The sequence below is a fragment of the uncultured Cardiobacterium sp. genome (assembly GCF_938028825.1).
Taxonomy (GTDB): Bacteria; Pseudomonadota; Gammaproteobacteria; order Cardiobacteriales; family Cardiobacteriaceae; genus Cardiobacterium.
The window spans coordinates 1-57,671 of the sequence record NZ_CALIZP010000050.1 but is presented as its reverse complement, the minus strand read 5'-3'; the positions used below and the strand labels follow the sequence as shown (position 1 = coordinate 57,671).

The 57,671-nt window shown below is 59.7% G+C and carries 49 protein-coding genes, 1 other RNA gene and 1 pseudogene (1 of these 51 running past the window's edge); 30 read left to right on the top strand and 21 right to left on the bottom strand.

Annotated elements, in window-relative coordinates; translation table 11 throughout:
- The 3 genes from Q0562_RS08105 to metE all read right to left on the bottom strand — a co-directional run.
- On the bottom strand, positions 1-350 hold the 5' portion of the coding sequence (locus tag Q0562_RS08105; RefSeq protein WP_298643344.1) for an alpha-D-glucose phosphate-specific phosphoglucomutase. Its footprint begins 1,273 nt before the window's first position; the window shows 350 of its 1,623 coding nt (coding positions 1-350); the start codon lies at positions 348-350; its stop codon lies off the left edge, out of view.
- 180 nt (positions 351-530) lie between these two features.
- Positions 531-1,322: a transferrin-binding protein-like solute binding protein gene (locus Q0562_RS08100; RefSeq protein WP_298643342.1), complete on the bottom strand. Its 792-nt coding sequence runs from the start codon at positions 1,320-1,322 to the stop codon at positions 531-533.
- Between the two features lie 67 nt (positions 1,323-1,389).
- A complete protein-coding gene (gene metE, locus Q0562_RS08095) occupies positions 1,390-3,669 on the bottom strand; it encodes a 5-methyltetrahydropteroyltriglutamate--homocysteine S-methyltransferase (RefSeq protein WP_298643341.1) in 2,280 nt (759 codons plus the stop codon).
- Between the two features lie 127 nt (positions 3,670-3,796).
- On the opposite strand from metE, the gene Q0562_RS08090 reads away from it, so the two are divergent.
- Positions 3,797-4,678 (top strand): LysR family transcriptional regulator, encoded by an 882-nt coding sequence (locus tag Q0562_RS08090; protein ID WP_298643339.1) that lies wholly within the window; start codon positions 3,797-3,799, stop codon positions 4,676-4,678.
- Positions 4,679-4,687: 9 nt separating this feature from the next.
- Here the strand turns inward: Q0562_RS08090 and Q0562_RS08085 are convergent, their stop codons facing one another.
- Entirely contained in the window at positions 4,688-5,101 is a 414-nt protein-coding gene (locus Q0562_RS08085; protein WP_298643337.1) for a hypothetical protein, read from the bottom strand.
- Here Q0562_RS08085 and Q0562_RS08080 point away from each other — a divergent pair.
- Positions 5,090-5,359 (top strand): hypothetical protein, encoded by a 270-nt coding sequence (locus tag Q0562_RS08080; RefSeq protein WP_298643335.1) that lies wholly within the window; start codon positions 5,090-5,092, stop codon positions 5,357-5,359. The two genes, Q0562_RS08085 and Q0562_RS08080, sit on opposite strands and share 12 nt — an antisense overlap.
- 96 nt (positions 5,360-5,455) lie before the next feature.
- Here Q0562_RS08080 and Q0562_RS13775 read toward each other — a convergent pair whose 3' ends face one another.
- The 3 genes and pseudogenes from Q0562_RS13775 to hemE form a co-directional block, all read right to left on the bottom strand.
- Positions 5,456-5,806: a RidA family protein gene (locus tag Q0562_RS13775; RefSeq protein ID WP_366144736.1), complete on the bottom strand. Its 351-nt coding sequence runs from the start codon at positions 5,804-5,806 to the stop codon at positions 5,456-5,458.
- Positions 5,807-5,860: 54 nt separating this feature from the next.
- Positions 5,861-6,709, bottom strand: a pseudogene (locus tag Q0562_RS08075) (EamA family transporter); the annotation flags it as partial.
- Positions 6,710-6,716: 7 nt separating this feature from the next.
- Positions 6,717-7,757 carry a uroporphyrinogen decarboxylase gene (gene hemE / locus Q0562_RS08070; protein ID WP_298643331.1) on the bottom strand — a complete coding sequence of 347 codons (1,041 nt, stop codon included), beginning with the start codon at positions 7,755-7,757 and terminating at the stop codon, positions 6,717-6,719.
- Between the two features lie 164 nt (positions 7,758-7,921).
- Here hemE and Q0562_RS08065 point away from each other — a divergent pair, with 164 nt between their 5' ends.
- The 3 genes from Q0562_RS08065 to Q0562_RS08055 are packed head-to-tail and all read left to right on the top strand — an operon-like array spanning position 7,922 to position 9,890.
- Positions 7,922-8,185 carry a GlsB/YeaQ/YmgE family stress response membrane protein gene (locus Q0562_RS08065; protein WP_298643329.1) on the top strand — a complete coding sequence of 88 codons (264 nt, stop codon included), beginning with the start codon at positions 7,922-7,924 and terminating at the stop codon, positions 8,183-8,185.
- Positions 8,182-9,006: a diaminopimelate epimerase gene (gene dapF, locus Q0562_RS08060; RefSeq protein ID WP_298643327.1), complete on the top strand. Its 825-nt coding sequence runs from the start codon at positions 8,182-8,184 to the stop codon at positions 9,004-9,006. Before Q0562_RS08065 ends, dapF begins: the two co-directional genes overlap by 4 nt.
- Complete coding sequence (locus tag Q0562_RS08055; RefSeq protein WP_298643325.1) at positions 9,003-9,890, top strand: tyrosine recombinase XerC; 888 nt, start codon at positions 9,003-9,005, stop codon at positions 9,888-9,890. The genes dapF and Q0562_RS08055 overlap by 4 nt, the downstream gene beginning before the upstream one ends.
- Before the next feature lie 182 nt (positions 9,891-10,072).
- Here Q0562_RS08055 and Q0562_RS08050 read toward each other — a convergent pair whose 3' ends face one another.
- Together Q0562_RS08050 and Q0562_RS08045 are read right to left on the bottom strand one after the other, a co-directional pair.
- Entirely contained in the window at positions 10,073-11,368 is a 1,296-nt protein-coding gene (locus tag Q0562_RS08050; protein WP_298643323.1) for a PH domain-containing protein, read from the bottom strand.
- Positions 11,369-11,376: 8 nt separating this feature from the next.
- On the bottom strand, positions 11,377-13,023 hold the full coding sequence (locus Q0562_RS08045) for a glutamine--tRNA ligase/YqeY domain fusion protein (protein ID WP_298643321.1): 1,647 nt from the start codon (positions 13,021-13,023) through the stop codon (positions 11,377-11,379).
- Between the two features lie 76 nt (positions 13,024-13,099).
- On the opposite strand from Q0562_RS08045, the gene Q0562_RS08040 reads away from it, so the two are divergent.
- From Q0562_RS08040 to Q0562_RS08025, 4 genes are all read left to right on the top strand, one after another.
- A complete protein-coding gene (locus Q0562_RS08040) occupies positions 13,100-13,762 on the top strand; it encodes a transglycosylase SLT domain-containing protein (protein WP_298643319.1) in 663 nt (220 codons plus the stop codon).
- Complete coding sequence (locus Q0562_RS08035) at positions 13,762-14,322, top strand: Sua5/YciO/YrdC/YwlC family protein (protein ID WP_298643317.1); 561 nt, start codon at positions 13,762-13,764, stop codon at positions 14,320-14,322. Before Q0562_RS08040 ends, Q0562_RS08035 begins: the two co-directional genes overlap by 1 nt.
- Positions 14,323-14,337: 15 nt before the next feature.
- Positions 14,338-15,462 (top strand): 5-(carboxyamino)imidazole ribonucleotide synthase, encoded by a 1,125-nt coding sequence (locus Q0562_RS08030; RefSeq protein WP_298643316.1) that lies wholly within the window; start codon positions 14,338-14,340, stop codon positions 15,460-15,462.
- Between the two features lie 341 nt (positions 15,463-15,803).
- Positions 15,804-16,232: a hypothetical protein gene (locus tag Q0562_RS08025; RefSeq protein ID WP_298643314.1), complete on the top strand. Its 429-nt coding sequence runs from the start codon at positions 15,804-15,806 to the stop codon at positions 16,230-16,232.
- 114 nt (positions 16,233-16,346) lie between these two features.
- Here Q0562_RS08025 and Q0562_RS08020 read toward each other — a convergent pair whose 3' ends face one another.
- Positions 16,347-16,832, bottom strand: coding sequence for a copper resistance protein NlpE (locus Q0562_RS08020; RefSeq protein WP_298643313.1), 486 nt, complete (start codon positions 16,830-16,832; stop codon positions 16,347-16,349).
- A 115-nt stretch (positions 16,833-16,947) separates the two neighbouring features.
- Between Q0562_RS08020 and carB the strand changes: the two genes are divergently transcribed.
- The 4 genes from carB to Q0562_RS08000 all read left to right on the top strand — a co-directional run bounded on the left by carB (position 16,948) and on the right by Q0562_RS08000 (position 23,779).
- Positions 16,948-20,145 carry a carbamoyl-phosphate synthase large subunit gene (carB, locus tag Q0562_RS08015; protein WP_298643311.1) on the top strand — a complete coding sequence of 1,066 codons (3,198 nt, stop codon included), beginning with the start codon at positions 16,948-16,950 and terminating at the stop codon, positions 20,143-20,145.
- A 21-nt stretch (positions 20,146-20,166) separates the two neighbouring features.
- Entirely contained in the window at positions 20,167-22,110 is a 1,944-nt protein-coding gene (locus tag Q0562_RS08010) for a hypothetical protein (RefSeq protein WP_298643309.1), read from the top strand.
- Positions 22,111-22,439: 329 nt separating this feature from the next.
- Positions 22,440-23,273 carry a tetratricopeptide repeat protein gene (locus Q0562_RS08005; RefSeq protein WP_298643307.1) on the top strand — a complete coding sequence of 278 codons (834 nt, stop codon included), beginning with the start codon at positions 22,440-22,442 and terminating at the stop codon, positions 23,271-23,273.
- A gap of 152 nt (positions 23,274-23,425) precedes the next feature.
- A complete protein-coding gene (locus Q0562_RS08000) occupies positions 23,426-23,779 on the top strand; it encodes a hypothetical protein (protein ID WP_298643306.1) in 354 nt (117 codons plus the stop codon).
- A gap of 207 nt (positions 23,780-23,986) precedes the next feature.
- Here the strand turns inward: Q0562_RS08000 and Q0562_RS07995 are convergent, their stop codons facing one another.
- The 3 genes from Q0562_RS07995 to Q0562_RS07985 form a co-directional block, all read right to left on the bottom strand.
- Positions 23,987-25,372 (bottom strand): hypothetical protein, encoded by a 1,386-nt coding sequence (locus tag Q0562_RS07995; RefSeq protein WP_298643304.1) that lies wholly within the window; start codon positions 25,370-25,372, stop codon positions 23,987-23,989.
- Positions 25,373-25,483: 111 nt separating this feature from the next.
- Positions 25,484-27,037, bottom strand: coding sequence for a mucoidy inhibitor MuiA family protein (locus Q0562_RS07990; protein WP_298643302.1), 1,554 nt, complete (start codon positions 27,035-27,037; stop codon positions 25,484-25,486).
- A 119-nt stretch (positions 27,038-27,156) separates the two neighbouring features.
- A complete protein-coding gene (locus tag Q0562_RS07985; RefSeq protein ID WP_298643300.1) occupies positions 27,157-28,098 on the bottom strand; it encodes a D-2-hydroxyacid dehydrogenase in 942 nt (313 codons plus the stop codon).
- Positions 28,099-28,262: 164 nt separating this feature from the next.
- Here Q0562_RS07985 and Q0562_RS07980 point away from each other — a divergent pair, with 164 nt between their 5' ends.
- The 8 genes from Q0562_RS07980 (at position 28,263) to Q0562_RS07945 (ending at position 37,199) form a co-directional block, all read left to right on the top strand.
- Complete coding sequence (locus tag Q0562_RS07980; protein WP_298643299.1) at positions 28,263-28,853, top strand: hypothetical protein; 591 nt, start codon at positions 28,263-28,265, stop codon at positions 28,851-28,853.
- 245 nt (positions 28,854-29,098) lie between these two features.
- Positions 29,099-30,613: a polyamine aminopropyltransferase gene (locus Q0562_RS07975; protein WP_298643297.1), complete on the top strand. Its 1,515-nt coding sequence runs from the start codon at positions 29,099-29,101 to the stop codon at positions 30,611-30,613.
- Between the two features lie 69 nt (positions 30,614-30,682).
- Positions 30,683-31,666, top strand: a complete 984-nt coding sequence (locus Q0562_RS07970; RefSeq protein WP_298643296.1) for a WYL domain-containing protein — start codon at positions 30,683-30,685, stop codon at positions 31,664-31,666.
- A 142-nt stretch (positions 31,667-31,808) separates the two neighbouring features.
- A complete protein-coding gene (locus Q0562_RS07965) occupies positions 31,809-34,280 on the top strand; it encodes a dynamin family protein (RefSeq protein ID WP_298643294.1) in 2,472 nt (823 codons plus the stop codon).
- A complete protein-coding gene (locus Q0562_RS07960; protein WP_298643292.1) occupies positions 34,270-35,187 on the top strand; it encodes a diguanylate cyclase regulator RdcB family protein in 918 nt (305 codons plus the stop codon). Before Q0562_RS07965 ends, Q0562_RS07960 begins: the two co-directional genes overlap by 11 nt.
- Positions 35,184-36,302: a patatin-like phospholipase family protein gene (locus Q0562_RS07955; protein ID WP_298643290.1), complete on the top strand. Its 1,119-nt coding sequence runs from the start codon at positions 35,184-35,186 to the stop codon at positions 36,300-36,302. Before Q0562_RS07960 ends, Q0562_RS07955 begins: the two co-directional genes overlap by 4 nt.
- Positions 36,295-36,951, top strand: coding sequence for a HEPN domain-containing protein (locus Q0562_RS07950; RefSeq protein WP_298643288.1), 657 nt, complete (start codon positions 36,295-36,297; stop codon positions 36,949-36,951). Before Q0562_RS07955 ends, Q0562_RS07950 begins: the two co-directional genes overlap by 8 nt.
- Positions 36,952-36,953: 2 nt before the next feature.
- Entirely contained in the window at positions 36,954-37,199 is a 246-nt protein-coding gene (locus tag Q0562_RS07945) for a hypothetical protein (RefSeq protein ID WP_298643286.1), read from the top strand.
- A 338-nt stretch (positions 37,200-37,537) separates the two neighbouring features.
- Here Q0562_RS07945 and lpxB read toward each other — a convergent pair whose 3' ends face one another.
- Entirely contained in the window at positions 37,538-38,683 is a 1,146-nt protein-coding gene (gene lpxB / locus Q0562_RS07940; RefSeq protein WP_298643285.1) for a lipid-A-disaccharide synthase, read from the bottom strand.
- 118 nt (positions 38,684-38,801) lie between these two features.
- Here lpxB and Q0562_RS07935 point away from each other — a divergent pair, with 118 nt between their 5' ends.
- The 5 genes from Q0562_RS07935 to Q0562_RS07920 all read left to right on the top strand — a co-directional run bounded on the left by Q0562_RS07935 (position 38,802) and on the right by Q0562_RS07920 (position 44,394).
- Entirely contained in the window at positions 38,802-40,799 is a 1,998-nt protein-coding gene (locus Q0562_RS07935; protein WP_298643283.1) for a UvrD-helicase domain-containing protein, read from the top strand.
- Between the two features lie 35 nt (positions 40,800-40,834).
- Positions 40,835-42,322, top strand: coding sequence for a tetratricopeptide repeat protein (locus Q0562_RS07930; protein WP_298643281.1), 1,488 nt, complete (start codon positions 40,835-40,837; stop codon positions 42,320-42,322).
- An 18-nt stretch (positions 42,323-42,340) separates the two neighbouring features.
- Positions 42,341-43,624, top strand: a complete 1,284-nt coding sequence (locus tag Q0562_RS07925) for a PHB depolymerase family esterase (RefSeq protein ID WP_298643280.1) — start codon at positions 42,341-42,343, stop codon at positions 43,622-43,624.
- Positions 43,625-43,771: 147 nt separating this feature from the next.
- Positions 43,772-44,182 (top strand): IS1 family transposase, encoded by a 411-nt coding sequence (locus tag Q0562_RS13770; protein ID WP_366144734.1) that lies wholly within the window; start codon positions 43,772-43,774, stop codon positions 44,180-44,182.
- Positions 44,146-44,394, top strand: a complete 249-nt coding sequence (locus Q0562_RS07920) for an IS1 family transposase (RefSeq protein WP_298643278.1) — start codon at positions 44,146-44,148, stop codon at positions 44,392-44,394. The genes Q0562_RS13770 and Q0562_RS07920 overlap by 37 nt, the downstream gene beginning before the upstream one ends.
- A gap of 157 nt (positions 44,395-44,551) precedes the next feature.
- On the opposite strand, the gene ssrA is transcribed toward Q0562_RS07920, so the two are convergent.
- Positions 44,552-44,900: a transfer-messenger RNA gene (gene ssrA, locus Q0562_RS07915) on the bottom strand.
- A gap of 94 nt (positions 44,901-44,994) precedes the next feature.
- On the opposite strand from ssrA, the gene Q0562_RS07910 reads away from it, so the two are divergent.
- Entirely contained in the window at positions 44,995-46,608 is a 1,614-nt protein-coding gene (locus tag Q0562_RS07910) for a SulP family inorganic anion transporter (protein ID WP_298643276.1), read from the top strand.
- An 84-nt stretch (positions 46,609-46,692) separates the two neighbouring features.
- Here the strand turns inward: Q0562_RS07910 and Q0562_RS07905 are convergent, their stop codons facing one another.
- From Q0562_RS07905 to Q0562_RS07880, 6 genes are all read right to left on the bottom strand, one after another.
- Positions 46,693-47,523 carry a hypothetical protein gene (locus tag Q0562_RS07905; protein ID WP_298643274.1) on the bottom strand — a complete coding sequence of 277 codons (831 nt, stop codon included), beginning with the start codon at positions 47,521-47,523 and terminating at the stop codon, positions 46,693-46,695.
- Positions 47,520-48,473 carry a 1-phosphofructokinase gene (pfkB, locus tag Q0562_RS07900; RefSeq protein ID WP_298643272.1) on the bottom strand — a complete coding sequence of 318 codons (954 nt, stop codon included), beginning with the start codon at positions 48,471-48,473 and terminating at the stop codon, positions 47,520-47,522. The genes Q0562_RS07905 and pfkB overlap by 4 nt, the downstream gene beginning before the upstream one ends.
- A 336-nt stretch (positions 48,474-48,809) precedes the next feature.
- A complete protein-coding gene (rho, locus tag Q0562_RS07895) occupies positions 48,810-50,072 on the bottom strand; it encodes a transcription termination factor Rho (RefSeq protein ID WP_298643270.1) in 1,263 nt (420 codons plus the stop codon).
- Between the two features lie 51 nt (positions 50,073-50,123).
- Positions 50,124-50,447 (bottom strand): thioredoxin, encoded by a 324-nt coding sequence (trxA, locus tag Q0562_RS07890; RefSeq protein WP_298643268.1) that lies wholly within the window; start codon positions 50,445-50,447, stop codon positions 50,124-50,126.
- A 236-nt stretch (positions 50,448-50,683) separates the two neighbouring features.
- Positions 50,684-51,754 carry an A/G-specific adenine glycosylase gene (gene mutY / locus Q0562_RS07885; protein ID WP_298643266.1) on the bottom strand — a complete coding sequence of 357 codons (1,071 nt, stop codon included), beginning with the start codon at positions 51,752-51,754 and terminating at the stop codon, positions 50,684-50,686.
- On the bottom strand, positions 51,754-53,094 hold the full coding sequence (locus tag Q0562_RS07880) for a sodium-dependent transporter (RefSeq protein ID WP_298643264.1): 1,341 nt from the start codon (positions 53,092-53,094) through the stop codon (positions 51,754-51,756). The genes mutY and Q0562_RS07880 overlap by 1 nt, the downstream gene beginning before the upstream one ends.
- 170 nt (positions 53,095-53,264) lie before the next feature.
- Here Q0562_RS07880 and Q0562_RS07875 point away from each other — a divergent pair, with 170 nt between their 5' ends.
- From Q0562_RS07875 to Q0562_RS07865, 3 genes are all read left to right on the top strand, one after another.
- Positions 53,265-54,320 (top strand): hypothetical protein, encoded by a 1,056-nt coding sequence (locus Q0562_RS07875; RefSeq protein ID WP_298643262.1) that lies wholly within the window; start codon positions 53,265-53,267, stop codon positions 54,318-54,320.
- 6 nt (positions 54,321-54,326) lie between these two features.
- A complete protein-coding gene (gene epmA / locus Q0562_RS07870) occupies positions 54,327-55,283 on the top strand; it encodes an EF-P lysine aminoacylase EpmA (protein WP_298643261.1) in 957 nt (318 codons plus the stop codon).
- 222 nt (positions 55,284-55,505) lie between these two features.
- Complete coding sequence (locus tag Q0562_RS07865; protein WP_298643259.1) at positions 55,506-57,572, top strand: oligopeptide transporter, OPT family; 2,067 nt, start codon at positions 55,506-55,508, stop codon at positions 57,570-57,572.
- Positions 57,573-57,671 lie beyond the last annotated feature (99 nt).

Genomic DNA, 57,671 nt, shown 5'->3' with positions numbered 1-57,671 from the left:
CCCGGATTGTGGCTGGCGGACAAAATAATGCCGAAATCGGCGTGATAATGGCGGATGACGTGCGAAGCGGCAGGTGTGGACAACAGGCCGTTCTCACCGACCAGCACCAGCTTCGCGCCCTGTGCCACCGCCATTTTCAGGACAATGGCGGTCACTTCCGCGCCGTAATAACGCCCGTCGCCGCCGAGTACCATCGTCTTGCCCGCAACGCCGCCCAGCGAGGTAAAAATGGACTGGATGAAACTCTCGGTGTAATGCGGCTGCTGAAAATGCGGCACCGTCTTGCGCAACCCGGATGTGCCGGGGCGTTGATCAGTGAAGGAAGCAAATTTTATTGTCTTGATATTCATGGAATTACCTCATCAGTGGTGGAGAAACTAACCGTATTTTAACGCTAACGTCGTGGATTTGGTATTAACAGCGCGGGGTTTCGTGTGGAAAACACAGAGAGATTCACAATCATGCCGGCAGTACAGAGAAGCAACAAGGCGGGCTTACAGCCCGCCTTGTTGTCTACAAAATTGTCGCTGCTATTGTCTTTGAGCGCCAAAGGCTCCGATATAGCCATCATCAAGGCTCGCTTTTTGGTAAGTCCCCGCAATTTCAGAAGCATCTTTACCGAAAAAAGCGCCTTCGAAGCTGAGGAGGCCATCGCTTTTACCTGCGTCCTTCCCGAAGCCGGAGAAAGTATTGCTTATGAGCATTGAACCAATCGTGATTTCCCGCTGCCCGACGTTGATGCGACCGGACAGTCTCCTATCCTGAAAATTCGCATCGAAAGTCGAGGTTCCTTCTTCGATGCCATCTCTATCCGAATATTGCACAGCGAGGCCTTTGTAATGCGCGCTGCCTTGTAAGGGCGTAACCCCATCAAGCATCATGCCGAAAAAGGAAGCTGAAGAGGTGAGATCGGCGCGGGCACCTTGATAGAAGGTTCGGTATTTGTTGTCGTAGCTGGTCGTATCAATCAGCCCGTAGCTGGCTTTGCTCAGGTTGTTACCGATAATTCTTTTGTAGGGGCCATCGGTCAGGGTGAGCAGGCGGGTTTTGTCCGCGCCCTGTACTTTACCCGGCGGCAGGATGGTGATTTTCGGTTTGCCATAACCGAGGTCAACCACGTTGAAATCGAAGCTTTCATAGGATTTTTTGTCGTCGTTGCGCACGGTACCGGACGACGGGATTTGCGCGGTCGGCGTGTTGCCGCTGCTGTTCAGCGAGGTGGGGCGCGGGTCAAGGGTTGTGCTGTTATCATCGCCCCCACCACCACAGGCGGTGAGCAGGCTCAGGGTGATGGCGGCAGTGAGAAGATTGCGGTGTTGCATGGGGATTTCCTCTTGTGATGGATGTGAAAAGCGGTGCCGAAGCACCGCTCTATTTATACACGCTTTATCAGGCGTATTTTTTACGCAGGATTTTCGCCGCTTCGACCATGTTGGCGAGTGCCGCTTTGGTTTCCGGCCAGGCGCGGGTTTTCAGGCCGCAGTCCGGGTTGACCCAGAGGCGTTCTTTCGGGATGCGGGTGATGGCTTTGTCCATCAGATCCACCATGCTTTCGACGCTGGGCACGTTTGGCGAGTGGATGTCGTACACGCCGGGGCCGATTTCGTTCGGGTATTTGAAGTCGTCGAAGGCTTTGAGCAGTTCCATGTCGGAACGCGAGGTTTCGATGGTGATGACGTCGGCATCCAGGTCGGCGATGGACTGGATGATGTCGTTAAATTCGCTGTAACACATGTGGGTGTGCACCTGGGTGCGGTCTGTAACGCCGTTGGCGCAGACGCGGAAGGCGAAGACGGTCCAGTCCAGATAGGTTTGCCATTGGTCTTTTTTCAGCGGCAGGCCTTCGCGCAGCGCGGGTTCGTCAATCTGGATGACGCCGAGGCCGGCTTTTTCGAGGTCGAGCACTTCGTCGCGGATGGCGAGCGCGATTTGCAGGCAGGTTTCGGATCTCGGCTGGTCGTCGCGGACGAAGGACCAGTTGAGGATGGTCACGGGGCCGGTGAGCATCGCTTTCATCGGGCGTTTGGTCAGCGATTGTGCGTATTGCGACCAGAAGACGGTCATCGGTTTCGGGCGGGAGATGTCGCCGTAGATGACCGGCGGCTTGACGCAGCGCGAGCCGAAGGACTGCACCCAGGCGAAGCGGGTGAAGATGTAGCCGTCGAGCTGTTCGCCGAAGTATTCGACCATGTCGTTGCGCTCGGCTTCGCCGTGGACGAGGATGTCGATGTCAAGTTCTTCCTGGATTTGCACGCATTGGCGGATGTCCGCTTTCATGTCTTCGATGTATTGCGCTTCGCTGATGACGCCTTTGCGGAAATCGCTGCGCGATTTGCGGATTTCGGCGGTTTGCGGGAAGGAGCCGATGGTGGTGGTCGGGAAAAGCGGCTGCTTGATGGCGGCGTGTTGCTGCGGCGCGCGCACGGCGTAGGGAGATTTGCGGTTGCCCATGTCCGGGGTGACGGCTTTGACGCGCGCTTTCACCGCCTGGTTGTGCACGCGGGTGGAGGCGCGGCGGGCGGCAAGGGCGGCGGCGTTGGCGTCCAGTTCGGCCTTGACGCTGGCGCGGCCGCTATCGAGCGCTTTTTTCAGCACACGCAGTTCGTCGAGTTTTTGCAGGGCGAACGCCAGCCAGTTCTTGATTTCGGTATCGAGCGTGTCTTCCTGGGCAAGATCGACGGGGACGTGCAGCAGCGAGCTGCTCGGCGCCAGCCAGAGACGCTCACCGAGGCGCTCGCGGATGGGTTCGAGGGTGTCGAGCAGGCGGTTGAGATCGGCCTTCCAGATGTTGCGGCCATCGACCACGCCGAGCGAGATGACTTTGGTCGCCGGCAAGAGGTCAACGAGCTTGTTGATTTCGGCAGCGGCGTTGATGGTGTCGAGGTGGACGCCATCTACGGGCAGGTCGTGCAAGAGGTTGAGGTTGTCGCCGAAGTCGCCGAAATATGTGGTGAGCAGGATTTTCGGCACGGTGCGGTTCAGCTCGTGATAAGCGGTCTTGACCGCGTGACGCCAATCCTGATCCAGGGTAGTAACCAGTGCGGGTTCATCCACCTGCACCCATTCTGCCCCCGCTTGCGCCAGTTCGTTCAGCAGTTGTTTATAGACGGGCAGCAGACGTTCGAGCAGGTCGAGTCGGTTGGAATCATCCTTGCTCTTGCCGAGCCAGAGGTAAGTGACGGGGCCGACGATGACGGGTTTGACGCCTTTCACGCCGAGCGCTTGCGCTTCCTTGATTTGATCAAGCAAACGCTGCGGATTGAGTTTGAACTGGGTGTCCTTGTCGAATTCGGGAACGATGTAGTGGTAGTTGCTGTTGAACCACTTGGTCATCTCGCCAGCGGCCACGCCAGCGCCCTTGTCAATGGGGCTGCGGCCGCGCGCGGTACGGAAGAAGGCATCGAGCTCGTCGCCACCGCCTTCATAAGCGCGTTTCGGCAGATTGCCGAGGGTGACGCTCATATCGAGGATGTGGTCATACAGGGTGAAATCGCCGACCGGCACATGGTCAAAACCGGCCTGATTCTGCCAGTGGCGCGCGCGCAGGGCTTTTGCCACCTCTTGCAATTCAGCGGCAGTGCTTTCGCCTTTCCAGTAGGCTTCGAGGGCGAATTTCAGCTCGCGTTTGGCGCCGATGCGCGGGAAGCCGAGATTGTGGATGGTTGTCATAAATGCTCCGTTTGGATGAAAAGGAAGGCGGCACTATAACGACCGGGAAAGATGAAGGGAAATGGCTTGTTTGCATTACCTTATGAATTTCATTCATGATGCGGCTTTTTCTTGCGGACAACCCTCCATGCTGGAACGCTCACATCTCGCGCTGATTCGCGCCGTCGTCGCCCACGGCACCCTGACCCGCGCCGCCGACGCCCTTTTCCTCTCCCAATCCGCCCTCAGCCACGCCGCACGCAAACTGGAAGAACAGGCCGGCACGCCGCTGTGGGTAAAAGAAGGGCGCAGTCTGCGCCTCACCCAGGCGGGGCGGCTGCTCTACCATCTCGCCGAAAGCCTGCTGCCGCGCTTCGAGCACGCCGAAAACCAGTTGCGCCACTACGCGGCGGGCGGACAGGGCTTGCTGCGCATCGGCATGGAATGCCACCCCTGCTATCAATGGCTGCTGCGCGTCGTCGCCCCCTATCTCGCCGCCTGGCCGCGCGTGGATGTGGACGTGAAGCAGCAGTTCCAGTTCAAGGGCGTCGCCGCGCTTTATGCCTACGAAATCGACATCCTGATCACCCCCGACCCCGTCTTCGGCGAACGCCTCGTTTTCACCCCCGTCTTCGACTACGAACAGGTGCTGGTGGTGGCGCGTGACCACCCGCTGGCGCGGCAGAGCATCGCCCGGCCGGCAGACCTCGAAAAAGAAACCCTGATCACCTACCCGGTGCCGACCGAACGCCTCGACATCTACCAGGCCTTCCTCCTGCCCGCCAACCGGGGCGTGGCGGCGCACAAAACCATCGAAACCACGGAAATCCTCCTGCAAATGGTGGCGGCGGGACGCGGCGTGACCGCCCTGCCGCGCTGGCTGATTGACGAACAGGCGGCGCACATGCCGCTGGCCTGCCTGCGCCTCGGCGACGCGGGCATCTTCAAGCACATCTACCTCGGCGTGCGCGAAGACGAGCGCGAAGTGGACTACATCGCCGGTTTCTTCCGCCTCGCGGCGGGCGCATAGGCACGCCGCTTACGGCGGCGTTTGACCGGCGGCGGAACAGGGCTTGCCTGCCGCCTGATAGAGAACGGGCAGACTGCCCGCCAGCAGGAGCAGCCCCCACAGCGGGATCAGCACCAGTTCCAGCCACAGCGAAACACGGGCGGCGCGACCATGGCGGATGCGGGTGCGGACCAGCGTTTTCCCGCCGGGCGGCGGATATTGCCCGCTGCGCAACGCACGCAGGGCGGGCGGCACGAGTTGCCACACGAGGAGAAGCGCGGCGGCGATGGGGACGACGAGGAAGAGCAGCGCGGCAACCGGCGGCGTGAAGATGAGGCAGCGGTAGGTGTCATCACGCAGCAGCCGGGCGGCAGTCAGGTCCGACGGCTCCTCGCGCAGCGACAGCAGATGGTGGCCGAGACGCAGCGACGGTTGCCCGGGCAACTGCGGCAAAAGCACGGTGAACAGCGCCGCGTTGCCAAAGGCGTCGGCACGGACATAGCTGCCGACGCCACTGAAAAGGCGCAGCGGATAGTCGCGCGTCTGCGGGCGCAGGCGCCAATAACGATGGCGGGTGATGCGGATGGTGTCGCGGTCAATCCCGATGCGCAGCGGCGCGGCACAGCGGTCGAAGAACAGGCGCAGGACAAAGGCGGCGATGACGACCAGCGCCAGCAGGGCGAGTCTGACCGGGTCCCATAAAAATCGCTGCGCGATTTTTATGGGACCCGCGCCGTACTAGTACTGTCTTCGGCTCGCCGCCTTGTCTCATTCCTGTTTGAAACGACTATAACCTGTTCAGCCGCTGACCGCCGCCGTCAGGCGGATTTCCACCTTCCAGCGCGGGTCGGCCAGCGCCGCCTGCACGCAGATGCGGGCCGGGGCGCGGCCGGGCGCGGTCCAGGCGTCCCAAACGCGGTTCATGGCGTCGTAGTCGGCAAAATCGGCGAGGTAGATGGCGGCTTCCAGAATGTGCGCCTTGTCGCTGCCCAGCCGCGCCAAAAGGGCGTCGATTTGCGCGAGCACGCTGCGGGTCTGCGCGTCGGCGTCGGCTTTCGCATCTTCGGGCACCTGCCCGCCGAGGTAGATGATGCCGTGGTGGATGGTGGCGTCGCTGTAACGCGCTTCGGGATCGATGTAGGTAATCATGTTTCTCGTAAGGGTCCGGTTAAGGCCGGGGGTGTCCCGCCCGGCGGCGGCCGGCTGTTTGCCCATCGCCTGTTGCACGCCGAAGATGGAGGCCAGCACCAGCGCGAAGCCGCAGAGGGATTTGCCGTCCATGCTTTGTCCGAGGAAGAGCCAGCCGAGGAGGAAGGCGCTGACGGGGCTCAAGAGTCCCAGCGAGGACACCACCGCTGGCGACAGTTTGCTGATGCCCCGGAAGAAGAGGATGTAGGACAGCACCGCGCCGCACAAACAAAGGTAGAGGTAGCCGCCGATGTTGGCGATGGTCAGGGTATCGGGGGCGCGTTCAGTCAACAGGGTGACGGGCAGCAGGCAGAGGCCGCCGAACAGCAGTTGCCAGCCGGTGAAGGCGGGGAGGCTCAGGCTGATGCGCCAGTATTTGGCGAGGTACATGCCGAGCGCCATGGCCGCTGCACCGGTCAGCGCGGCGGTGATACCGAGGGGGTCGTAATGCGCCTGTGGCGACAGCACCAGCAGGGCGATGCCCGCGATGCCTGCCGCCGCCCACAGCCAGGCGGCGCGCGGCGGCGTGGTTTTGCCGATGAGACGGGTGAGGAGCAGCACCATCAGGATTTGTGTGGAGCTGAGGACGGAGGCGAGCCCGCCAGGCAGGCGGTAGGCGGCGATGAACAGCATGGCCTGGAACAGGCCGATGTTGAGGATGCCGAGCAGGAGGACTTTCCCCCAATCGCGCGGCGCGGGCAGTTCGCGTGTCCAGGCCAGCAGCAGAAGTCCGGCGGGCAGGACGCGGAGGAGCGCGGCGGTGAGGGGGCGGTGCGGCGGCAGAAACTCGGTGGTGACAAGGTAGGTGCTGCCCCAGATGAGCGGGGCAAGGGCGGTGGTGAGGAGGATGCCGGGGCGGTTCATGGGGCAGTTATTTGTGATACGGCGGGCTGTATTTGTGCACGGCTTCGATCATGGCGGCGGCGTGTTCCGGCGGGATGTCCGGGGTGATGCCGTGGCCGAGGTTGAAGATGTGGCGGTGGCCGTAGCCGTAGTCGGCGAGCACGCGGCGCACTTCGTTTTCGATGACGGTGGGGTCGGCGCGCAGGATGGCGGGGTCGAGGTTGCCTTGCAGCGCGGTGTGTTCGCCGAGGATGGCGCGGGCAGCGCCTAATGATGCCGTCCAGTCGAGGCCGATGGCCGCCGCGCCGCTGTCCTTCATCATCGGCAGCCATTGCCCGCCGCCTTTGGTGAAGAGGATGAGCGGCGCTTTGCCGCCGATGGCGGTGATGATGCGCTGCATGTAGGCGAGCGAGTAGTCGCGATACGCCGGCCAGGCGAGGATGCCGCCCCAGGTGTCGAACAGCATCACCGCCTGCGCGCCCGCCTCGATTTGCGCAGTGAGGTAGGCGCTGACGGCGGTGGCGAGTTTGTCGAGTAGTTGGTGCAGGGTGCGCGGTTCGCGGTAGAGCATGGCTTTGGCGCGGGTGAAGTCGCGGCTCGTCCCGCCTTCGATCATGTAGGTGGCGAGTGTCCACGGGCTGCCGCTGAAGCCGATGAGCGGTGCGCGGCCGTCCAGTTCGCGGCGGATGAGGCGCACGGCATCCATGACATAGCCAAGGTCGCTTTCCATGTCGGGTGTGCCGAGCGCGGCGACGTCGGCGGCGCTTTCAATGGGGTGGTTGAAGGTCGGGCCTTCGCCGGGGATGAAGTTGAGGCCGAGGCCCATCGCGTCGGGGATGGTGAGGATGTCGGAAAAGAGGATGGCGGCGTCGAGGCGGAAGCGTTCCAGCGGTTGCAGCGTTACCGCGCAGGCGAGTTCCGGCGTCCGGCACAGGGTCATGAAATCGCCGGCCTGTTCGCGCGTGGCGCGGTATTCGGGCAGGTAACGCCCCGCCTGGCGCATCATCCAGACAGGGGTGCGGGGGACGGGTTCGCCTCTGAGGACGCGGAGCAGCAGGTCGTTTTGCATGTTTTTTCCTTGTATGGACAGACGGCAACATTGTATAGCGCGCCCCCTGTACTGGCTATTGGCGCGGTCTGCGGGGCGGATGCGGCGGGCAGGCGGGTTTGGCACACGCGGCGGGCTGTGGTTATAGTGCGCCCCGCTGATTTGTATCACAGGAGCAACAAACCATGACCATCCACCTCAACCAAAGCCTGCTGTACATGATTGCCATCGGCTTCATCATCGGCCTGATTGCCCGCGCGCTGATGCCGGGGCGCGACAATCTCGGCTGCGTGCTCACCACCGGCCTCGGCATTGCCGGTGCCGTCGCCGCCGGGCTGATCGGCCGCGAACTCGGCCTGTACCGCCTCGGCCAACCGGCGGGCTTCATCGCTTCCATCCTCGGTGCCATCCTGATCCTCGCCCTGCTGCGCCTGGTGATGAGCCGATGAGCATCCGCCGCTTCACAAAAATGCACGGCCTCGGCAACGATTTCATCGTCCTCGATGCCCGGCATGAAGCCTTCGACTGGCCGCGCGGGCAAATCACCGCGCTGGCCGATCGCCACAGCGGCATCGGCTTCGATCAACTGCTGATCATCGAACCCGCGCCCGATGCCGCGCACGATTTTGCCTACCGCATCTTCAACGCCGACGGCGGCGAAGTCGAACACTGCGGCAACGGCGCGCGCTGCTTCGGCAAATACCTGCACGACCACGGCCTGCACCCGCCCGACCGTCCCGTCCGCGTCGCCGTCAAACGCGGCAGCATCACCATCGCCCACGACGGCGGCGATAACTACCGCGTCGATATGGGCGTGCCGGATTTCACCCCGTTCACCGCCGCACAAAGCGACTGCCTCTATCAGCCCGTTCATGCCGCCGGATACGACCTGCAACTCGGCATCGTCAGCATGGGCAACCCGCATGCCGTCTGCGTCGTGGATGACATCGCCGCCGCGCCCGTCGCCGTCGTCGGTGCCGCGCTGCAAACCCATCCCCTCTTCCCCGCCGCCGTCAACGCCGGCTTCATGCAAATCGACGACCGCCGCCACATCCGCCTGCGCGTGTACGAACGCGGCGCGGGCGAAACCCAGGCCTGCGGCACCGGTGCCTGCGCCGCCGTCGCCGTCGGCATCCGGCGCGGCCTGCTGGATCGCGACGTGAGCGTCCGCCTCACGCGCGGCACGCTGCACATCGCCTGGCCGGATGACGCCGCCCAACTCACCATGAGCGGCCCCGCCGCCACCGTCTATCACGGCGAACTCGCATGAGCGACCTCGACGACTACCTCGCCTACCTGCGCTATGAACGCGCCGCCGCCGCGCAAACCATCGCCACCTACCGCCGCCTGCTCGCCCAATTCGCCGCCGCCTTCCCGGAAGAAGACCTGCGCGTGCTGGACGCGCAAACCCTGAAAGCCTATCTCGGCCGCCTCACCAAAGAACGCGGCTACAGCCCCGCCACCCTGAACCAGCATCGCGCCGCCCTGCGCGGCTACTACGGCTGGCTGCACCGCCACCGCGACCTGCCCGACGACCCCAGCGCCCACCTCAAACTGCCGCGCAAAAACCGCCGCCCGCTGCCGGGTGTCCTCACCCCCGAACAAATCACCGCCCTTCTCGCCCCGCCCGCAGATGACGACCCGCTCAAACTGCGCGACCACGCCATCCTCGAACTCTTCTACTCGGCGGGACTGCGCCTCGCCGAACTCGCCGCACTCGATGCCGGCCTGCCCGAACGCGACGGCCACACCATCATCCGTGGCAAAGGCGGCGTCGAACGCCTCGTCTTCATCGGCAGCAAAGCGCGCGAAGCGCTGGCGCGCTGGCGCGCGGTGCGCGGCACGTTGCAAAAAAATCCCGCAGAAACCGCCCTCTTCCTCAACAAAAACGGCAGCCGCATTAGCGAACGCGGCATCGCCCTCAGGCTCAAAGCCTATGCGCGCGAAAAAATCGACACCGACATCCACCCGCACATGCTGCGGCACAGCTTCGCCACCCACATCCTGCAATCCTCCGGCAACATCCGCGCCGTGCAGGAAATGCTCGGCCACAAAAATCTCGCCACCACGCAAATCTACACCCATCTCGACGCGCAGTACCTGATGAAAAACTACGACGCCCACCACCCGCGCGCGAAGAAGAAAACATCATGAGCTTTTACCGCTGCTCTTCATATCACGACAAAATCCGCTAAATGGCGTAAATGCCGGTTTCCCGCACAGGGTGGACCTATACCCACCGCCATGATTTATGGCCGTTTCAATTTGCAACGTCTCTGCTTTCTTCGCCGCATCTCGCGCCCGTGAAATGCCGCCGGGCGGCGCGGCTACGCGCTTCATTTCCGGCGAAATTTTTCCCGGATGAAGAGGCTGAACAGCGGCACGATAACGTTCAGTGCGCCCTGCGCGATGAAGAGAAATGGGAAGAGAACGTCAAACTGCACGGTCAGCCGAGTTTGCATATGCAGACTTCTCTGAATAGCGGCAGAAATAAAGAAGCAGGCCAGCGGGGTGTTTATCCAGAAGAGGATGCGCTCGCCAAGCAGCACGTGCGTGATTTCGGACGCGGACAGGGGCGGCAGCGCTTTGCCGGCGCGGATGGCGGTGAACAGGTCCAGGGTTTCCGTCAGGACGAGGTCGTAGTCGTGATCCTGAATGGTCTGGAAACTGTCGATGCGGTAGCAATGGCCGAGGCGGTCGTACAAATCGAGGGCATCATGGGAATGATTGCCGCTGATATGCACCCGCCGCATGTCGCGGATGTCCTGCCACGCCAGGCTGTGGATGCAGCCGTTGCGGTAGTAAAAATGCAGGCCGTCGCGATCGGCGGCGCGCAGCAGGAGCGGCATGGCGGCAGTGAGGGCGCGGTATTCCCGCACGATGACGAGAATCCAGGACAGGCCGAGCACGACGCTGCCGGCAATCAGGAAGAAACAGAACCAGCCCGTGAGAAAGGGCGGTGGTGGCGTGTCCCATTCTTTCAGCAAATTCGGGAGAAGATCCAGGGTGAAGAGTATCAGTATCAACAGAAGCATCAGCAGCAGCCAATAGGCGAGGTTGTAACTGCCGTTGCGCTGTTCATACCAGCAGTGTTCAAACCCCGGCGGCACGATGACGGGCTGCTGCGGCGGCACGGCGCCGCGCAGATAAGGCCGCGCCGTGGCGACGATGTCAACGTAATCGTCGTGTTCCAGCAGGCCGCTGCGGTAGCAGACCGGCACGCCTTGCCGTGGTTCCAGCAGCAGGCCGCGCTGCATACCGCGCTGATAGCGCACATCGGCAAGCGCCGCCCAGCGCCATTGATGGCGGATGCGGCCAAAGGCGCCGTGCAGGGTGATGCCGCGCGGATCGCAGACGACGCGCGGCCTGGGCAGGAACTGTGGGCGGTAATAGGCGAGGCGGCGCAGGTAGAGGAACGCTCCGCAACCAAACCACAGCGGCAGCAACCATTTTGCGACAGGCGCAAAAAACGGCCCGGTGCTTTTGTCGTACAGAAAGAACAGCACCAACATGTTGATGATCAGCCAGACGGTGAAGTGCGAGGGATCAAGACGGGCGCCGCCCCAGCCGTGCGTGCGCGGGTCGGCGAGGTTGAGCGGGAAATGGCAGCTGGTGCGCGCTGCGGTCGCCATGATTGCGGTTATTTGAAGCCGTCGCGCAGTTCAACGGTGCGGTTGAAAACGGGTCTGTCCGCCGTGCTGTCCGGATCGACGGCGTAGTAGCCGAGGCGTTCAAACTGGTACACGGTGCCCGCTTCCGCCGCTGCGGCCGGTTCGGTTTTTGCACCGGTGATGGTGGTGAGCGAGTGCGGGTTGATGGTGTCGAGGAAGTTCTCCGCCGCCATCGGGTCGGGGCGGGTGAAGAGGCGTTCGTAGTGGCGGACTTCGCAGTCAAGCGCGTGGCGGGCGCTGACCCAGTGGATAACGCCGTTCGCCTTGTAGCCTTCCGGGTTTTTGCCGAGGGTGGCGGGGTCGTGATGGCAGCGCAGCTCGATGATGTTGCCCGCCACGTCTTTGATGACTTCGTCGCAGGTGATGACGTAGCTGCCGCGCAGGCGCACCGCCTGGCCGGGCGCGAGGCGCTTCCATTTTTTCGGCGGTACTTCGGCGAAGTCGTCCTGTTCGATGTAGAGGGTGTTGCCAAACGGTACGGCGCGGCTGCCTTGTGTTTCGTCCTGCGGGTGGTTCGGCAGCCGGTAGGTTTCTTCATGGTCGTCCGACAAGCTGGTGAGGGTCAGTTTGAGCGGGCGGACGACGATCATGCGGCGCGCGGCGTGTTCGTTCAGGTAGTCGCGGATGGTGCTTTCGAAGTAGTCAATGGCAATGGTGCCGTCAGCTTTGCTGATGCCGATTTTGCGGCAGAAGTCGCGCAACGCCCCGGCGGGAATGCCACGCCGCCGCATGCCGGCAATGGTGGGCATACGCGGGTCGTCCCAGCCGTTCACGTGTTTTTCTTGCACGAGCTGGATGAGGCGGCGTTTGGAGAGGACGGTGTATTCGAGCGAGAGGCGGGCGAATTCGATTTGCTGCGGGTGGCACGGGGTTTCGAGGACGTCCAGCACCCAGTCGTAGAGCGGGCGGTGATCTTCGAATTCGAGGGTGCAGAGGCTGTGGGTGATGCCTTCGAGCATGTCGGAGAGGCAGTGGGTGTAGTCGTACATTGGATAGACTTTCCACGAATCGCCGGCGTGGAAGTGCGCGGCGTGGCGGATGCGGTAGATAACCGGGTCGCGCAGGTTGATGTTGGGCGAGGCCATGTCGATTTTGGCACGCAGGACGTGGCTGCCGTCCGGGTGTCTGCCGTCCGCCATTTCCTGAAAGAGGGCGCGGTTTTCCGCGATACTGCGCTCGCGGTAGGGGCTGTTTGTGCCGGGTTCGGTCAGGGTGCCGCGATTTTCGCGGATTTCGTCGGCGTTCTGGCTGTCCACATAGGCAAGCCCCTTGTCGATGAGACGGAAGGCGTAATCCAGCAGTTGCGGGAAGTAGTCGCTGGCGTGGTTGAGGTATTTCCAGTCGAAGCCGAGCCAGTGCACGTCGCGCCGGATGCTCGCCATGTATTCTTCGTTTTCTTTTTCGGGGTTGGTGTCGTCGTAGCGCAGGTTGCAGTAGCCACCGAAGCGCTGCGCCATGTCGAAGTTGAGGCAGATGGATTTGACGTGGCCGAGGTGCAGGTAACCGTTGGGTTCGGGGGGAAAACGGGTGACGACGCGGCCGTCGTTTTTGCCGTTTTTCAGGTCTTCTTCGATGATGTTCTTGATGAAATTGGCGGCTTCCGGAGTTTGGCTCATGATGTCCTCGTGCTGGTTTTGGGTTCGCCATAGGGCGGTGTAAAATGCGGCATTTTATCAGGTATATGGGGCATTTATGCGTTTGCACGGGCTGTTATGTGTTCTTGGTGTGCTGGTTTTGTCGGCCTGTTCGTCGTATCAGCGGCAGCATCATCATCCGCCGCGTCATCAACCGGCGAGTGCCGATATGGGGCAGGACCCGTGGGACAATTTCGCGCCGCGCGACCCGCGTTATCAGAATGAGCCGCAACCGGCGACGGCCACGATGGACAACGCCTGCGTGCTGCTGGGGCAGCGCCCGCACTGGGCGGAAGCGCTGGATGCGACACGGCTGCGCTGGCATATCGAGCCGTGGTATGTGCTGGCCTTCATGCATCAGGAATCCCGCTTCAACCCGACGGCGATGAGCCCTTCGCAGGCGTACGGCTACGCGCAGGTGAAGCAGCCGACCTGGGAGTGGTACCAACTGAAACGCGGGCGGCAGAACGTCTCGCGCGAGCGTTTCGACGATGCGGTGGATTTCATCGGCTGGTATGCCAACCAGAACGTCATCCGTAACGGCGTGGACTTGAACGACGTGAAAAACCAGTATCTCGCCTATCACGAAGGCCTGGGCGGTTTTGAGAACCGCAGCTTCCTCGCCAAACCGTGGCTGATGACCATCAGCGACAAAGTTGCCGACCGCGCCGCCCTCTACCAGGCGCAACTGCTCGACTGCCCCATCACCCGCACCTACTGATGCTGCTCGCGCCGGAGAAAACCGCCTTCCTCCACCTGCTGCACACGCGGCAGGTGTTCGCTTATCCGACCGAAGCGGTGTACGGACTCGGCGGCGACCCGCTTGATGCCGACATCTTCGCACACATCCTGCGCCTGAAAGGCGGCCGCCGCCCCGGCCAGGGCATGCTGCTCGTCGCCGCCTCGTGGCAACAATGCGCCGACTGGGTGGACGGCCTCACCCCGGCGCTTGTCCGCCAGCTCGAAGCACAGGCGGCAGGCCGCGCCACCACCTACATCCTGCCCGCCACCGCCCACGTTCCCACCCGCTTGTGCGACGAAGCGACGGGGCGCATCGCCATCCGCGTCTCGCGTCACCCGCTCGTCCGCCAACTCTGCCTTTGGGCGGACAGCCCGCTCATCTCCACCTCCGCCAACCCCAGCGGTGCGCCACCGGCGCGCAGCGCGGCGGACGTGCAACACTACTTCCCCGCCCTGCCGGTCATCGCAGGCGCCCCCGGCGGCGAGGGAAAACCCAGCCGCCTTATAGACGTGGCAAACGCCACCCTCATACGCGACTGATACAAGGAGAGAACCATGAAACTCGCCATCCTCGGCGGCGGCCAGCTCGGCAAAATGTTCCTGCAAGAAGCGACGGACTACCCCATGCCGGTCGCCATCCTCGACCCCGACCCGCGCGCGCCCTGTGCCGCCCTGACCGGCCTCTTCAAACAGGGCGACTTCAACGACAAACAAACCGTGCTCGACTTCGCCAAAGACGCCGCCGCCGTCGGCATCGAAATCGAACACGTCTCGGTCGAGGCCCTCGAAGCCCTCGAAGCGGCGGGCAAACGCGTCATCCCCGCGCCGCGCGTCCTGCGCATCATCCAGGACAAAGGCCTGCAAAAACAATTCTATGCCGACCACAAACTGCCCACCGCGCCGTTCTACCTCGCCGACGGCCTCGCCGACATCGACCCCGAACGCATCCCGCTGCCCTTCGTACAAAAAACCCGCACCGGCGGCTACGACGGCAAAGGCGTGCAAGTCATCGTCACCGAAGAAGACCTGCCCAAACTGCGCGATGTGCCGTCCGTCATCGAAACCCTCTGCCCCATCGCCCACGAAATCGCCGTCATCGTCGCCGCTGATGACGACGGCAAAACCGTCGTTTACCCCGTTGTGGAAATGATCTTCGACAAAGTCCTCAACCTCGTGGACTACGTACAAATGCCGACCTTCCTCAACGCCGACATCCGCAAACGCGCCCAGGCGCTCGCCGTTGAACTCGTGCAGGCCTTCGGCGCGGCGGGCCTCTACGCCGTGGAAATGTTCGTCACCCAGAGCGGCGACATCTGGATCAACGAAACCGCGCCGCGCGTACACAACAGCGGCCACCTCACCATCGAAGCCTGCGCCAACTCCCAGTTCGAACAAATGTGGCGCCTGCTCGCCGGCATGCCGCTCGCCTCCGTACAACAGTACCGCCTCGCCGCAATGGTGAACCTCATCGGCGCCTACGGTCATAGCGGCCCCGCCGTCCTCGAAGGTCTGGACGAAGTCCTCGCGCTGGATGAAACCTTCATCCACTGGTACGGCAAAGCCGAAACCCATCCTGGGCGGAAAATGGGGCACATCACCGTGCTCGCCGACCACGAACCCGCACTCAAAGCCAAAATCGACAAAATCCGCAAAGCCGTGCGGGTAGTGAGCCACCACTAAAACCAATCCCGGGAAATAAAACAGCGTTCGTGAATACTATTCGGGCCTTAACGGTGTCCAGGCATCAGAAGAAATTATTTCCTCGGCGCAATGTCTCAAAAAACAGAAATCGCATCGTTATCCCGCCGGGTGCCGCGCTTACCGAGAATGCAAAAACAGGCTGCGTCCGCTTGGCGGGCTGGATGAAGCCCGTCCTGCGTCCACCAAGCAGCGTAAATACTGGACCCGCCAGGCGGCATAATTGGTGCCAAGAACAGTTCGTTCCTATTGTTGGGTTCTTTGTGGGTTGTTATTATCGTCACGACCATTTGGTCAGCACTTGTAAAAACAACGGAGTATCCATGAACAAAAAAATTTTTTTCATCGCAACCTTTCTTGTACTTTTTGGATGTGGTAAGAAAGATGGTGATCTACCAGACGTTTGCGTTGATTTCATCAAATTTTATGTGGAAAAAAGTAGCTCACCCGATTTTGGGGAAAAACTAGCGAATAAATTGTCCGAGGAAATGGGGGGGCAACGTTTTGACGATCGCATGACCCCTCAGTTGGGCTACTTGTTCATTCAAAGTGCATTAGATGATTTTGCTCTCGGTCGCATCAACTTGGATGACCCCGGTAGCACGAATGACAAAATTGCGACTGTTAAAAAGCTATACGCCGCCTACTATGAAGGTGTTGAAAAACAGTCTGGAAAAAATAATGCAGAACTGGCAAAAGAAGATGTCGCAAAAAAATGTGAACACAAGGTACGCGTCTTGAAAGATTTTTGAATTGTCGGTTTCTTAGGTTAAAGCCCGCTATACAGCGAGCTTTTTTCAGTAATTTGGCCATTAACCTCGCAGCATTCGGGCATGCTTGCATCTGCCTTTTTGTTTTTCCGCCGTTTATTGTTTTTTCAGGCGGTACGGCGCTTGTTCTTCTTCCGTGCGGCCGCCGGTCGTGCCGTCGTCGTCGCGCATTTCCAGCAGGCCGTCGCCGAGGTAATAGACGTAGCCGTTGCCCGCTTCGTCGAGGCGCAGCAGGGTTTTGTCTCCGCTGAGGCGGTATTTGCCGCTGACGGTTTCGGGTTTGGCGTCTTTTTCTTCGAGGAACAGCGTGGTCAGTTGGTAGCTGCCGTCGTCGTTGATGACCAGCGTGGTGTCGATGCCGGGGCAGCTTGCGCAGGGCAGGACGCCTTTGTAGGTGCCGCTGTATGCTGCCTGGCTTGCAGCAGGCGCGGCAGCCGGGGTGGCTTCTGCGGGTACGGCTGCTGGGGCGGAAGCAGCAGGGGTGCTGGCAGCGGCAGGTTTGGCGGGGGCTGCCGCTTTTTTGTCTTCGCAGCCGGTGAGAGCGGCTGCGGCGATGGCCAGGGTCAGGGCGAGTTTTTGCATGGGTGTTCCTCTTGTGTTGTGGGACGGCTACTGTATCGGTTTTTCCCCGCCTGTGGGTGCGTTGTGCGAAAATTTGCGCCGTTTTCCGTCATTTTTTCTGTAAAGCGAGTGTCCCATGCCCAAACGTTCTGATTTGAAGTCCATCATGATTATCGGTGCCGGCCCCATCATCATCGGCCAGGCCTGCGAGTTCGATTATTCCGGCGCGCAGGCGTGCAAGGCGCTGCGGCAGGAGGGGTTCCGCGTGATTCTGGTCAATTCGAACCCGGCGACGATTATGACCGACCCGGAGATGGCTGATGCGACGTATATCGAGCCGATTCAGTGGCAAACGGTGGAGCGGATTATCGGGCGCGAGCGGCCCGATGCGTTGTTGCCGACGATGGGCGGGCAGACGGCACTGAATTGTGCGCTGGATTTGGCCGGACATGGAGTGCTCGCACGCTATGGCGTGGAGTTGATTGGCGCTTCGGTGGATGCCATCCGCACCGCCGAGGACCGCGATTTGTTCAAGCAGGCGATGAGCGAGATTGGTCTCGCAAGTGCGAAGTCGTTTGCCGTGCATGATATGGACGAGGCGCGCGCGGCGCAGGCGGAATTGGGCTTTCCGGTGATTGTCCGCCCGTCGTTCACCCTCGGCGGTTCTGGCGGCGGCATTGCCTATAACCGCGACGAGTTCGAGCGCATCACCGCGCACGGGCTGGAACTTTCGCCGACGCACGAGGTGCTTTTGGAGGAATCGCTGCTCGGCTGGAAGGAGTTCGAGATGGAGGTGGTGCGCGATAAGGCGGATAACGCCATTATCGTCTGCGCGATTGAGAATCTGGATCCGATGGGTGTGCATACCGGCGATTCGATTACAGTCGCGCCCGCACAGACGCTCACGGACAAGGAGTATCAGGCGCTGCGGGATGCTTCCATCGCTATTTTGCGCAAGATTGGCGTGGAAACGGGCGGCTCGAATGTGCAGTTCGCCATCAATCCGCATGATGGTCGCGTCATTGTCATTGAAATGAATCCGCGTGTATCGCGTTCGTCCGCACTCGCCTCAAAAGCAACGGGCTTCCCGATTGCTTCGGTTGCGGCGCGTCTTGCTGTCGGCTATACGCTGGATGAATTAAAAAATGAAATCACCGGCGGTGCCACTCCGGCCTCGTTCGAGCCTGCCATTGATTATGTGGTCACCAAAATCCCGCGTTTTGATTTTGCCAAGTTCAAGCAGACGGATAACCGCCTGAACACGCAGATGCGTTCCGTCGGCGAGGTGATGGCGATTGGCCGCACCTTCAAAGAATCGCTGAACAAGGCACTGCGCGGCCTGGAAAATGGCCACAGTGGGCTGGATCGCCCCTCGGCGGTGGATGACATTGAGCAGGCAGTTGCCACGCCGACGCCGAAGCGGCTGTTTTACGTCGCTGAAGCGCTGCGTCAGGGATACAGCGTGGCAGAGTTGTATCAGTTAAGCGCGATTGACCCGTGGTTCCTCGCGCAAATCGCCGAACTGGTCGCGCTGGAAACGCCTCTGCGTGAGCAGGGTATCTCTTATCTGGATGACGCCGAGCGGCTCTACGCATACAAACGCGCCGGATTTTCCGACGCTTTTCTCGCCGCCTGCGGCAATGGCAAGGAAGCCGAGATCCGCGCTCTGCGCGCGCGGCACGGCATCCACCCCGTATATAAACGCGTCGATTCCTGTGCTGCCGAGTTCGCCAGCCAGACCGCTTACCTCTATTCCACTTACGAACGCTTCTGCGAAGCGGCGCCGAGCGGCAACCGCAAAATCATGATCTTGGGCGGCGGGCCGAACCGTATCGGCCAGGGCATCGAATTTGACTACTGCTGCGTCCACGCCGCCCTTGCCCTGCGCGCAGACGGCATCGAAACCATCATGGTCAACTGCAACCCGGAAACCGTCTCCACCGACTTTGACACCGCCGACCGTCTTTACTTCGAGCCGCTCACCCTTGAAGACGTACTGGAAATTGCCCGCATCGAACAGCCGGATGGCGTTATCGTCCAATACGGCGGGCAAACCCCGCTTAAACTGGCGCGCGCGCTCGAAGTAGCAGGCATCCCCATCATCGGCACCCCGCCGGACGCCATTGACCGCGCCGAAGACCGCGAACGCTTTCAGCAACTCGTCAACGAACTGCATCTCCTGCAACCGCCGAACCGCACCGCAAGCAGCACTGAAGAAGCCATTGCCAAAGCGCAGGAAATCGGCTACCCACTGGTGGTGCGCCCGTCATACGTCTTGGGTGGCCGCGCCATGGACATCGTCCACAACGACGCCGATCTCGCCAATTACATGAAAGACGCGCTGCACGTCTCGCCGGATGCCCCCATCCTCCTCGACCGCTTCCTCAATGACGCCATCGAAGTCGATATCGACGTCATCTGCGACGGCGAAACCACCATTATCGGTGGCCTGATGGAACACATCGAAGAAGCAGGCGTACACTCCGGCGATAGCGCCTGTTCCCTGCCCGCCTACCGCCTCGCCCCGGACATCTGCACCCGCATCGAAACCCAGGCCAAAGCGCTTGCCCGCGCCCTTGGCGTTATCGGCCTGATGAACGCCCAATTCGCGGTGAAAGGTGATGACATCTACATCCTCGAAGTGAACCCGCGTGCCTCACGCACCGTACCCTTCGTCTCCAAAGCGACAGGTCGGCCACTCGCGAAAATCGCCGCCCGCTGCATGGCTGGGCAAACCCTCGCTGCGCAAGGCATTACGGGCGACATCCGCCCGACCCTCTTTGCCGTCAAAGAAGCCGTCTTCCCCTTTGCCAAATTCAACAACGTTGACCCCATCCTCGGCCCGGAAATGAAATCTACCGGCGAAGTCATGGGCCTTGGCGCCACCTTCGCCGAAGCCTTCCACAAAGCCATGCGCGGCGCGGGTGAACGCCTGCCCGCCCCGGGCGGCACCGTCTTCATCTCCGTCAAAGACGAAGACAAAGACAAAGCCTGCGAAGTCGCCCGCCTGCTGATTGCCGCTGGCTTCCGCATCGTCGCGACCGGCGGCACCGCACAACACTTCGCCAAACGTGGCATCACCTGCGAACAAGTCAACAAAGTCGCACAAGGCCGCCCGCACATCGTTGACCACATCATCAACGGCGACATCGCCATGATCATCAACACCACCGCTGGCAAAAAAGCCATCGCTGACAGCTACTCCATCCGCCGCGAAGCCCTGATGCACAAAGTCTTTTACCAGACGACCATCGCCGGCGGCCACGCCGTCGCCCTCGCCCTCGCCTCGCAGGCGGGGGAAGAAAAAGTCAGGGCGGTGCAGGAAATCCGCTAAATAATCAGAGAGGAAAACACCATGCAATTACGCGTTACCTTACTCACTGCCGCCCTGCTCACCAGCGGAGCCAGCTTCGCTGCTACTCAGTACTACGGCGGCATGTACCAGTGCAAATCACCGGGATACCTCAACCTTGCCGTCAGCGAGGGTAAACCTGCCAATATCGATCTTTGGTATTACCGTGTCGAAGAAGACAGTTACTACCATCTCAAAGGCGAAGCCGAATGGGGCAAAAACGGCGGTGAATTTCGTGACGGCGGCACCGGCTTGCGCGTCAACGGCAACAAAGCCACCTGGTTGGGCTGGAACGGCAAAGTTAACGAAGACTGCACCCCCTTCACCCTCAGCGCAAAAAAAGCGCCGCTAGAAGAAGCACAAGCCCTGCTTGACCTGCTGAAAACTGCCGGTACCGATGCGACAGGTGTGCGCAGCGTCGCTGAGGCGGATATCGCTGTGCCGCCGGTGGACATGCTGCCCGAACTCGATCGGGCCGCCACCAAGCAGGCGCTTTCCCAGGCACGCAGCGACTACTGGACGCGCGCCTTCACCGACCGCCGGCAAAAAGTAGCCACTATGCCTATCACGGGCGATGGCAAAGACTATCTCTCTACCGTGCAGCCGCTGCTCAATGCCGACATGGGGCCCAGAGGTCTTTTCCGTCGCTACGATAATTCTGCTGGTGCACAAAAATACGAAAACGCCCTTATTGCTTACCGCCTGGCTATAACCGGCCTCGATCCGATGCTGGCCCGCCGTTCTACAAAAGCGCTATGCGACCGCCTCAACATGTTCAGCGGGTGGGATGCCAATACCCCCGAACGTCTGCAAATCGCTACCGGTATCCCATTTGCCTTCTGGAGCCGCAATATGGCGCAAGAAATCATCGACCAGCTGCGTAATTGCAAGCAGGGCGACAGAGCCGACTGGATCGTCAACAACTTCCCGACCATCACCCAGGCAGCGGACACCTATCAGGCCGTCATCCCGAAAATCAAGGAAATGCTTGCCCTGCCGGATAACTACGACACCCTCGTCAAAACCGGCGGACTGTTCCTCGACAAAGCCCTGCGCGAACAATACAAACTGGAACACGACGACATCGACCTGATGAGTGGTGGCGCATTAGGGCAAAAACGCGAAGCCATCAAAAACAAAATCAGCGGCGACATCCCCGCCATCATCGACAAAGCGCTGGCGGAACAAGATTACACCTCGTCATACAAACTCTGCGAAGAACTCTTCGAACAAACCGGCATGCGCGACCTCGTCCAGCAATGCGCGGAAATCGCCCCGGCGCGCATGGCACAAGCCGCCCTGGACCAAGCCGTCGCCAAAGCCGAAAAAATCGACAGCATTGCCGCTGCCCGCGAAGCGGACTGGCTGCAGCTGCCACATGTCTATAACGCCTCTGACGAAGCTGTCGCCAAAGCAGAAGCGGCGCTCGAGCCCGCCCGTGAACGTATCGCCAAACTCATATTGAGCGACATTGACGCCAAAATTGCCGCCTCCCCTGACAGTCCCCTCGGCGGCAATACCTGCCCGGATGCTTACCGCGTCCCGGCCACCATCCAGCGCGCCTTCGACAGCTGCGAACAACGCGTCCGGGCGCACAACAGCGCCGTTGCCGAAGCCAGATGCCAGGCGAGTATTGCCGCATCCGGCGCAAAAGACATCGCCGAAAACCGCATCCGCCTCTATTCATGGCGCAGGGGCAACGAAGTGGAGGTTAGTATCGGAAAACTCATCTGCGACTCGGACACGCCCATCACCATCGGCAAATCCGGCTGGCTGAGCAGCGCCCGTGAACTCAAAACCAGCGTGGACGGTGAAGAGATTATCGCCACCATCAAACCGGACAAAGATGACGTTTGGATCATCACAGCCGTCAAGGGCTGGACACCACCTCAAGATACCCCAGTTTCCATCTGCCTCTGGAACCACGAAGTCTGTACCAAAAAATAAAATAGTCAAAACCACCGACCTGCAGTCAAGCACTGCTCCACCATTGGAATGTGCCAAGTCTGCAGGTCTTTTTCCTCTGCGAGAATCCACATGAAAACAGCCGTCCTGATTGACGGCACTTATCTTCATCAAGCACATCGTTGATCTCGTTGTAGTTGTAAGCTTCTTGTTAGCACACTTGCAGCAAAAAAAACCAAGGCACACCGTAAATTGACGAGTTCTACCGCAGTTTCTTCTACGACTGCGTACTGCCAAAAAAGAAACAGCACCATTCACTCAGCCAAGAAAACACCACCAGCGAACCCGCTAAATCCCAACAGGAATTCACCATGCACAAACCCCTACTCACCCTCTGCCTGACCCTCATCACCCTTACCGTTGCAGCCGAAGCGCCGCCGGATGCCGCCCTCATGCAGCAAGCCGAAGCCGGCGATGCCGAGGCGCAATTCCTTGTCGGGCGTTACTACATGCACCGGGACGACTGGGCAAACGCCATGCCGTGGTTCGACAAAGCCGCCGCGCAAGGCCACCCCAAAGCGCTCAACAACGGCGGCATCGGCTACATGGAAGGGCGCGGGGTGCGCAAAGACATCGCCAAAGGCTGCCGCATGATGGAAGAATCCTACGAAAAAATGGGCGGCACGAAAGGGGCTGCGAACGTCGCCTTCTGCAACGACGAGCGGCACGACTACGGCAAAGCCATCGGCTACTACCGCATCGCCGCGACGCAGGGCGACCGCCAGGCGCAACGCCTGCTCGGCCAGATGTACGGCAGCGGCGACGGCACGGCAAAAGACGACGTGCAGGCGGTGTACTGGCTGCGCCAGGCGGCATTACAAGACGACGCCCAGGCGCTGTACGAACTGGGGCTGCATTACGCCCGTGCTCAGGGCGTACCGGACAACGGCAACAAAAACAACTTCACTGCCTATCTTTTCATGAAGGCGGCAGAAAGCCGGCAAACGCCCGCCGATCAAAAAAACTTCGCCCGCGCCCGTTTCGCCGAAAACCTTGCCAAACTGGAAGCTGCCGCCCCGCCCGAAGAGCGCGGCAAACTGAAAGCACTGGAAGCGGCCATCAAGGACGCATCTATCCACGAACTGCTGCAAGCCATAGACACCCTCGTCCCCTACACCCCGCCCAACGCCCGCACCGACAAATAGCACAGCGCCACGGGCGTTTACGCCGTTTGGCAAAACGGCAACGATGCCGCTTGCCGGATTCCGGCGAATACGCCGCATGGCAGATCCGGTTGGTGACATTGCAGACAGTACCCGCCCGCTACAATTGCCGCGATCCCCACCACGAGACCGCCATGCCCAACCGTTTCCAGGACAAGCACCGCCGCTGCCGACCGCCTGGCCTCTTCTTCCTGCCGCTCATCGCCCTCGCTACCGGCCAAAGCGCCCATCCCCCGTCATCACCAGTGGCGGCCTGGCCGGTTTCCTTGCCATGCCGCTCACCATCAGCCTGCCACTGTGCCCACGACACCATCGCACAAAGTGACCCGCTGCTGCGCCTCGCCATCACCGCCCACCTCAGTCGCGCCGGGCTGACTTTCGACGTCAGCAAAAAACGATACCTTAACCCCATTGTCCGCCACTTCATCCAGCACGGAGGCAAACTCAGCCGCTACGAACTTTGCCGCCTGCACCGCCTGTATCCCTGATAACAGCCCGCTGACCCCGCCTGCGACAACCCCGCCGGCCCAAACCCGCAGGCCGCCTGCCCACAACCGCTCTGCCGCTCAGTACGCCCGCGCCCGCTTCGCAGGCCAGGCACCAAGTCCCGACAAATCCTAGGGTCTGTTGACATTCGGCTTGCGCAGCGGGTTTTTGCCGCAAAAAGCCGCCGCAATGCTGAGTGTCAACAGACCCTAGGGCACTATCCATTCGCCATCCGCGCTGTAAATCACCAGCTCGCTCTCTTGCAGGCCGTAGCTTTCTTTCCGGCGGCGGGTTTCCATGCGGCTGATGCCGGCCAGCCATTCTTGCGGCCGGGCGGCGGCCTGTTTGAGGGCTGGGTTGCTGCGCCACCAGTCTTTATAGGTTTCCACCGGCAGCATATCGCGGCGGCGGATGAGCACGGCGCTCAACTCAACGCTGTCGTCGTAGGCTTGGTATGCGGGGGCGTTGAGCCAGAGGATGTACGTTGCGTTGCACAGAATGCGGCTTTCGGCCACCGGGCTGCGGTATTTGTCGGAATAGATTTTGCCGCCAATTTGCAGCGGTGCGTGCAGTTTGAACGGAGCACTGTATGGCTCGATGGGGCAGGCTTCAGTGAAGGTTTGCGCGGGGTTTACGTCAAACCAGGCGGTGATTTCGGTGTATAGGGGGGTCTGCCACAAGCGCTGGATGATGATGCCGTAATCGGGGTACTGCCCGAATTCCACGCGTTTCACCGGCGCCTGCCACACGGTTTGACCGTCTGCTTGCCGGATAAACTGGATTTGTTCACCCTGCTCGCCTGCTTCGGCGGGGCGGTAGCCGTAGCGGTAATCGGCGGGCGCGGCAGCGGGGGCGATGGAGAGGATGCCGTCTTCGTGGAAGTATTCCTGTATCAAATAGCCCCGGTAGATGAAGCGCTTGGGCGGGCGGTATTCTCTGAGGTTGCCGGAAATGAAGGCCAGATGGTTGTCTGCGGAGATTTCCAGCCCGCCCAGCCATTCGGCGGTGCCGTTATCGGGTGCGGGCAGGGAGGATGGTGGCTCGATATAGGGCAGGGATGAGGGCCACATAAAGGCGAACACGGTGCCGGCGGGGAAATATTGCTCGCGCTGCTGGGCGTTGGCGGCATGGTATTGCCAGCGACCAAAAGCGAACAGCGCGAGGGCAATGGCGGCGGATGCTGTCGCCCATTTTTTGCAGGCGTGGCGCAGGGCTGCGGGGGTGTTTTCCGTGCTTGCCGCCAGGCGCATCAGCCACAGCGCGGCAAACCACAGCAGTGCGCCCCAGCCGATGGCGGCAAATTCAAAGCCATCCCGCATGAGTGGTGCGAGCAGGCTGAATGCGGCAAGGCACATGCAAAACCGGGAAGCGGTGACCGGTTCTTTGCCGCGCAGCAGTTGCACTGCCGCCCACCAGTAAAACAGGTTGGCGTAAGCACCCAGCACGGGCAGTATCCCCTCTGCAAGCGCCAGCCAGCCGAAAGTGATGCTTATCCCCATCAACGCCAAGCCGATCTGCCCGCCCAGCGCAGGCAGCAGTAGGGAAAGGGCATAGAGGGCGAGCGAGCAGAGAATCATGTGACGTTTGTTTGGCATGGTGTGCTCCGCTTGATGATTGAAAGATGGCAAATCATGGGGCAAAGAAACGCTATAAGCGGGGCCTTTACGGACGGGGTTTGCCGCCGGGCGCCGGCCGGGAAAACCGCCTCACTCAATGCCGATGAGTTTTTTCCCTTCGGGGTAGTGGATGTCATAGCCGTTTTCCACGCGCAGGCTGTCGCCGTGCGCGAGGTTTTTTTCCCAAAGGACGATGCCTTTGACGTTATCGACGTTTTCGGCGTCCGGTTTGGGCGCGAATTTGGCTTCGACGCGGACGTCGGGCTGGGTCGCGAGCGGCAGGCGGGCGTAGAGGCGGACGTTGCGCGCGGTTTTGCCGTGGTTGCTCAGGGTCACGGTCTGGCGGCGTTCGAGTCGGTCGCGCAGGATGAGGCCGTTGCCGACGTGGCCGGGCGGCACGCTGTACGCGACGTCGATATGCGGATCTTCGCCGAAACTCATGATTTGCCGGCTGTTGGCGTTCATCGGGCGGTCAAGGCGCTGGTTGCCGATGCGGTTGCCGTCGCGGAAGAAGCTGGCGTTGCCGGGGTAGAAGCCGTGGCCGTCCGGCTGCTGCCATTCGGCGATCAGGAGCGCCTTGCTCGCAATCCAGGCGTAGGCGGCGCTGTACAGTTTGGCGTGGCTGCGGTTTTGCCAGTAGGTGAGCTGGTAGCGGTCGCGCGAGCTGGCGAGATTGTGCTTGCCGGGGATGTTGACGGCGAAATCGACGCCGGAGATGGAAACGTCCGCCGTTTTGTCGTTTTGGCCGGCTTTTGTGGCGGCAGTGGCGGAAACGGTGCCTTTGAGCAGGGCGGTATTGGCGGAAAATGGCGCGTTCTCGCCGACGAGGGCGGTGATGGTGCGGTCGGCAATGGCGACGGTGGCGCTTTGCAGGGCGGGCTGTTCGCGGTAATCCGGCGGGGCAAAGGAGAGGGCGATGTTGCTGTTCTGCCAGTCCAGCCCGCTTTGCTGCACAACCTGGGCGTAGGCGCGGATGTCGAGGGTGCCGGTGTCGCTGTTCAGGCTGAATTCGCTGTATGGCTGCCAGTAGGCGCGCTTGGTGTGTTCGCGCAGGGTGAGGGTAACTTCGCCGCTGTGGTCGCTGTATATGTCGAAGATTCCCGCATACTGGCGGCTGTCGCGGCCTTTGTTCTGCCAGGCGAGCTGTTCTTGCAGCTTTTTCAGTTCGTCCTGCTGTTCGCGCTCGGTTTTCAGCAGTTTTTCGCGCACGCGCGCCAGCGCATCAAGCTGGCGCTGGACGTTGTCAACGGTGCTGTTCTGATTTTGCAGGCGCTGGATGAGGGCACGGCTCATGTCGCGGTTGTCTTCGATGGTCTGGCGGGTGATGGTCAGCGCCTGTTCGGCGGCATCGGCCTGTTGCAGCAACGGGTCGCTGGTGTCCGGGGCGGGCAGCGGGCGCATGCCCTGTCCGGTGAGGCGCGCGCCTTCAATGCTGAGGGAGACGTCGGCGATGTTGTCGCTGAGTAGCGGCGAGACGATGAGGCGGTGTGTGCCGTGTTTGACGGTTGCCCGCGCTTCGCGGACGAGTTCGGCTTCATTGCTGTACAGACGCGCGGTAACGACCGGCGCGTCCAGTTCGTAATCTTCGGTGTGCGCAACGCTTATCGCAGCAGCCGCCAGCCAAGCGGCTATCCATAGGCGCATTAGGAGTTCTCCTCTGTAAAACGCGCGCCATGATAGCAGAGAAGGTTTCTATTTTTTCATTTGCCGGCAATATTTCCGCGCTCGGAATGCAGCGCCGCGCATGGTGGCAAAGAACGGTTTCAAACGCCGCCGATGAAGGCGCTCACCTGCGTCATGAGGATGCGCCACAATTCCTGCTGCGCGCCGACGCTGGCCCAGGCGTTGTGCGGGGTGTAGATGACGCGCGGATGTTCGCGCAGACTGAGCAGCGGGTCGTCGGCAGGCGGCGGTTCTTCGGCGAAGACGTCGCTGGCGTAGCCGAGGATTTTGCCGCTGTTCAGGGCTTCCGCGACGGCGGCGGCATCGGCGACGGGGCCGCGCGCCATGTTGAGGATGAGCGGGGTGCGCGCGCAGAGGGCGAGGGTTTCGGCATTGAGCAGATGATGGGAGGCGTCGTTGAGCGGGCAATGCAGGGTGATGATGTCGGCGGCGGCGAAAACTTCATCGAACGGTGTGTATTCGGGCGAGCGCGGCGCGGCGTGGCGGCGTTCCGCCCAGAGGACGTGCATGCCGAAAACGCGCGCGATTTCCGTCACCCGTTTGCCGATATTGCCGACGCCGACGATGCCCAGCGTTTTGCCGCGAAGGTCAAGGATGGGCAGCTCGTTCAGGCAGAAGCGGCCGTCGCGCCGCCACTCGCCGCTGACGACCGCCTGATGGTAAGGCAGGAGGCCGCGCATCGCCGCCAGCATCATGGCGAAGGTGTGTTCGGGTACGGTAGTGGTCGAGTAACCGGCGACGTTGAAGAGCTTGACGCCGTGTTCCTCGCAGGCGGCGGCATCGACGTTGTTGACGCCGGTCGCGGTAATCTGGATGAGGCGCAAATCGGGCAGTTGCGCGAGGATGTCGCGCGTCATCAAGACCTTGTTGGTGATGGCGATTTGCGCGCCTTGCAGACGGGCGACGACGGTCGCGGTGTCGTTCGCGGTGGCATCGAACACCTGCCAGTCGGTCACGCCTTCCGGGGCAGGCAGTTCGATGGATGGCGAGAAGGTGTTGCGGTCAAGGAAAACGGCTTTCATGAGGGCTCCTGTTTGGGTTGGGGAATTGCGCCGCACTTTCCGCAGCAGTATGCGCAAAAGCGTGACTAATGCTGGGGAAACATGTGGACGCGTGATTATCTTAACGCCTGCGCCGCCGCGACGAAACGCCGCTGCCGATACTTGGCTCGCGTAGCTACTTCGTCATGGTGCCCGACCCCATCCGCCGATGGCGGCAAAAACCCCGCCGACCGGCTGAAAATGATGCCGGGCGAAATGGCGGCAACATCGGCGACATCATCCTGCGCGGTACGGTTGAAAATCACGGCAATATGGTGAACGCAACCTGCCGCATGCACATCGAAGGCAAGCCGCTGATCGTCAACAACGCCGCCTTTCCCGCTAGCTGCGGGCAAAACCGCCTCATCCAGGCCTATGCCGAAGAAGCCCTTGACCTCTTCCGCCGCGACGAACAAGACACCATGCACCTCATCGCCGCCGCGCGACAAGAACGCGGTACAAGCGGCACGACCGCCGCCGATGAGACAAAAGCCGAGTCAGGCGAAACCCAAGCTGCCACCACGAAGACCCGGGGCTTCCCCTGGGTTACCGCCGCGAACCAGGGCGTCAAGGCGGGCGGCATTGAGGCCGTCCTCTACCACGGCGAAAACCAATACCGGGGCGGCCTCGACCGCTTCGCCTTCACCCACAAAAACTACCCCCTGCTCAAAGATGACCGGATGTACGACGACATCCGGGGAAAGCATCAACATGGGCGGCACGCCCTGCCTCCTTAAAGAAGACTGGGCCGCCGGGCGGGATATGCAACCTCTTCCGCCCACACCAAGCCCTTGCCCGGTAGGAAGGGCTTGTTCTTTGGCGATTTTTGGGATGGTGAAAACCCGTGAGCCCGGTGTTTGCCCCGCCTGGCAGTTTTCCGGCTGATTGGCTCGTTATGGTCAAGCGGTGTAAATACCGGGCCCGCCAGCGGCATCAATACGGAGGCACAAAGCCCCGCCGTATAAACCTCTATAATCGCCGGATGAAATCCCACCGCACCCTCATCATCTCTGTCTTCATCGTCGCCAGTTGCGGCCTCGCCTACGAACTCATCATGGCGGCGCTCGCCAGTTATCTGCTTGGCGACAGCATCCTGCAATTCTCCAGCATCATCGGCCTGTACCTCTTCGCGATGGGCATCGGCGCACACCTCACCCGCTACATCAAAGACGAAGACGCGCTTGCCCGCTTCATCGAAATCGAGCTGCTGGTTGGCATCGTCGGCGGCCTCTCCGCGCTCCTCCTCTTCGTCGCTTTTGGTCTTGCCGCCGCGCCGTTCCGCAGCCTGCTGTACGCCTTTGTACTGATTACCGGCATCATCGTCGGCATGGAAATCCCGCTGGTGATGCGCGTCCTGCACCGCGAGCAGGCCGCCTTTGCCGACCTCGTCGCGCGTGTGCTCACCTTCGACTACCTCGGCGCACTCGCCGTCTCCCTGCTCTTTCCGCTCGTCCTCGCGCCGCGCCTCGGCATGGCGCGCTCGGCGCTGCTCTTTGGTCTTCTGAACGCCGCCGTCGCCCTGCTCACCGCGCGTATTTTCCGCGCGCAACTGCCGCGTTATGCCGCCTTGCGCCGCCGCGCTCTGCTCGTCCTCGCCGCGCTTGCCGCCGCCTTCGTCTATGCTGACCGCATCACCTTCCACGCCGAGCAGAGCTACTTCGGCGACCCTATCGTGTACGAGCGGCACACGCCCTACCAGCGCCTCGTCATCACCCGCTGGAAGGACGACACCCGCCTTTATCTCAATGGCAACCTGCAATTCTCCTCGCGCGACGAAGCGCGCTACCACGAAGCGCTGGTGCTGCCCGCGATGCAGATGGCGGCGCGCGCCGAACGCGTCCTCATCCTCGGCGGCGGCGACGGCCTTGCCGCGCGTGAAGTGCTGAAATACCCGCAGGTACAAAGCCTGACCCTGGTTGACCTCGACGCCGAAATGACCCGCACCTTCGCCACCTCGGCGACGCTCACCGCGCTGAACGGCGGCGCGCTCACGCACCCGAAAACGCGCGTCATCAACGCCGATGCCGCGCAATGGCTGGAAGAAAGTAGCGAGCAGTTTGACGTCATCCTCATCGACCTGCCCGACCCGTCCAACTTCTCGCTGGGCAAACTCTACTCCGTGCCGATGTACCGCCAGGTGGCGCGGCACCTCACAGACGGCGGCCTCATCGTCGTGCAATCCACCTCGCCCTATTTCGCACCGCATGCCTACTGGTCGGTGGTTGCCACCCTGGAAGCGGCGGGGCTCGCCACCGCGCCATACCACGTCTATGTACCGTCCTTCGGCGAATGGGGCTTCGTGCTGGCGGGGCGGCAAGCGGCATTCCCCGTGCCGGAACGCTTCGACGTGCCGACGCGCTACCTGACGGCGGCGACGGCGGCGGAAATGTTCCGCTTCCCGCCGGACATGGCGCGCCGCGATGTCGAGCCGAACTACCTCAACACGCAAATCCTCGTCCACTACTTCGAAAAAGACTGGCGCAACGTGCAGCGCTGACGCCGCGCACCGCCCGAGCGGAGCCGCCGCCCCTATAATGCCTGTCCCGCACAACCACCGGACCGCCCCATGCCGCAAGAAGACGCCATCAGCACCGCCCTGCTCTACCTGCACATCCTGCGCAGCATCCCCAAGCGGCGCAAAACCAGCGTGCAGGAAATCCACGCCCGCCTGCAAGACCTCGGCTACGACCGCAGCGAGCGCAGCGTGCAACGCACCATGAACACCCTCTGCGCACACTTCGACATCGAACGCGACACCCAGAACAAACCCTACGGCTACCGCTGGAAAGACGAAGCACGCGGCCTCGACATCCCGGCGATGAGCGAAGCCGAATCCCTGCTGCTGCTCCTCGCCGACCGCCAACTGCAAAGACTGCTGCCCGCCAACATCTACCACGCCCTCGCCCCCTTCTTCGCCCAGGCCCGGCGCACCCTCGACACACACGCCGCCGCCACACCCGGACAACAATGGCTGGACAAAGTCGCCGTCGTCCCCACCGCGCAGCCGCTCCTGCCCGCGCCGATAGACGATGCCGTCTTCACCGCCGTCAGCAGCGCGCTCTATCAGAACCGCTGGCTGGAAGTCGATTACCAAAACCAGAAAGCGCAACGCAAAACCGCACGCGTCATGCCGCTCGCCCTCGTCCAGCAAGGCCCCGCGACCTACCTCGTCGTCCGCTTCGACGGCTACCACGACACGCGCCACCTCGCCCTGCACCGCATCCTCGCCGCCAAAATCTCCACCATGACCTTCACCCGCCCCGCCGATTTCCGCCTGCAACAACACCTGGACGATGCCGCCTTCGGCTTCGGACGCGGCAGAAAAATCCGCCTCACCTTCAACATCAGCCACAGCGCGGGCTACCACCTCACCGAAACCCCGCTCGCCGCCGACCAGCAAATCCTCGCCGCCGACGCCGAGCACTACCGCATCCGCGGCACCGTGGTGGACAGCGCCATGCTGGACTGGTGGCTGGCCAAATTCGGGGACGAAATATGGGATGTGGAGAAAATGCCCGTGGATGCCGCGCTTGGCAGGGAAAATGCTTGAAACAGGCGGCGGAGGCACAAAAAGCACGCGGCAGATTACAAGCGACTCAACCTGACGCTGACCTCGGTTATCATGCTTGATAACGAAGTGGACAAACCGCCCACTTATACACTTTAACCCTTGACACAATAGGAGACCCAAAATGGGTCAAAAAAGCCAACTGACCTTAAAAGAATTGCAAGGCTACCGCGATGATTTGGTTAATGTTCTGGAAGAACAGCATGAATTACTAGATAAAATTGCTGATTATCTAAAAGAACGCAATAAAATTAACCAACCGAAAAACACAGAAAGCGTTTCAAAAGAGTCTGTGAAAAGCGAATCGGGACTTTCACCGGAACGCATATTAGAAGATCAAACTATTTTCCAAGGTGAAATCCAGAAACTGAAAAACTTTGACGTGGTGCTTGCCGTCGTTGGCACCATGAAAGCCGGAAAATCGACCACCATCAATGCCATCGTCGGGCGCGAAATCATGCCGAATCGCAACCGCCCGATGACGACCCTGCCTACCCTTATCCGCCATACGTCTGGGAAAACAGAGCCCGAACTCAAGTTCAACCCTGATGCCATAAATACCTTTATCGGAGAAATCCGTAATATTCTGTTACAAAATCACGATGAAACGCTTAAAGAGCATCCCGAGTTGAAAGAAAATAAAAACCTCTTGCCATTGATAGAAGATATCAGGCAGCACATGGAATTTTCAGATACCTATCATGGTGAAGATAAAATCTTTGATTGCCTTAAACGCCTGAATGACCTGGCGCGCCTCGCTAAAGTCCTTAATGAATCCTTGGAAACCAATCTAACATTCCCCTATGCGGCCTATCGTGAATTCGATACTCTGCCCGTTATTGAAGTGGAGTTTTCCTATCTGCAAAATGCCCAAGATAAAGGGGGCCATCTGGCATTGCTCGATACCCCGGGGCCGAATGAAGCGCAACAACCGGAACTTGCCGGAATCTTGACGGAACAACTGAAACGCTGCTCTGCTGTATTACTCGTACTGGATTACGGCCAGTTAAATTCTAAATCTGAACAGAATATCCGTGAACAGATACAATCATTAGGTGGAATAGATAAGAGCCAACTATTTGTTTTGGTAAATAAATTTGATGGAAAAGATTCGAATTCTGATGATAAAGAAACAACTATAAAATTTGTCTTTAATAACTTGTTAGAAGAAAGAATAGAAAAAGATAATATCTTTACAGTATCTGCCAAGGAAGCTTTTCTTGCACATCGTATTATGAATGAAATAAAAATTACAGGTCATAAACCAGCTCTTAATACAGGTTGGGTACATGATTTTGCTGATATCGCCTATGGTAGGCGCTATGCAAATTTATGGGATAGCAAGAGTTCCGAAGAAATCCAAGACGATGCACAAGATATCTTGGCAGCAAGTGGCATGATGCAGCTGATTACTAATGCTATTGATAAAAACAACCAGCAATCCCCACTGTTGGCAATCACTTCAACCTTGCAGAAAATAAAAGAATTATTTGCCCAATACAACGATGTTGCCGAGATTTCAAAAATCACACAGGCAACAGAAGCAGAAATTGAACATCTTAATAAAGAAATACAGGAAGCCATTCATAGTACCCAAGCAATAAAAGACATTGAGAAGAAAATTAAGTCTAAAATAAATACTATAATTGAAGAAGAATCCTTAGTAATAAAAACCAGAACCGATGAATTACAGAAGACTGCACAGCAGCAAATAAGTGACTTGATGAATGGTAGAATTACAGACTACTTGAAAGAAGAAGAGGAAAAGCTTAAAGAGGAATTAAAACATACCAGGGTCTTCTTGTGGAATCTCAATGCTAAAAAGAAAAAAGAACTGGAAGAGTTAAAAAGAATCCTGAATAACGGTGGTAGGGATGAGCTGAACTTCAGCTCGTCGCAACAAAAAGACAGCTTTACCAAGGCGATGACGACCATTCTGCAAGATTTAGCAAAATCTGTGAACGGTGATGCCCGCGACCTTGTCAGCAAAGGCTATGAAACAATCGCCTCCTATTTGGAAGTAGCATCCAGCGACTGCCAGGAAGAGGTTAACACCATCAGGAAAAATTTCTCGGGAAAAGGTCTGGATTTAATTATTGCCATCCCGCCAGCCATCAATTATAAAGAAATCAATACGGATGCTGTTTATTATGAACGGACAGCAAAAACCTATACAAAAAAAGAAAGAAGGGAAAGTAAAGGATGGTATTACGCACCTCTCCGCTGGATTACCTTTGGTAACTATGGTTATGATGAAATTGAAGTAACCCATTACTGCGATTCGAAAGGTAGCATTACTCAGCATATCTATCATTATCTTGAGCATAATGTTTTTGGAAAAATAAGGAATAACATTGAAAGTAGCTTGACAGATTATAGTAAGAATTACATTGATCGGTATATTTCCAAAGTAAGAGATACTGTGTCAGAAATAGTGAAAGAGATTGAGGAAACCATAAAAGTCTCTCAAGTCAATAAAACCGAAATGGAAGCACTTCATAGACAGGTTGAGGATTTAATCAGACAGCATGAGCAAATTAAACCACGTGCACAGCAACTCTTTAACGTTTTTGGAATTTCTTACAATGCCAAATGATGATACTTCATTTCAGCAGCTTGTTGCAGACTGCATTCCCTTCCTTACTGATAAACAGATTACTGATACTATCAATGGTCTATCTGTTGCAAAAGAGCTGAATACCGCGCAGAGAAAACGGCATGACCTTTTTTCCAGAATCAGAGATGGATTATCAGGTGTATCCCGCAAGCGGCAGGATGATATCAATAGCAATTTCATCGCAAGCCTGGAAGGTGTTAGTGCCTGGTTGAGCGAAATCAGCCAGGATATCGGTCATCATGTCATGGTGCTGCATCAGCTCGATCAGGGATTGAAAAAGGCATATAGCAATATCGCTTTACTCACCAGAGAAACCATTGCTATCCGGGATAATCTCGACAGCCTTGCCAATAATGTGTCCTGCTTGACAAAAGAACTGGTGGATCTGAAATTATCCGTCATGGCAGAAAGACAAATGGATGAGATGATAAGCCGATGGGAAGCGGGTACTCTGGATCATTTAAGCCCTATGGGGAAATGCTATGCTGTTCTGGATGCACTTTATTGGGGAAATTTCAATGTTCATATGCAAAAAGGCAATAAGGCAGAAACTGCCTCTTTATTGGAGACTTTGAAGAATAAAATAACGACTCGCTTACGTCGTGATTTGCAACTCTTTGATAATAATAAAGACCTGCACCGTGATGACTGGCTGGCATTGCCTGATAAACAGCAAGCGCAAGAATTATTACCCTATCTGCAATATCAGGGCGATTGGACCTGGCACAACCCGCGCAGTTTTCCCGTGAATTTCGTCGCGACCCAATGGGCGCTATTGGATGAAAAAGAGCGCGAGGAGAATCGCCGCGCTACCCGCCATATGATGAGCATTGGGATGGTTAGCGAGCAGATGACACATGAAATGTTCAAGGAGCGTGCCGCATGATAAAAACGGGACTAGTACTCGCCGGTGGTGGCGCGAAAGGCGCTTATCAAGCGGGTGTAATGCGAGCACTGTTGGCAAAGGGCATTCAGGTGGATGCCATCGCCGGTGCAAGCATCGGCGCATTAAATGGGGCGGTGCTGGCATCGGCGCCCGACCTTCGAACCGGTGCCGAGCGCTTGACCACTCTGTGGAGCCAAATTTCACACCTAAAGCCCCTGCGTGTCGCCACAAGTAAAGATAGCATCGCTGTGCGTGCAGCCGTGTACATAGCTGTACTTGTTTCCGCCGGATTGAAGATGGGCAAGGTACCCGCTGCAATGGCTACAGCCTTGTCTGACTGGCGTATCCCAGCGGCAAAACTCGCGCGCAAAGCGGGAATGAACCAGCTTGCAGAGTTCCTGCAAACGGCTGATTCGGCTCTTTTGGAAGATAAGCCATTACTGGAAATGATGGAGAAATTTCTGGATCTTGCACATCTACAACATTCCATTCCTTTATATGTTTCTGTATTCAGGCAAGAAAATTATCTCAAAGAGTTGCTTGCTCTCGCTCAGGCTGGCGTTTTCGGAAGTGAAAATAGAGCATCTGAGTTTAAGCATATCCAGTCATTGTCGGAAGATGAGCAGAAAAATGCCCTATTGGCATCGGCTGCTATACCGTTTTTATTCAAATCCCGCTATGACATGGAAGGGAACCGCTATACCGATGGCGGTCAGGGTGGCTATATACGTGAACAGGGCAATATCCCCATCACGCCGCTAATAGAAAATGCTGGTTGCACACATATCATTGCCTGCCATCTGAATCAGGGAACGCTGTTCCATCGTGGCGATTTCCCGCAAGCCACCATAATCGAAATCCGGCCAAGTGCTGATTTGGATATGGGATTCTCGGCTATGTTCAATTTCTCGGAAGAAAAAATAAAAGTTTTACAGCAACGTGGTTATCAAGATGCCATGCAGCAAGTGGGACAAGTATCTTCTACATTAGCGCTGCTGCACCAGAAACGGCAGGCGAACCAACAATTAGCAGAAAGCCTAATTGACAGAAAAGCAGAACAGGAAATGGATAATGCCATATCCCTTCTCTTAAACAGGAGAGATCATCATGAATAGCCAGGAATTACAGCAAACATTTATAAAAAATAAGGAGCAATATTCAGAAGCGCTGCGCCTGCGTATTTATCGCAGCATTAGCTGGCTGAAAAAAGCGGAAGCAAGTGAAGCAGATGACGATATTCGCTTCATCACCCTATGGATAGCCTTCAATGCCGCTTATGCCAAAGAAATGGAGGCGGGAATGCAATTATCAGACCGCACGGCTTTTCGTCAATTTTTGCACACAGTTTGTCGCCTGGATAAAGAGCAGCGTATTTATCGGCTAGTGTGGGAAACCTTTTCCGGCAGCATTCGTTTGCTGTTGGAGAATCGCTATGTCTTTCAGCCGTTTTGGAACTTTCATAACGGAAAAATCAGTGAAAGCGTCTGGGAAGAGGATTTTGCCCGTGCCAAGCAAAAAGCCAAAACAGCGCTTGCCAATAAAGACACGAATGGCGTTTTGCTGATCGTTTTTGATCGCCTCTATACCTTGCGTAATCAGATCCTGCACGGCGGTGCGACGTATAACAGTTCGGCCAACCGTAAGCAGTTACGCGACGGTTGCGCTATCTTGCAGCAATGTGTACCGCTTATTCTTGCCGTCATGCTGGACAATCCCGATGAAGATTGGGGCAAGCCATTTTATCCCTATGTAAAGGAGGAATAATCATGCATCCACTTCCTTTTTCCTATATGCGTAACTTGCAATGCGAAGACTGCGATTTGGCAGATGATATGTTTGAGACCGGTAATGCTTTTGCTGTTTCTTTCACCCTATTTTATGAAGGTTGTCCCAAGTGTAGTGATAAGTTGGATGTGAAAGTTATCAATCTCCCTATCACTGGTTTAAATCGAACAATACTGGACAACTGCAGGCAAAGGTTGATGAATATTCCTATCGCTGTATCGACATAAGAACTCGGTGAACAAGTTGCTTTCCAAAAAAGAAGTATTTCACGATGGCCATTCCTACCCCCCGATATTTACACTGCGAGCAATGCGGTTGGCGGAATAAAACCCACATGATGGGCGACGTTCTTTATCCACCCGGCACCTGCCCCAAATGTGGCCATGCGCTGAAATGGGAGATGGATAGCGGCCACTGCTCACTTTTGGGCAATTTCTGCCCGCCCGGCACGGATTCCACCATCATAAAATTGTTGCGAAAATTGTCCGGCAATTAGGGCCTGTTGCCATCACTGCCAGACGATGATGGCATCAGGCCCCGGATAACCATCATGACACCTATGCCCTCAGGCAGGCAGCCCAAACTGCCGCACAATCGCCTCCGCCGCGTGCGCCGACACATCCGGCGGCAGTTGCGCGGCGACGGCCGCCAGTGCCGCGCGTTGCCGCGCCGCCGCTTCGCCATTTGCCAGCAGCGGCGTCAGTTCGGCGGCGAGGCGGGCGGGGTTGCAGTCTTCCTGGATGCATTCCGGCACGATGTCCGCGCCCGCAAGCAGGTTGGGCAGGGAAAAACGGTTGATTTTCAGCAGCCGCAACGCCCGCGCCAGCGCTGCCGAGACAGGATGGACGCGGTAGGCGACTACCATTGGCCGGTTCAGGAGCGCCGCTTCCAGGGTAATCGTGCCGCTGGCCAGCAGCAGGGCATCGCTCGCCGCCATCAGCGTGGCGCTGTCTGCATCGCAGCGGCGCACATCGGGCAGGGTGGCGAGCAGCGCGGCGCCGGCTTTGTCCGGCGGCTGGCGCAGCGACAGCACCGCCTGCAAGGTGGGCTCCGCCGCTTTTAACCGTTGCCAGGTCTGTAAAAATACCGGCAGCAGGCGACGCACCTCGCCCCGGCGCGAGCCGGGGAAGAGGCCGAGGATATGCCCCTGCGGCGGCAGACCCAGCGCCGCGCGCGCCCCGGCAGCGGGCATCATCTGCAAACGGTCGCGCAGCGGGTGGCCGACGCACACCGCCGCCACGCCGTACTTATCGTACACCGCCGTTTCAAAGGGAAACAGGCACAGCATCAGGTCGATGCAGCGGCGGATTTTGTGAATGCGCTTCTCCTTCCACGCCCACAGCGACGGGCTGACGTAATGCACGGTGCGCACCCCGCGTGCGTGCAGGGCGCGGGCGATGCGCAGATTGAAATCGGGGGCGTCGATGCCGATGAACACATCCGGCGGGTCGTCCGCCCAGTGCGCGAGCAGCGCGCGCTCGGCGGCGAGAATGTCGGGCAGATGGCGCAACACCTCGACCAGCCCCATCACCGACAGGCGCTCCATATCAATGAGCGAATGCAGGCCCGCCGCCTGCATGGCGGGGCCGCCGACGCCGCTAAAACGCGCATGAGGCAGGCGTTCGCGCAGCGCTTGCAAGAGCGGTGCACCAAGCAGATCACCGGAGGCCTCGCCGGCGAGCAGGGCAATGTGAAGAGAAGGCGTGGTCATAGGAAAATCTCAAAGAAAGGACGATGCCCGCCATTATCGGCGAAAACGGCATCCGGCGACGTCAGAACGCTTCCACACCTTGCGCTACAATGCCCACCCGCTCACACCCCGTCTCCTTATGACCACCGCTATTTCCGCCCTGAATCCCCAACAAACCGAAGCCGTCACCTACCTCGGCGGTCCGCTGCTCGTCGTTGCCGGCGCCGGCAGTGGCAAGACCGGTGTCATCACGCAGAAAATCGCCTGGCTGGTGCGGCAGGCGCGTTATCAGGCGAACAGCATCTACGCCCTCACCTTCACCAACAAAGCCGCACGGGAGATGGGCGAGCGGGTGCGCGCCATCCTCGGCAAAGAAGCGCGCGGCCTGCATATCTCGACCTTTCACCGCCTGGGCCTCGACATCCTGCAAAAAGAACACCTGGCGGCAGGATTGCGGCGCAACTTCACCATCTTCGACGCCCGTGACGGCGCGACCCTTATCAAGGAACTGAGCAAACAGGAAGACGACGCGCAAGTCCGGCAGATACAGGCGCAAATATCGGCCTACAAAAACGCCAACATCGCGCCCGCCACCGCGCGCAGCCTCGCCCAAAACGACGAACAGGTGCTGGCCGCGCACATCTACCACCACTACAACGAACGCCTGCGTGCCTACAACGCCGTCGATTTCGACGACCTTATCACCCTGCCGCTTGCCCTTTTCAAAAACCATGACGACGTGCGCACCCGCTGGCAGCACCGCATCCGCTACCTGCTCATTGACGAATACCAGGACACCAACGACAGCCAGTACCAACTGCTGCAACTGCTCGTCGGCGCAGCCGCCGCCTTCACCGCCGTCGGTGACGACGACCAGTCCATCTACGCCTGGCGCGGCGCGCGGCCGGAAAACATCGCCCACCTGCACGAAGACTACCCGACCCTGAAAACCGTCAAACTCGAACAAAACTACCGCTGCCACCAGAAAATCCTCACTGCCGCCAACGCCCTGATCGCCCACAACCCGCACATCGTCGAAAAAGCCCTGTGGTCCACCCTGACCGAGGGCGAAGGCGTACACGTCATTGCCGCGCGCACCGACGAAGGCGAAGCCGAACAAATCATCCGCGACATCCACCTGCGCAAAATCCGCGAAAACCGCAAAAACAGCGACTTCGCCATCCTCTACCGCAGCAACATCCAGGCGCGCCAATTCGAACAACAACTGCGCGAACAAAACCTGCCCTACAAAATCAGCGGTGGCACCGGCTTCTTCGAACACAGCGAAATCCGCGACCTGCTCGGCTACCTGCGCCTCATCAACAACCCCGACGACGATGCCGCCTACCTGCGCGTCGTTAACACCCCCAAGCGGGAAATCGGCGCGGCCACGTTCGCGAAACTTGGCGAATACGCCGCGCGCCGCCGCGTCTCGCTCGCAACCGCCGCCGGCGAAATCGGCTTCGCCAGCGAAATCGGCAACAAAGCCTACCAGCACCTGCAAACCTACAACCAATGGCTGCGGCAAATGCAGCGCGAAGCCGAAAGCGCCCTGCCGCTCGACATCCTGAACCGCGTCATCAACGACATCGAATACGACGACTACCTCTACGACCTGCACAAAACCCCGGCCAAAATCGAAGTCCGGCAAAAACGCGTCAACCAACTGCGCGACTGGATCGGCAAACTGCAAGAAGAACGCGACAGCCTCGACGCCCTCATGCAACACCTCACCCTGCTCGACATCCTCGACCGCCAGGAACAAGAACAAGACGCCATCCAGCTCATGACCCTGCACAGCGCCAAAGGCCTCGAATACCCCATCGTGTACATCGCCGGCTGCGAAGAAGAACTCCTGCCGCACCGGAACAGCCTGGAAAACGACGACGGCATCCGCGAAGAACGCCGCCTGCTCTACGTCGGCATGACCCGTGCCAAAGAAACCCTCATCCTCAGCTACGCCAAAACCCGCCGCCGGGGCGCCGAACTGCAAACGAGCGAGCCCAGCCGTTACCTCGACGAACTGCCCGAAGACGGCGTGCAATGGCACGACGGACGCACCCCGCCCGACCCCGCCGTCGAACAACAAAAAAACGAAGAATTCTTTGCCGACCTGCAAACAATGCTGCGACAATAAAGCCACACACCGGCACACAAACCAAGGAGCAACCCGTGAGCCTGCTGAAAAAAAACAAAAAAAACCTGACCCTCGAAGAACAGCACGACGCCGAACAATACGCCGCCTGGTACCAGGAAGCCCAGCAAGGCGATGCCACCGCTCAATTCCGCATCGGCTGGATGCAGGCCAACGGCCACGGCGTCGCCCAGGACGACCGCCGCGCGCTGGACTGGTACCAAAAATCCGCCGCCCAAGGCTTCGCCGCCGCCCAGTGCAACCTCGGCTGGATGTATGGCGAAGGCCGGGGCGTTGAAAAAAACGACGAACAAGCCGCCTACTGGTACGAAAAAGCCGCCATCCAGGGCGACAAACAAGCCCAATACAACCTCGGTAACCTCTACATCGCCGGCATCGGCGTAGAAAAAGACGAACGCCGCGCAGCCTTCTGGTTCGTTCAGGCCGCGCAGCAGGACGACGTCGAAGCCCAATACAACCTCGGCAACCTCTACTTCCGGGGCGAAGGCGTCACCCAGGATGACCGCCGTGCCGCGCGCTGGTACGAAAAAGCCGCGCAACAAGGCTACGCCAAAGCCCAATGCAACCTGGCCATGATGTACGAACGTGGCCGGGGCGTCGCGCAAAACCCCGAAATCGCCGCCGAATGGTACGGCTGCGCTGCCGAACAGGGCGACAGCAAAGCCCAATACCGCCTCGGTCTGCTCTACGAAAAAGGCGAAGGCGTGCCGCAGGACGACAACATGGCCTACTACTGGCTGGAAAGCGCCGCCGCCCAGGACAACGAAAGCGCCATCGCCCGCCTCGAATACTACCAGGAGCGCACCGTGGTGGACTGGTACCGCCAGACCACCAACCAGGGCACCCCACCGCTTGCCGACGACGGCGAACACTACTACGACATGACCTACGACGGCGCAACCGACTACTACCCGCTCGGCGTCCTGCACCGTGAAGGCTGGCAAAAACTCGACGAATACCAGCAAAGCCTGAAAAGCATCGAATACAACATCAGCCCCGAAGCCATCGCCGCCGTCGAAGCCGAAAACAAGCGCAGCCCCATCTGGATCGACCCGATTGCCGACGAAGACGACAACGACGCCTACTACGACCCCATCCTCAATACCCGCGAAAACAACGGCCTCCTGTACAGCGACGCCGGCTACCGCCGCGCCATCGCCAGCTTCAACCGTGCCGCCCGCCACGCCGCGCACAGCTTCGAACAGGCCGCCAGACAGGGCAACAGCGATGCCCAATACAACCTCGGCGTCATGTACGAGAACGGTCAGGGCATCGAACAAGACTACGCCCGTGCCGCCTACTGGTACGAACTCGCCGCCGAACAAGGCCACGCCCGCGCCCAATACCAGCTTGGCAACCTCTACCGCGAAGGCCTCGGCGTCAAAGAAAACCCGGCCATCATGGAAGCGTGGTGGCAACGCGCTGCCGCGCAAGGCCTGCAACAAGCCGCGCGCCAGCTCGACAAATGGCAGCACGGCCATCCCCGCCACGCACACAGCGCCTGACGCACGGCCGAAGCCCCCATGAAAAGAAGACGCTTCCTGTTGCACGGCGCCGGCACCACCCTGCTACTGGCCGTCCCGGTGCCTGCCGCCGCCAACCGCCCGCAGACGGCCATTGCCATCACCCGTGTCTATGGCGACGGGATGCGCCTGGACGCCGTCGCGCTGGCCTACCCGCAGTCCGTCAGCAAAGACCGGCTGGACAGCACGCCATACCGCGTCATCGGGCGGCACATCATCGCCGCGTACCCTGCCGCGACGGCAGATGGTGCCCCGGCAGATGAAGGACGCTACGTCATCCTGCAACTCGACCCGCAAGATACGGACGCGCTGCTGGTCAAAAAACAAAAGCCTACAGCGCAACAGCAGGCGAAAACTGCCGGTGGCGGGCCGGGTAAAGCGGGCGATATCCAGGAAAGCGCGCCGACCCTCGTACCGGCACAGGCCGACATCGACATCGGCGGCGAGACCATCACCACTACCGCCGTTATCAACAAAACCTGCGACGACTTCACCCAACACAGCTACACCGACCGGGAAACCGGCAAAACCGTGCGCTACAACCTCTACACCCCGCGCCATCCGGAAGCGGGCAAGCGCTACCCGCTGGTGCTCTTCATGCACGATGCGGGCGTGACCGGCAGCAACACCAAGGCGACGCTTTATCAGGGCAACGGTGCCATCGCCTGGGCAGAACCCGCCGCGCAAGCGGAAAATCCCTGCTACGTCCTGGCACCGCAATTCAACGAAATCATCGCCGACGACGACTCACACACCTCTGCCTACCTCGACGCCACCCTCAACCTCATCCGCACGCTGGAAAAAGAACACCCCATTGACCCCGCCCGTCGCTACGCCACCGGCCAATCGGGTGGCGGCATGATGAGCATCGCCATGAACGTCAAATACCCCGACTTCTTCGCGGCGAGCTACCTCGTCGCCTGCCAGTGGGATCCCGCCGTCGTCGCCCCGCTGGCACAAAGCCGTCTTTGGATCATCGTCTCGATGGATGACGACAAAGCCTACCCCGGCCAGCTCGCTATCCTCGAAGTCCTCGCCCGATACGGCGCGAAAATCGCGCGCTGTCAATGGGACGCCCAATGGAATCCGGGCGAAATCGCCGCTGCCTTTGCCGCAATGGACGCCGAACACGCCAACATCAACTTCGTTGCCTACCGCAAGGGCAGCGTGTACCGCGCCGGCGAAGAAACGGGCGGCAGCAGCGGCCATACCAACACCTGGAAATACGCCTACGATCTTGACCCGGTACGCGCCTGGATCTTCCGCCAGCGTCGGGAAGGGTAATAAATAGGAATAAGACAAGGCGGCGCGCCGAAAATCATACAGATAGCACGGTGAGGCGAACCAACACCATATCATTTTTTGGTGGTGTTCTGAAAAGTATGCTGACAGGCTTGTTGGTAAAACAGAGACTAAAAAAGCAACAGGCAGATGCGTTATGTCGTGTCTGTGAAAATACAATCAACACTCTGTTGCCCCCGTTGCCACGGGCAGAGTATAAAGAAAAATGGCACCAAGCGCGGCGGCAGGCAAAATTACCTCTGCAAAGATTGCGGTCGCCAATTTATTGGCAACCATAATTTGGCCTATATTGGATGTCGCTCAGACATCATTAAGATTATCCTCAAAATGCCGGTTCGTCATTGTGGCATTCGTGATATTTCCGAAATAACGGGATGCAGCAGGTACAAGGTGCAGAAGGTACTAAAAACGTCGCAACGCCATGTTCTTCCTGAGAAAAATCATTATGATGCTTTAAAGGTTGACGAACTTTGGACTTTTGTTGGCAGTAAAAAGAACAAGGTATGGCTTACACTTATGACCGTGGTAGCGGTGAGATAGTGGCTTATGCCCGAGGGAAACGGGATATTGCCACAGTTAGGGAATTGGAAGCACGTTTAAACGATCTAAAGAGTACTTACGGGAATATCGTAATGGATAAGTGGCAGAGTTTTGCTGAAGTATTCGGCAGTGAAAAATCGAATATTGACAAGAAATATACGGTGGGAATTGAAGACAATCATTGCCGTCTGATACATTGGACAACATTGTAGGGTTGTTCTAGGTAACTGGCGATTGCCCCACATTTTGCCCCACGGAACGGGCTGGATGCAATAAGACAACATAAGACAGGATAAGACGAAAGATAAAGAAAAACCGCTGAATCAACAGCGGTTTCTTGACAACATTGGACAGGATAATAATGATGGGTGGTGGAGGCGGGGGGATTTGAACCCCCGTCCGGAAACACGCAACCTTCGGTACTACATGCTTAGGCGCGTTTTTGATTTAATGGGCGTGCAGCCAACGGCCAGGCAACCCGCACACGATTCCGCTTGATTTAACTACTTGTCGGCGGACGCGGCAAGCAGCGGTTCTGTAAAAATGCCACTCAGTTTGAACGTACAGACACATTCAAGTGAGCGTCAGCGGGAATTAAGCCGCCAAAGCGTAGTTGTCGTCGTTTGCAACTATTGATTTGAAAGGGATTTACGAGGTTCTTTCATCCTCGGCATGCACCTGGAGTCTTGTCATCCCCGTCGAATCCAGGAACGCCCCCAAGTGCGCGTGATTATAGTCAGCCTCGCGCGGGAAATCCAGTAGCGGCACGCCTGTGTACGGCGTAGAATCCGCGCTTTTTTGAGGGAAACATCATGATTGCCTGGATAGAAGCCCGCCGTGCCGGGCTGTTTGCCCGCCCGTACTGGTTACGCAACATCATCGCCGGTGTTATCGTCGGCATCGTCGCCCTGCCGCTGTCCATGGCCTTTGCCATCGCCACCGGTGTCAAGCCGGAACAGGGCATCTACACCGCCATCGTCGCCGGTCTCATCGTCTCGGTCTGCGGTGGTTCGCGCGTACAGATTGCCGGGCCCACCGGCGCCTTCATCGCCATTCTCGCCGGCATCACCGCGCAATACGGCTTCGACGGCCTGCAAATCGCCACCGTCCTTGCCGGCATCATGCTGTTCTTTATGGGGCTTTTCCGCCTCGGCACGATGATCCGCTTCATCCCGATGCCGGTCATTCTCGGCTTTACCGCCGGCATCGGTGTCGTTATCTGGGTCGGTCAGTGGGCTTCCTTCTTCGGCCTGCCGAAGGCAACAGGCGCGCATTTTCACGAACAATTCTGGGCATTGCTGCGCAGTTTTCCGCAACTGCATCTCGCCACCACTGGCATTGCCCTCATGTCGCTGGCATTGCTCATCATCGTGCCGAAAATCGCCTTGCTGCGCCGCATTCCCTCGCCGATGTGGGTGCTTATCGCCGCCACCGTCCTGCAAAGCGTTTGTCAATTTGACGGCGTTGCCACCATCGGCTCCGCCTACGGCGGCATTCCGCAAAAACTGCCGACCTTCGCCCTGCCGGACTTTAACTGGACGAAAATCACCACCCTCATCCTGCCTGCCTTCACCATCGCCATGCTCGGCGCCATCGAATCGTTGCTCTCGGCGGTCGTCGCCGACGGCATGACGGGCACACGGCACAGCTCCAATCAAGAGCTTGTCGGTCAGGGGCTGGCCAATATCGTCACGCCGTTCTTCGGCGGCTTTGCCGCGACCGGTGCCATCGCCCGCACCGCGACCAACATCCGCCAGGGCGGCAACAGCCCGCTGGCCGGCGTTGTCCACGTGCTGACCCTCATCCTCATCCTGCTGGTTGCCGCGCCGCTTGCCGCCAACATCCCGCTTGCCGCGCTGGCCGCCATCCTCTTTCAAGTCGCCTGGAACATGAGCGAGCCGAAACGCTGCCTCAATATGCTGCGCCGCGCGCCGCGTGCCGACAACGCGCTCTTCCTCATCACCTTCGTCCTCACCGTTTTCGTGGATCTCGTCGTCGCGGTCAACATCGGCGTCATCCTCGCCACCCTGCACTTCCTCGGGCAAATGGCGAAAGCGGTCGAAGTCAAAAAAGGCGAACACAGCAGCGACAGCGAAGCGCTGCCTGATGACGTGCAAATGTTCATCGTCAACGGCCCCTTCTTCTTCGGCGCGATGGAGAAATTCGAGAAAACCCTCGCCGATATCAACACTCAACCGCGTGCCGTCGTCCTGCGCATGCGCTGGGTACCGTACATCGACATGACCGGCATCCTCACTCTGGAACGCGTCATCGCCGATTTCCACAAGCGCGGTATCCGCGTCCTCATCTCCGGGGCGAACGAACAAGTCCGCGCCAGTCTCAGCCGCAGCGGCGTACTCGCCCTGCTCGGCGAGGAAAATTTCATGCGCGATTTTGATGCGGCAGTGGCGGCACTCAAAGCATAAAGAACAACAGAGAAGCCGGACATTGTCCGGCTTCTCTGTACTCCGTTGTGATTCATTTGCCGAAATCCGGCGGCATCTGCCCGCTCAGGGATTGCTTCCGGTTGTTGTGACAGGTGTCGCGGTCTGTTGTCCGTCTGCCGGATTTTGCCGGGTGACGGAAGGAGCGGCGGCGGATGCGTTGTTTGCCTGCACGGGGATTTGCACCGCCGATATTCGCGGCAGTTGCAGTTCATCCAGCACCTTGTTGGCACATTGCAACGCAGTTTCCTGCGCGTAGCTGCGGATACGGGCGGCGTCGTTTTCCAGCCACTGTTCCCGCGTGAGCGCCTGTTCGCTTTTGCGGTCACACCAGAGGGTACGCTTGATTTTTGCCGCCGGCAGCTTCAGGGTGATGTCGCCGGCGTATTCCAGGGTAAAGGTATCGCCCTTGCCATAGTAGAGGTGCCAGGCGACAGGCGTAGTGCTGATGGTGAGGTTGTCGTCTTTGGGAGCGACGGTTGCCGGATAGCGTTCAGCCAACAGTTTGTTGAGGACGCGGGTCGGTTCGCTGGTGTAGATTTCTTCGGCCGCTTCTTGGCGGACTTTGTTTTTGACGGCACCTTGCAGCGGTTGTCCATCGTTACTGAAGCGATCGCGCGGACCGTCGCCTTTGGGGCTTTTATAGTTGTAGCTGCCAGTCAGTATGGCGAAAGCGATATTGACCCCGACATCAGTGCCGACTTTGCCGCTGCGGGTATGGACAAGCAGCGGCTCTTCGTAGCCGACCGGCAGCGGCTGCACCACGATGTCGTGGCTGCGCACGTAGGCGAGTTGTTCCGGCGTCAGTGACGGATCGCCTCCGCCGAGCAAGGCGCAGCCCGCTAGCATCATGGGGATGGTGGCGGCGCACAGGTTGCGGGTGGTGGCGCGCTTCATGTGCGGCTTTCGCCTTCGCGGGTGATGACGACCCAGCCTTTGAGCTGTTCGATGCGCTGCTGGCCGGGCAGGTAGGTGCCGACATGTTCGATGTTGGACGCACTGTATGCGGTAGCGGTGCGCGCCATTTCGGCGATGTCGCGACCGAGCAGCAGGCCGCGAATAGTGCCGGCGACCATGGCATCCCCTGCGCCGACGGTGCTGGCGACGCGCACACGCGGCGGTTTGGCATGGACGGCTTCGTTTCTGGTGACGAACCAGGCACCCTTGCTGCCCATGGAGACGACGACGATTTTCATGCCGCGCTCGATGAAGCCGCGCGCTTCGCGGATGATGTCCGCGTCGCTTTCGAGTTCGCGACCACACATTTCTTGCAGCTCGTGAATGTTGGGTTTGATCATATCGGGCAGGATGGTGGCATTCATGGTTTCTTCGAGGGCCTTGCCGCTGCTGTCCACCACGATGTATTCAAATTTGCCGTGATATTTGGCGACGATGCGGGCATAGAGGTTTTTTTCGACGCCGGCGGGCAGGCTGCCGCCCATCATCAGCACGCGCGCGACGCCGATGTTCTGCTCGATATAGTCCCACAGCTGCTGCTGGTACTCTTCGGGAACGAAGAGGCCGGCCGGGTTGATGTCGGTGGTTTCGCCGTTGCTGCCATCAACGATTTTGATGCAGGTGCGGGTTTCGCCGGGGATGCGGATGGCGTGGTCAATGACGCCGTGCTTTTTGAAGGTGCGGACGAAGCGCTCTTCGTTGTCCGCTCCCATGAAGCCGGTAGCACTGGTGCTGATTCCGGCATCGGCAAGGTTGATGGCGACGGTAAGTCCTTTGCCGCCGACGGTAATATCCACCGCCTGCGCGCGGTTGACAGTGTCGCGCTGCCAGCCGTCCACGTGTACGGTCATGTCAATGGCAGGATTGGCAGTGATGGTGATGACTTCCATTGGTTCTCCTTGGATTTTTGGGGGTTAGTCGGTGCCGCAAGCGGCGGGTGGAGATTAAATTTAGTAAAAATTTGCGAGCATTATACGGTGTCATCGGGCGGGCGGCGGTTTTTTGTACGCATGGCGGGTTGGTGCAACAACCGGCGCTCATTCTCAAGAGTGGCATCATGTTTTCTTGTTGCATTTCATGATGTTGCCCGCCTATCGTGATGGATTCCCCCGTTCGCGCGGTTTTGTATCGCATAACCCCGCCTCCCCCCAATCACTGTTTGCGGCATGGGCGGCCACCATGACGGGTGCTACCCCCAAGTGTGCTTGCGGTTCAATGGCAAGCGGTTATTTGACGTTCTTCATCGACTGGAAGAATTCTTCGTTGGTTTTGGTGTTTTTCAGGCGTTCCAGCAGGAATTCGCTGGCTTGCAGTTCGTCCATCGGATGCAGGATTTTGCGCAGTATCCAGGTTTTTTGCAGTACGTCCGGCTCAATCATGAGTTCTTCACGGCGGGTGCCGGAGGGGTTGATGTCGATTGCCGGGAAGATGCGTTTTTCGGCGATGCGGCGGTTCAGGTGCACTTCCATGTTGCCCGTGCCCTTGAATTCTTCGTAGATGACTTCGTCCATTTTCGAGCCGGTGTCCACGAGGGCTGTCGCGATGATGGTGAGCGAACCGGATTCTTCGGTGTTGCGTGCCGCGCCGAAGAAGCGTTTGGGGCGTTGCAGGGCGTTCGCGTCCACACCGCCTGTGAGGATTTTGCCGGAGGCGGGGGCGACGGTGTTGTAGGCGCGGGCGAGGCGGGTGATGGAGTCGCAGAGGATGACGACGTCTTTTTTGTGCTCGACCAGGCGCTTGGCTTTTTCGATGACCATTTCCGCAACCTGGACGTGGCGCTGCGCCGGTTCGTCAAAGGTGGAGGAGATGACTTCGCCCCTGACGCTGCGCTGCATTTCGGTAACTTCTTCCGGGCGTTCGTCGATGAGCAGGACGATGAGGTAGCACTCCGGGTGATTGTGGGTGATGGATTGGGCGATGTTTTGCAGCATCACGGTTTTGCCCGCTTTCGGCGGCGAGACGATAAGACCGCGCTGGCCTTTGCCGATGGGCGCGATGAGGTCGATCATGCGCGGGGTGATGTCTTCGCTGCTGCCGTTGCCGATTTCGAGTTTGAGCATTTCATCGGCGTGCAGCGGGGTAAGGTTTTCAAAGGGGATTTTGTGCCGTGCCGCGCCGCGTTCGTCGTAGTTGATGGTGTCGATTTTGGTGAGGGCGAAGTAGCGTTCGTTGTCTTTCGGCGGGCGGATTTTGCCGCTGATGGTGTCGCCGGTGCGCAGGTTGCAGCGGCGGATGAGATTGGGCGAGACGTAGATGTCGTCGGGGTTGGCCTGGTAGGAGTTGACTTCGGCGCGCAGGAAACCGTAGCCGTCCGGGATGAGTTCAAGGGTACCGTCGCCGGTGATTTCTTCGCCGCTTTTGGCGTGCGCTTTGAGGATGCTGAAGATGAGGTCTTGTTTGCGTTTGCGGGAGATGTCGTCTAATCCCATGGATTCGGCGAGCGCAAGGATTTCCTGGGAGCTTTTCTGTTTGAGGTCGCTGAGGTTCATTGAGGTGTGTATGCGGTAATGAATGCCCCCGCGCATGGCGGGGGCGGGGGTTTAGATGTGGTGTTTGACGAAGGCGAGCAGGGCGTTTTTGTCCGCCAGGCCGATGTGGCTGTCAACCAGCGCGCCGCCCTTGAAGAGGAGCAGGGTCGGGATGGAACGGATGCCGTAACGGGCGGAGAGGTCGTTGTTCTCGTCCACGTTCACTTTGACGATTTTCAGTTGTCCGCCGGTTTCGGCGGCCAGCGCGTCCAGTTCGGGGGCGATCATTTTGCACGGGCCGCACCATTCGGCCCAGAAATCAACGAGGACGGGGATGGTCGAGTTCAATACTTCTGCCTGAAAGTTGGCTTCGCCAACAGCGATGGCATTACTCATGGGGAATCTCCAATGGATAGGTAGGGAATGCCCCTCCGCTTGCGCAGGATGCGGCAGGTTATGGTCGGCGGGAGGGATATAGAAAACCGCGCAGCTGCGCGGTTGGAAGCGGCGCGCAGTATAAGCGCGGGGCGGGCAAAGTTCAACAGCGCCGCCGGTGGCTCCGTTTGCGGGCAGGCGGCGGGGCGGCATCACGCCACTCCGCTTGCCCTTTTGCGGGAAACGGTTCTTTGGACTCAATCCGCCGCCCGTGTTTCGATCAGGCGGCGCACCGGCGCGGGCAGGCCTTTGCCGAGCGCGTCGGCACGCGGCAGCCAGTCGGCGGGGGCGACCGGGTTTTTGATGCGTACGGCCAGCGGGGTGATGTGCAGGGTGTAGTGGGTGAAGCTGTGGCGGATAGCGGGCAGGACGCGCTGCGCCATGATGTCGCCGAGGCGGCGGGCGGCGTGCAGGGCGGCATCCGCATCATCGTATTCCGGCAATGACCACAGGCTGCGCCAGATGCCGCTGTCGGGGCGGCGGTAGAGGTGGACGTTGTCGCCGCTGCGGGCGAGCAGCATCACGGTGGTTTTTTCCGGTTTGGTTTTGGCGCGGCGTTTTTCCGGCAGGGCGGCGGTGGCGTTGTGCGCGAAGGCGTAGCAGTCGGCGGCGACGGGGCAGGCGGCGCAGTGCGGGCGGCTGCGCGTGCAGAGGGCGCTGCCGAGGTCCATCAGCCCCTGGGTGTAGCGGCGCAGGGTGGCAGCATCATCCGGCAGGCGCGCTTCGGCCTCTATCCACAATGCCTGCTGCGTGGCGGGGCTTTCCGGCGTGCCGTAGATGCCCGCATGGCGGGCGAGGATGCGTTTGACGTTGCCGTCGAGGATGGCTTCTTTGTGGCCGTAGGCGAAGACAGCGATGGCGGCAGCGGTGCTGCGGCCGACGCCGCGCAGGGTTTCCAGCGCGGTGCGGTCGGCGGGGAAACGGCCGCCGTACTCGCGCATCACTTGCCGCGCGGCATGGTGCAGGTTGCGCGCGCGGCTGTAATAGCCGAGCCCCGACCAGCAGGCGAGCACGTCATCTTCTGCTGCGGCGGCGAGCGCGGCGACGTCGGGGAAGCGGGCGAGGAAGCGCGGGTAGTAGGCGAGCACGGTCGCCACTTGCGTCTGTTGCAGCATGATCTCCGAGAGCCAGACGCGGTAGGGGTCGTCGCTTTGCCACGGCAGGTGGTGCCGCCCGTGCAGCACCTGCCAGGCGGCGATGCGGGCGGCAAAGGGCGACAAGGCGGCGGGATGGACCGGTGAGGCCAAGGCAAGAGCGGCTTGGTGCATCAAATGATACCGATGCCGCGCAGGAAGATGATGATGATGGCAAGCGGCGCGACAAAGCGCACGAGGAAATACCACAGACTGAACAGCCAGCCGGGCAGGTTGCTGCCGGTCATCGCTTCCCGGCGTACGGCGTCTTTGTGCCATGCCCAGGCGGTGAAGACGGCAATCAGCAGCGCGCCGAGCGGCATCGCCCAGCCGGTCACGAGGTAGTCGAGGGTGTCGAAAATGCCGCGTGCGCCGATGAGTTGGACGCCTGCCAATTTGCCGAAGGACAATGCCGAGGGGATGCCGCAGAGGAAGATGGCACCGCCGACGGCCCAGGTGTAGCGGGCGCGGGTCTCCGGCTTTTTGTAGGCCAGCACGGCGACGATGTTTTCCAGCATGGAGAAGGCCGAGGTCAGGGTGGCAAAGAGGACGAGCACCATGAAGACGACGAAGAGCGGGATGCCGAGCGGCAGTTTGGCGAAGACGGCGGGCAGGATGGCGAAGATGAGGCCGGGTCCCTGGTCGGGCTGGTAGCCGAGGGCGAAGACGGCGGGGAAGATGACGAGACCGGCCAAGAGCGAGATGGCGAGGTTCATCCACACCACGCTGTTGGCGCTGCGCAAAAGGTCGTAGTCGTCACGCAGGTAGGAAGCATAGGTAATCATCACCGAGACGCCGATGCTGAGGGCAAAAAATGCCTGACCCAGCGCGGCGAGCAGGGTTTCGCCGGTGAAGTTCGACCAGTCGGGTTTCAGCAGGAAAACCACGCCCTGCCAGGCGCCGGGCAGGGTGAGCGAGCGCACGGCAAGGAGCAGGAACATGATGAAGAGGGCGGGCATCATGTATTTGTTCGCCTTTTCGATGCCCTGGCTGACGCCCGCGCTGACGACGTAGATGGTGGCGGCCATGAACAGCCCCTGGAAGAGGACGGCCTCGCCGGGATTCGCGATCATCGCGGCGAAGAAGTTGCCGTAATCCATGCCCGCGCTCAGGTCGCCGGTCAAGCCGTGGTAGATGTAGGCGATGACCCAGCCGCCGACCACGCTGTAAAACGAGAGCAGGACGAAGCAGGTGATGACGCCGAGCCAGCCAACCAGCGGCCAGGCGCTGCCGGGGCGGATGCGGTGGAAGGCCTGGATGGCGTTGTGGCGGCTGTGGCGGCCGATGACGAATTCGGCGACCAGCACCGGCGCGGCGACGAGGAAGGTCATCACGGTGAAGAGCAGGAAAAACAGCGCACCGCCGTGCGTGCCGGCGGTGTAGGGGAATTTCCAGATGGCACCGAGGCCGATGGCGGAACCGGCGGCGGCAAGGATGAAACCGAGGCGGGAAGTCCAGTTGTCTTGTTTTCTCATGGTTATGGGTAAGTTGGAAAAAAGGGGCGACATTATGCCCGTTCCGGCGTTTATCCCCTACCAACCGGGTGCGCAGGCCCCGCTTGGGATGGTCTCTAACCTATCCGTAAGCGTCGGCAACCCTGCGCCGCCTTACCATACCGCCATCCTCCATCCATCCGGGAAAACCCATGCAAAAACAGCACATCCTCAGCCTTTTCCTCGCCTGCGCGGCAAGCAGCGCCCAAGCGGAAATACTCTGGCAGGACGACCCGCAGGACATCTATGCGGCGGGATACTTCTGGCCCGCCTATAACGAATACATGCAAACCTTCCCGCGCGAGCCGCTGGCCGCCGCCAGACTGGGGCAGTTGTGGGGCATCTTCGCGCGTGAGGCGGGCTCGGACGCGACCCGTTCGCAGTGGCAGGGCTGGCAGCAGGCGGAACAACGCTATCGCGACGGCAAATACAGCGAGGCGCTGGCGGCCTTCCTGCCGCTTGCGGAACACGGCAACACCCTCGCGCAACTGCGCATCGCCGACCAGTACTCGGAAGGCAAGGGGGTGCCGGTGAGCGGCGAACATGCGGAAATCTGGTATTCGCGCGCCGCACAAACCCTGCCCGGCGGCGCCTATCCGCTCTATGACGTGCAAATCCATGCGGCGGATGCCGAAACGCGCTACCAGTTGGCGCAAATGTACCTGCTGGGCGCGGGCGTGCGCGAGGACGCGCGGGCGGCGGACATCATGCAGGCGCTCGCCGCCGAAGGGCTGGCAAAGGCGATGCTGGACCTGTCCGATATGTACGGCGGCGACGGGGCGCTGCCGGCAGACCCGGCGCAGGCCGTCCACTGGCGCGAAGAGGCGGCGGCGCATGGCGATACCGCCATCCGTTTCCAGGTCGCCGCAGTTTACGCACAGGAAAAAAATGACGGCCGCGCCCGCTACTGGTACGAGCGCGTGGCGGCAGACGGGAAAGACGGCCTGTTGACCGGCATGGCGCTGGATTATCTGTACAACTTCGCCGTCCGCCTGGGCGATGCGGCGCAGGCCGGCATCTGGCGCGACAAAGCGGTTGCCACCTGGCGGCCGCAGGCCGAGGCGGAAGACGCCTACGCACAATCCCGCCTCGGCGACCTCCTGAGCCGGGGCGATGCCGCCGACCTGCCGCAGGCGCGGCAATGGCTGGAAAAAGCCGCCGCGCAGGGCGATGAAGAAGCGGCAAAACGCTTGCGGGAACTCCGCTGACCCGCCATGACCCATCTCCTACGTGAGCGCCTGCAACGGCGCGCCGATTTCCTCGCCGCCATCCGCGCCTTCTTCGCCGCGCGCGGCGTCATCGAAGCCGACACCGCGCAACTGCGCGCCTGCGGCGTTACCGACCCGCAACTCGTCCCGCTTGCTGCCGACGGCGGCTATCTGCAAACCTCGCCCGAATACGCGCTGAAAATCCTGCTCGCGGCGGGCGCGGGCGACCTCTACCAACTGGCGCACGTCTTTCGCGGCGAAGAAGAAGGGCGCAAACACCGCCGCGAATTCATGCTGCTCGAATGGTACCGCTGCGGCTACGACCACCTGCGCCTCATGGACGAAGTAACCGCCCTTGTCCATGCCCTGCTGCCCGCCAGCCGCGACCGGCCGGTGCGCCGCACCCCCTACCCCGCCCTCTTCCGCGACCGCTTCGGTATCGACATCCACCACGCCGACGACGCCGCCATCCGCCGCCTGGCCACCGCGCACATCCCGGAAAGCGCCGCTTGGCCGCTGACGCGCGACGCCATGCTTGATCTCCTTTACAGCCACTACATCGAGCCGCAGCTGGGGCGCGGCGCGCTGGAATACATCTGCGACTACCCGCCTTCTCAGGCGGCGCTGGCGCGCATCATCGAAAACGCCGACGGCGAAGCGGTCGCCGCCCGCTTCGAGCTCTATATCGACGGCATGGAACTGTGCAACGGCTTCTGGGAACTGGCAGACGCCGCCGAACAGCGCGCCCGCTTCCTTGCCGACAATCGCGCCCGCGTGCAGGCGGGGCTGCCGCAAATCCCGCTTGATGAAGACTTCCTCGCCGCCCTCGCGCATGGCCTGCCGGACTGCGCCGGTGTCGCCCTAGGCGTGGATCGCCTGCTCATGCTGGCAAGCGGCGCGGCGCACATCGAGGAAGTCATGCTGCCGGAACGCCTCTGCAAGCGGGATTCCCTGCGCGGATGACGCAACGCCGCCTCCGCGCCGCAACATTTCCTCCGCTCGTTCAGGCGGTGAGCGAGAGCCGCCCGGCGGCAATTTGCACGCATCCGGGATGTGAATACACACAAATTTCCACAAACGTATCGTTCTTTACCGTGTTAATCACGTTTTTTTATGTGGATTTACATTGACTTTTGTTAAGGTGCAGGACAGAATAACGCCTGAACATCATCAGGAGACTTTTCTATGTCACAAACAGCATCCCATGATCCGTTTGCCGATTACCGCGAGCTGACGCTGCGCGGTATGGTGCTTGGCGCCCTGCTTACGGTCATATTCACTGCGTCCAACGTCTATCTCGGCCTCAAAGTCGGGATGACGTTTGCCTCGACCATCCCGGCGGCGGTCATTTCCATGGTTGTCCTCAAATTTGCACACGGCAGCAACATTCTGGAAAACAACCTCGTCAAGACCCAGGCCTCCGCCGCAGGCACCATTTCCAACATCATCTTCGTCACCCCCGGCCTGCTCATGATCGGCTACTGGGCAGGCTTCCCCTTCTGGCAAACGACGCTGGTCGCCATCGGCGGCGGCATTCTCGGCGTCATCTTCACCATCCCGCTGCGTCTTGCCATGGTGGTGCACACCGACCTGCCCTATCCGGAAGGCGTCGCTGCGGCGGAAATCCTCAAAGTCGGCTGCCCCGATCCGCATTTTGACGACAAGATCGAAGGGCAGACCAGCAGCGGCATCAAGGAAATCATCACCGGCGGCGTGATTGCCGGGGTGATGAGCTTCTGCACCGCCGGTTTCCGCATCATCGCCGACAGCGCCAGCTTCTGGTTCACCAGCGGCAAAGCCATCTTCCAGGCACCGATGGGCTTCTCCTTCGCCCTGCTCGGCGCGGGCTATCTGGTCGGTCTTGCCGGCGGTATCGCCATCCTTATCGGCATGTGCCTGACCTGGTTCGGCATCGTGCCGTACATCACCGCACACACGCCGCTGCCTGCCGACACCACCATCATGGATTTCGCCACCACCATCTGGAAGAGCAAAGTCCGCTTCATCGGCGCCGGCACGCTCGCCATCGCCGCCGTGTGGACGCTCATCACCCTCTTCAAGCCGATGATGGAAGGGCTGAAAATCTCCTTCACCGCATTCAGCGGCAGCAAGGCGGAACTGGCGGAACACCGCGCGGAAACCAACCTCTCGCCGAAAGCGATGATTTTCTGGATGGTAGCAATGGCCATCCTGCTTTTCTTCTGCTTCCGCTACTTCGTCGGCCGCGTCGAAATGCCGCAAAGCACTGCCTGGATCCTCATCATCGCCTGCGTGCTGCTGACCTTCATCATCGGCTTCCTCGTCGCCGCCGCCTGCGGTTACATGGCCGGCCTCATCGGCTCCTCTTCCAGCCCGATTTCCGGCATCGGTATCGTCTCCACCCTCATCATCTCGCTGGTGCTGCTGCTGCTCAGCGAAATGACGGGCTTCCTCGGCATGCAGGAAGGCAACAGCCAGTTCATGATTGCGCTGGTACTTTTCTGCGGCACGGCGGTCATCTCCGCAGCGTCCATCTCCAACGACAACCTGCAAGACCTGAAAACCGGCTACCTGCTCAAAGCCACACCGTGGCGGCAACAGGTCGCGCTTATCATCGGGGTCATCGTCGGCTCGCTCGTCCTCGCCCCGGTGCTCGACCTGCTCTACAACTCCTACGGCTTCCAGACGCCGTTTAACGAGCTCGGTGCCGTGCTGCCGCGTGACACCATGAATGCCGACCATGCCCTCTCCGCCCCGCAGGCCACCATCATGGCGCAAATCGCCACCGGCATCTTCACCCGCAAACTGCAATGGACCTTCGTCCTCATCGGTCTAGGCGTCGGCGCGGCCGCCATCGTCATCAACCTCATCCTGAGGAAAATCACCAACGGCCGCCGCAGCCTGCCGCCGCTTGCCATCGGCATGGGCATCTTCCTGCCGCCGTCTTTGACCCCGCCGCTGATTATCGGTGCCGTCCTCGGCGCAGTCACCATAGGGCTAGTACGCAAACGCCACACCGCCGACCGCGAACTTGCGCTGAAAAAGGCCGACCGCACCGGTACGCTTTTTGCCGCCGGGCTCATTGTTGGTGAAAGCCTGGTTGGTGTCATCGTCGCCCTGATTATCGTGATTTCCGCCACCAGCGGTGGTTCCGAAGCCCCGCTGGCGCTGAACCTGCCCAACTGGGACAGGGCAGCGGAATGGATCGGCCTCGCCGCCTTCACCGCCTGCGCGCTGTTCTTCGGCAAACGCATCGTCGATTCCGCACGGTAAGCGGCTTTTACCAAAAGCGAAGCGCCCCCAAAGGGGCGCTTTTTTATAGCCGTTTCCTTCGTACACGACAAAAAAGCCCCTCCCCCATTGGGGGAGGGG

Coding starts and splice junctions, on each gene's coding strand:
- Q0562_RS08100 (WP_298643342.1), bottom strand. CDS start 1,322: ATGCAACACCGCAATCTTCTCACTGCCGCCATCACCCTGAGCCTGCTC.
- metE (WP_298643341.1), bottom strand. CDS start 3,669: ATGACAACCATCCACAATCTCGGCTTCCCGCGCATCGGCGCCAAACGC.
- Q0562_RS08090 (WP_298643339.1), top strand. CDS start 3,797: ATGCTGGAACGCTCACATCTCGCGCTGATTCGCGCCGTCGTCGCCCAC.
- Q0562_RS13775 (WP_366144736.1), bottom strand. CDS start 5,806: ATGATTACCTACATCGATCCCGAAGCGCGTTACAGCGACGCCACCATC.
- hemE (WP_298643331.1), bottom strand. CDS start 7,757: ATGCAAAACGACCTGCTGCTCCGCGTCCTCAGAGGCGAACCCGTCCCC.
- Q0562_RS08065 (WP_298643329.1), top strand. CDS start 7,922: ATGACCATCCACCTCAACCAAAGCCTGCTGTACATGATTGCCATCGGC.
- dapF (WP_298643327.1), top strand. CDS start 8,182: ATGAGCATCCGCCGCTTCACAAAAATGCACGGCCTCGGCAACGATTTC.
- Q0562_RS08055 (WP_298643325.1), top strand. CDS start 9,003: ATGAGCGACCTCGACGACTACCTCGCCTACCTGCGCTATGAACGCGCC.
- Q0562_RS08050 (WP_298643323.1), bottom strand. CDS start 11,368: ATGGCGACCGCAGCGCGCACCAGCTGCCATTTCCCGCTCAACCTCGCC.
- Q0562_RS08045 (WP_298643321.1), bottom strand. CDS start 13,023: ATGAGCCAAACTCCGGAAGCCGCCAATTTCATCAAGAACATCATCGAA.
- Q0562_RS08040 (WP_298643319.1), top strand. CDS start 13,100: ATGCGTTTGCACGGGCTGTTATGTGTTCTTGGTGTGCTGGTTTTGTCG.
- Q0562_RS08035 (WP_298643317.1), top strand. CDS start 13,762: ATGCTGCTCGCGCCGGAGAAAACCGCCTTCCTCCACCTGCTGCACACG.
- Q0562_RS08030 (WP_298643316.1), top strand. CDS start 14,338: ATGAAACTCGCCATCCTCGGCGGCGGCCAGCTCGGCAAAATGTTCCTG.
- Q0562_RS08025 (WP_298643314.1), top strand. CDS start 15,804: ATGAACAAAAAAATTTTTTTCATCGCAACCTTTCTTGTACTTTTTGGA.
- Q0562_RS08020 (WP_298643313.1), bottom strand. CDS start 16,832: ATGCAAAAACTCGCCCTGACCCTGGCCATCGCCGCAGCCGCTCTCACC.
- carB (WP_298643311.1), top strand. CDS start 16,948: ATGCCCAAACGTTCTGATTTGAAGTCCATCATGATTATCGGTGCCGGC.
- Q0562_RS08010 (WP_298643309.1), top strand. CDS start 20,167: ATGCAATTACGCGTTACCTTACTCACTGCCGCCCTGCTCACCAGCGGA.
- Q0562_RS08005 (WP_298643307.1), top strand. CDS start 22,440: ATGCACAAACCCCTACTCACCCTCTGCCTGACCCTCATCACCCTTACC.
- Q0562_RS08000 (WP_298643306.1), top strand. CDS start 23,426: ATGCCCAACCGTTTCCAGGACAAGCACCGCCGCTGCCGACCGCCTGGC.
- Q0562_RS07995 (WP_298643304.1), bottom strand. CDS start 25,372: ATGCCAAACAAACGTCACATGATTCTCTGCTCGCTCGCCCTCTATGCC.
- Q0562_RS07990 (WP_298643302.1), bottom strand. CDS start 27,037: ATGCGCCTATGGATAGCCGCTTGGCTGGCGGCTGCTGCGATAAGCGTT.
- Q0562_RS07985 (WP_298643300.1), bottom strand. CDS start 28,098: ATGAAAGCCGTTTTCCTTGACCGCAACACCTTCTCGCCATCCATCGAA.
- Q0562_RS07980 (WP_298643299.1), top strand. CDS start 28,263: ATGGTGCCCGACCCCATCCGCCGATGGCGGCAAAAACCCCGCCGACCG.
- Q0562_RS07975 (WP_298643297.1), top strand. CDS start 29,099: ATGAAATCCCACCGCACCCTCATCATCTCTGTCTTCATCGTCGCCAGT.
- Q0562_RS07970 (WP_298643296.1), top strand. CDS start 30,683: ATGCCGCAAGAAGACGCCATCAGCACCGCCCTGCTCTACCTGCACATC.
- Q0562_RS07965 (WP_298643294.1), top strand. CDS start 31,809: ATGGGTCAAAAAAGCCAACTGACCTTAAAAGAATTGCAAGGCTACCGC.
- Q0562_RS07960 (WP_298643292.1), top strand. CDS start 34,270: ATGCCAAATGATGATACTTCATTTCAGCAGCTTGTTGCAGACTGCATT.
- Q0562_RS07955 (WP_298643290.1), top strand. CDS start 35,184: ATGATAAAAACGGGACTAGTACTCGCCGGTGGTGGCGCGAAAGGCGCT.
- Q0562_RS07950 (WP_298643288.1), top strand. CDS start 36,295: ATGAATAGCCAGGAATTACAGCAAACATTTATAAAAAATAAGGAGCAA.
- Q0562_RS07945 (WP_298643286.1), top strand. CDS start 36,954: ATGCATCCACTTCCTTTTTCCTATATGCGTAACTTGCAATGCGAAGAC.
- lpxB (WP_298643285.1), bottom strand. CDS start 38,683: ATGACCACGCCTTCTCTTCACATTGCCCTGCTCGCCGGCGAGGCCTCC.
- Q0562_RS07935 (WP_298643283.1), top strand. CDS start 38,802: ATGACCACCGCTATTTCCGCCCTGAATCCCCAACAAACCGAAGCCGTC.
- Q0562_RS07925 (WP_298643280.1), top strand. CDS start 42,341: ATGAAAAGAAGACGCTTCCTGTTGCACGGCGCCGGCACCACCCTGCTA.
- Q0562_RS13770 (WP_366144734.1), top strand. CDS start 43,772: ATGCGTTATGTCGTGTCTGTGAAAATACAATCAACACTCTGTTGCCCC.
- Q0562_RS07920 (WP_298643278.1), top strand. CDS start 44,146: ATGGCTTACACTTATGACCGTGGTAGCGGTGAGATAGTGGCTTATGCC.
- Q0562_RS07910 (WP_298643276.1), top strand. CDS start 44,995: ATGATTGCCTGGATAGAAGCCCGCCGTGCCGGGCTGTTTGCCCGCCCG.
- Q0562_RS07905 (WP_298643274.1), bottom strand. CDS start 47,523: ATGAAGCGCGCCACCACCCGCAACCTGTGCGCCGCCACCATCCCCATG.
- pfkB (WP_298643272.1), bottom strand. CDS start 48,473: ATGGAAGTCATCACCATCACTGCCAATCCTGCCATTGACATGACCGTA.
- rho (WP_298643270.1), bottom strand. CDS start 50,072: ATGAACCTCAGCGACCTCAAACAGAAAAGCTCCCAGGAAATCCTTGCG.
- trxA (WP_298643268.1), bottom strand. CDS start 50,447: ATGAGTAATGCCATCGCTGTTGGCGAAGCCAACTTTCAGGCAGAAGTA.
- mutY (WP_298643266.1), bottom strand. CDS start 51,754: ATGCACCAAGCCGCTCTTGCCTTGGCCTCACCGGTCCATCCCGCCGCC.
- Q0562_RS07880 (WP_298643264.1), bottom strand. CDS start 53,094: ATGAGAAAACAAGACAACTGGACTTCCCGCCTCGGTTTCATCCTTGCC.
- Q0562_RS07875 (WP_298643262.1), top strand. CDS start 53,265: ATGCAAAAACAGCACATCCTCAGCCTTTTCCTCGCCTGCGCGGCAAGC.
- epmA (WP_298643261.1), top strand. CDS start 54,327: ATGACCCATCTCCTACGTGAGCGCCTGCAACGGCGCGCCGATTTCCTC.
- Q0562_RS07865 (WP_298643259.1), top strand. CDS start 55,506: ATGTCACAAACAGCATCCCATGATCCGTTTGCCGATTACCGCGAGCTG.